We start from the raw sequence: 56,779 nt of genomic DNA, 5'->3' as shown, positions 1-56,779 counted from the left end.
GGCACGGCCCGGCGCAGCGCCACCAGGACCCGGTACCACTCCAGCAGCCGCGCGTGGGCGGGGCGGGTGGGCTCGGCCCAGTCCAGGACGCTCGCCGCGAACGTCGCGGGATCCTGCGGGTCCGGCACCTCGATCTCCCCGCCGTACAGCGCCGCCCAGCCGTGACCGCCGAACTCGCGTGCGCGGCCCTCGCGGACGGCCGCGGCCAGCTCCGGCTCCGGGTGGTCCGTGAAGAACAGCCAGGGGGTGGTGGCGCCCCACTCCTCGCCCATGAACAGCAGCGGCGTGAACGGCGAGAGCAGCACGAGCGCGGCCTGGGCGGCCAGGCCACCGGTGTAGAGGCGGGACGAGGGCCGGTCGCCGAGCGCGCGGTTGCCGACCTGGTCGTGGTTGGCGTCGAAGACCACGAAACGGTGCCCGTCGATGTCGTCCGGCACCGGCGCGCCCCACGGCTCGCCGCGGAACGTCGACACGGAGCCGTCGTGCACGAACACCCGGGTGAGCGCGGTGCGCAGCACCTCGGGCGACCCGAAGTCGACGTAGTAGCCGTGCCGCTCGCCCGTCACGAGCGCGTGGATCGCGTGGTGCACGTCGTCCGCCCACTGGGCCGTCATGCCCCAGCCGCCGTCCTGCGTGGAGCCCAGGGTGACGACGTCGTTGAGGTCGGACTCGGCCACCAGGCCGAGGGGACGTCCCAGCTCCTCGGCGAGCTCGGCGACCTCGTCGGACAGCTGGGCCAGCACGTGCCGCTCCGAGTCGTCGTGCAGCGCGTGGACGGCGTCGAGGCGGAAGGCGTCGACGTGGAAGTCGCGCGCCCACCGCAGCACGGAGTCGCAGATCCAGCGGCGCACGTGCTCCGAGCCGGGGCCGTCGAGGTTGATCGCGGCGCCCCACGGCGTGCTGTGGGCGTCGGTGAAGTACGGCCCGAGCTCGTGCAGGTAGTTGCCGGACGGGCCCAGGTGGTTGTGGACGACGTCGAGGCACACCGCCAGGCCCAGGCCGTGCGCGGCGTCGACGAACGCCTGCAACGCGGCGGGCCCGCCGTACGGCTCGTGCACGGCGTACGGCGCCACGCCGTCGTACCCCCAGCCGTGCCGCCCGTTGAACGCGGCGACCGGCAGCAGCTCGACGACGTCGACGCCCAGCGCCACGAGGTGCTCCAGGCGCTCGACGGCCGAGGTGAGCGTGCCGCCGGGCGTGAACGTGCCGACGTGCAGCTCGTACGTCACCGCACCGCGCACGTCGACGCCGCTCCACCCCTGGTCCGTCCACGCGAAGCGACCGGTGTCGAACACGCGCGCCGGCCCGTGGACGCCCGCGGGCAGCCACGCCGCCCGGGGGTCGGGGCGCGGGGCGCCGCCGTCGAGCGAGAACGCGTAGTCGGTGCCGTGGGGGAGCGTCACGTCCGACGCCCACCACCCGTCGGTCCCCGGCTGCAGCGGCGTGCGGGAGCCTTCGGTCGGCAGCACCAGGTCGACGTCACGGGCGTACGGTGCCCAGAGACGCGGCGCGAGGGTCATCTCATGCTCCTTCCCGGACCAGCAGCGCGAGCGGCAGCCGCTCGAGGACGTCCGCGACGCGCTGGACGCCGCCCGGCACCAACCGGTCCGTCAGGACGTCGTGCCACCTGCCCTCGGGGAGCGCGACCGTGTGGTCCGCCCACCCGCCGAGCCGCTGCACCGCGGCGGCGAGCCGGGTCGCGACCACCGCGACCCGCGGCTGCCCGCCGACGGTGCGCGCGTACGTCAGCGCGTGCCCCGAGGAGTGCGGGAGCGGCAGGAACCCCGCGTCCGGTCCCACGAACGCCTCCGCGACGTCGCGCCGCACCCGCAGGGCGCGCGACGTGACGAGCAGCTTCTCGTCCGCCAGCCCGCGGGGCCCGGCGCCCTCGTCGAGGCGCGCCAGCCGTGCCGCGAGCTCGTCCGCGTCGACGGGCCGGCGGTTGTCCGGGTCGACGAGGGTGGGGTTCGGCACCTCGGTGCCCTGGTACACGTCGGCCACACCCGGCAGCGTCAGCTGCACGAGCTTCTGACCCAGCGTCGCGGCGCGCACCGCCTCGCGTGCGCGCACGTCCCAGTCGCCCAGCAGCCCCTGGACGGCGGGGTCCGTGCGAGCCTGCCGCGCGGTCGACAGGACGGCCTGCTCGTACGCGTCGTCGGGCGCGGTCCAGGAGGTGTGCGACTTCGCCTCCCGCACGGCCTTGAGGAGGTACTCGACGAGCCGGTCCTCCTCGAGCGGGCCGTCGTCGGTCCACGTGCCGACCAGCGTCTGCCACAGCAGGTACTCGGTGCGGCCGTCGAGCAGCGCACCGCGGTACGGCGCCGACGCGCGGCGCAGGTCCTCGACGAGGGCCGACCACTCGTGCGGCAGCTCGGACAGCACGCCGAGACGCGCGCGCGTGTCCTCGCCGCGCTTCGTGTCGTGCGTCGACAGCGTCGTCATGCCCAGCGGGGCCGAGGCCTGCGCCTGCCTGGCCCACGCGGCCAGGTCGGTCGGGGTCGTCGCGAACCGCGCGGGCTCGCCGCCGACCTCGCACAGCGCCACGAGGTGCGTCCAGCGGTAGAACGCCGTGTCCTCGACCCCCTTGGCCATGACGGCGCCACAGGTCTGCTGGAAGCGCACGACGAGCTCGTCGCGCCGGGGGTCGCGGGTCCGGCCGGCGGACCCGGCCTCGCGCCCCAGCAGGAGGTCGACGAGCACGTCCATGGTCTCGTCGCGCTCGGTGCCGAGCCGCCGGCGGGCCCGCTGCGCCGCCGCGGTCATGACGGCGACCGAGGTCGGGGGCGCCGGCTCGCCGGGCACGACGTACGCGCGGTAGCGGTCGAACGCGACGAGCAGCTCGACGAGGCAGTCCTCGAGCGCGCGCCACGTGTGGTCGCGCAGGCGGAGGTCCTCGTGGCAGATCTCCGCCGCGAGGTTCGTCAGCCGGTGCACCTCGGCGTACAGCGGTCCGTCGACCACCTCGCGCTTGGCGTCCTCCTCGACGGCGTCGAACGCGTCGGACACGTCGCCGGTGAGCCGGTGCATGACCGAACCGAGGACGCCCGCGCCGCCGGGGTCGACGAACGTCTGCTGCACGCGCCACAGGGCCTCGTAGCCGGTGGTCCCGGCGGTCGCCCAGTCGTCGGGGAGCTCCTCGGTGCCGGCGAGGATCTTCTCGACGACGACCCACGCCCCCTCCGTCACGTCGCGCAGCCGCGCGAGGTAGCCGGCGGGGTCGGCCAGGCCGTCGGGGTGGTCGATCCGCAGCCCGTCGACCACGCCGTCGCGCAGCAGCCGCAGGACCAGCGCGTGCGTGGCGTCGAACACCTCGGGGTCCTCGACGCGCACGGCCACGAGCGTCCCGACGTCGAAGAACCGGCGGTAGTTCAGCTCCTCGTCGGCGACCTTCCAGTACGCGAGGCGGTAGTGCTGCCGCTCGACGAGCTCCGCGAGGGGCAGGTGCTCGGTGCCGGGCCGCACGGGGAACACGTGGTCGTGGTACCGCAGCACCGTGCGCTCCCCGAGGCCGGGCACGTCGAGCTCCTCGACCCGCAGCTCGTCGCGTGCGAGCACCGCACCGATGCGGTCACCGAGCACCGGCATGAGGAGCGCGCCGTCGCCCGCGGACCAGTCGACGTCGAACCACGCCGCGAACGGCGAGTCCGAGCCGTCCGCGAGCACGGACCACAGCGCGCGGTTGTGCCACACCGGCGTGGGGACCGCCATGTGGTTGGGGACGATGTCGAGCACGAGCCCGAGCCCTGCGTCGTGCGCCACCTCCGCGAGCCGCCGCAGGCCCTCCTCGCCCCCGAGCACGGGGGAGACATGGTCGTGGTCGACCACGTCGTACCCGTGCGTCGAGCCGGGCGCCGCCTCGAGAACCGGCGACAGGTACACGTGGGTGACCCCGAGGCTCGCGTAGTACGGGACGCGCGCGGCGACGTCGTCGAACGTCAGGTCCGCACCGAGCTGCACGCGGTACGTCGACACCGGGACGCGGTGCGGTGCCCGCACCGACCGGCGCCCGGGCACCGAGCGCTCCGGCGTGGCCTCGCTCATGCCCCGCCCTCCCGCGCGGACCGGCTCGCCTGGCGCGAGGCCGTCGCCGCCGAGCCGCTGCCCGACGACGACGGCGACTCGCGCTCTGGCGGACGCGTGAGCAGCACCATCGACCGCGGGGCGAGGGTCACGCGGCCGCGCGAGCGGATCTCGCGACCCGGGCGCACCTGCGCGTCGGTGTCGAGCACCGCGGTCCACACGGCGCCGTACTCGGCACCCGGCAGCTGGAACTGCTTCTTCTCCCAGTGCCCGTTGAACAGCAGCAGGAACGAGTCGTCGACGACGTCCTGCCCGCGCAGGTCCGGCTCGTCGATCGCGTCGCCGTTGAGGAAGACCATGACGGCGAACGCGTGCTCCGAGCTCCAGGCCTCGTCGGACATGTGGCCGCCCGTCGGGCTCATCCAGGCGATGTCCCGCAGGTCGGACTCGCCGCCGTGCTCCGCGGCGCCCGCGAAGAACCGGCGCCGCCGGAAGACGGGGTGGTCCCGCCGGAGGTGGACGACGCGGCGCGTGAACTCGAGCAGCGACTGCCGCTCGTCGTCCAGGTGCCAGTCGACCCACGTGATCTCGTTGTCCTGGCAGTAGCCGTTGTTGTTGCCGCCCTGCGTGCGCCCCAGCTCGTCACCGTGGGCCATCATCGGAACGCCCTGCGACAGCAGCAGCGTGGCGAGGAAGTTGCGCTGCTGGCGCGCGCGCAGGGCCAGGACCTTCGCGTCGTCCGTGGCTCCCTCGACGCCGCAGTTCCAGGACCGGTTGTGGCTCTCGCCGTCCCGGTTGTCCTCGCCGTTCGCCTCGTTGTGCTTGTCGTTGTACGACACCAGGTCGCGCAGCGTGAACCCGTCGTGCGCCGTGACGAAGTTGATGCTGGCGATCGGCCGGCGACCCGTGTGCTCGTACAGGTCGGACGAGCCCGTCAGCCGGCTCGCGAACTCCCCGAGGGTGGACGGCTCGCCGCGCCAGAAGTCGCGCACGGTGTCGCGGTACTTGCCGTTCCACTCGGTCCACAGCGGCGGGAAGCCGCCGACCTGGTAGCCGCCCTCGCCGAGGTCCCAGGGCTCGGCGATCAGCTTGACCTGCGAGATGACCGGGTCCTGGTGCACGAGGTCGAAGAACGCCGACAGGCGGTCCACCTCGTGGAACTGCCGCGCGAGGGTGGCCGCCAGGTCGAAGCGGAACCCGTCGACGTGCATCTCGGTCACCCAGTAGCGCAGCGAGTCCATGATGAGCTGCAGCACCGCGGGTGAGCGCATCAGCAGCGAGTTGCCCGTGCCGGTGGTGTCGAAGTAGTGCGACTGGTCGTCGTCGACCAGGCGGTAGTAGCTCGCGTTGTCGATGCCGCGGAAGCTCAGCGTCGGGCCCATGTGGTTGCCCTCGGCCGTGTGGTTGTACACCACGTCGAGGATGACCTCGATGTTCGCGGCGTGCAGGGCCTTGACCATCGACTTGAACTCCTGGACCTGCTGGCCCCGGCCCGCCGCGGACGCGAAGCCGTTGTGCGGCGCGAAGAAGCCGATCGTGTTGTACCCCCAGTAGTTCGACAGCCCCTTCTCCTGCAGCGAGGAGTCGTTGACGAACTGGTGGACGGGCATGAGCTCGACCGCGGTGATGCCGAGGCCGGACAGGTGCTCGACGACCGCGGGGTGGCCGAGCGCGGCGTAGGTGCCGCGCATCTCCTCCGGCACGGCCGGGTGCAGGCGCGTCAGGCCCTTGACGTGCGCCTCGTAGATCACCGACTCGTGGTACTCGTGCTCCGGCGGGCGGTCGTGCCCCCAGTCGAAGAACGGGTTGACGACGACCGACGTCATCGTGTGGCCCGCGGAGTCCGTCTCGTTACGGGTCCCGGGGTCGCCGAACGTGTAGGAGTACAGCGACGGGTCGCCGTCGATCTGCCCGTCGATCGCCTTGGCGTACGGGTCGAGCAGGAGCTTCGAGGGGTCGCAGCGGTGGCCGGCCGCCGGGTCGTACGGCCCGTGGACGCGGTAGCCGTACCGCTGACCGGGGGCGATCGACGGCAGGTAGCCGTGCCAGACGAAGGCGTCGACCTCGGGCAGGTCGACGCGGGTCTCGGTGCCGTCGTCGGCGATGAGGCACAGCTCGACACGTTCGGCGACGCCGGAGAAGAGCGCGAAGTTGGTCCCCGTGCCGTCGTAGGTGGCGCCGAGGGGGTAGGGGCGTCCGGGCCAGATGTGCATGCGCCCAGCGTGCCAGGGAGGTGTGGAGTCGGCTCTTCGAGCCGGTGTGGTCGGCGTCACGTCCGCTGCGCGCCGCCGGCGAGGGTCAGCCGAGGGACACCAGGTCGCGCACGTCGTCGTCGGGGAGGGTGTCGGCGACGGCGCTCACGACGATCTCCCGGAGCGTCGCGGTCCCGCGGTGCACCGACAGGAAGGCGGTGTCGGACGCGTCGCGACCCGTCGCGATCCGCACGAGGGTCGAGCGCGGCGCGAGCGTCGTCGCGTCGACGACCCGCCAGCGGCCCTCGACGTACGCCTCGGCCACCGCGTGGAAGTCCATGGGGTCCAGCCCGGGTGCGTACACGGCGACGACCCGCGCCGGGACGTCGAGAGCGCGCAGGAGGGCGACGACGAGGTGCGCGAAGTCGCGGCACACGCCCCGGCGGGCGAGCAGCGTGCGCACGGCGCCGTCCGTCGGCAGGCTCGCGCCCGGGACGTACGCGAGGCGGGTCCCGACCCAGGAGCTCACCGCCGCGAGCAGGTCGACACCCGTCAGTCCCCGGAACTCCGAGCGTGCCGTGGGGGCGAGCTCGTCGGACTCGCAGTAGCGGCTCGGGCGCAGGTAGACCAGCTCGTCGGAGGGGCCGCCGAGATCCTGCTCGGCACGGCCGGTGACGCTCGCGCGGTAGTCCACGGTGAGCGGGCCGGGGTCCACGTCGAGGACGTGCAGCCGGGTCCCGTGCGGGTCGACCACCTCGCGCGGCGTGACGGCCCGACCGGCGGACGTGACCGTGAGCTGCTCCGTCGGGTCGTGCAGGAGGGCGACGGCCACCTCGAGGACCAGGCGCGCGGGGGAGGTGACGTCGAGGGTCAGGTGGGCGGTCATGTCGCGCTTCACGTGCGTCATGGTGGCAGAGCGGTCCCGGTCCCGCGCGGGGGCGCGTCACCGGGGCGGGATCGTCCGAAGCGTTTAGGGATCTGCGTCCCCTCGGTCTCGACCGCGCTGTCGGATACCGTGTCAGAACCCGCGCCAGAGTCGGCAGGGTCGGCGGAGAACGAAGCGAGGCCCTCATGACCGCAACGCCCGAGCGGAACGACGCGCGCGTCACCGTCATCGTGCCGACGTTCAACGAGGCGCCCAACGTCGCCGAGCTCGTCCGTCGGGTCGGCGCGGCCACGCGCGGCCTGGGCGTCGAGCTGCTGTTCGTCGACGACTCGTCCGACGACACCGCGGACGTGGTGCGGGCCGTCGCGCCGACGGCCGAGCTCCCGGTGCGGGTGATCCACCGTGACGAGCCGGAAGGCGGCCTCGGTGGTGCCGTGCTCGAGGGCGTGCGTGCGTCGACGACGCCGTACTTCCTCGTCATGGACGGCGACCTGCAGCACCCGCCGGAGCTGATCCCCAGCCTGGTGGCGCGTGTCCAGGACCCGGACGTGGACGTCGTCGTCGCGTCGCGGTACATCGGGGACGGGTCGAGCGCCGGGCTGTCGGGCGTCGTGCGACAGGCGGTGTCTTCCGCGTCGACCGCGGTGACGCGCGCGATGTTCCCCGTGCGGCTGCGGGACTGCTCGGACCCCATGACCGGCTTCTTCGCCGTGCGCAAGGCCGCGGTGGACCTCGAGGCGCTGCGCCCCCGCGGGTTCAAGATCCTCCTCGAGATCCTCGCGCGGCACCCCATGCGGGTCGTCGAGGTGCCGTTCGTGTTCGGGTCGCGGTTCGCGGGGGAGTCCAAGGCGAACCTCGCGCAGGGCGTGCACTTCATGTGGCAGCTCGCGGGTCTGCGCTTCGGCCGCATGTCCCGGTTCGCGATCATCGGCGGGATGGGCGCCGTCGCGAACGTGGCGATCGTGGCGCTGCTCACCAGGCTCGGCGCTCCGTGGCTGCTCGCGGCCCTCGTCGCAGCGGAGCTCACCATCGTCGGCAACTTCCTGCTGCAGGAGCGCTTCGTGTTCCGCGACCTGCGGCACGAGGGCAAGGGCGTGTGGTCACGGTTCGCGCAGTCGTTCACGTTCAACAACGTCGAGACCCTGGTCCGGATGCCGGTCATGGCGCTGCTGGTCGAGACCATGCACGTCGCCGCCGTGCTCGCGACGGCGATCACCATCGCCGTCGCCTTCGTGGTGCGCTTCACGTTCCACTCGCGCGTCGTGTACCGGCCGCGGGAGTCGAGCCGGCGTGAGCAGCTGGTCGAGCGCGAGGCGCAGCAGGCGGGGCCGCCGCCGACCCCGCGCACCGAGAGCGTCTGACCCACCGGTCCCGGCGTGCGCCCGGGCGCGCGGCACCGCAGGATCGGGTGACGTCGACCCGGGAGGACGCGATGACGCAGCACACCGACGAGCCGCTCGACCCGGCGCTCGTCCGGACGTACATCAACGACCACATCACCGGCGCCAGCGCCGTCTCGGCGCGCGTCGAGCGGATGAGCCGTAACCCCGACGCGGGCGACGACGCGCAGGTGCTCGCACGGCTGGCCCGCGAGCTGCGCCAGGAGCGCGACGTGCACGAGGCCACCGCCCGCGACCTCGGGTTCACGCTCTCGCGGTGGAAGCACGCGGGCGCGGCCCTCGCCGAGCACGTCGCGCGGCTCAAGCCGAACGGCCGGGTCCGCAGCCGCTCACCCCTCTCGCTGGTCCTCGAGCTCGAGATCCTGCGCTCGGGGCTCGAGGGCAAGCGTCTGGGGTGGACGACGCTGCGGGAGCACGCCGACGCGCTCGGCCTGGACCCGCAGCGGCTCGACGCGCTCGTGGCCCGCTCGCGCGAGCAGGCCGAGCTCGTCGAGGAGATGTCCGCCCGGCACCGCGCGCACGCCTTCGCCCCGCCCGGTGAGCGGCCGACGGGGGTGCCGGGCGCCTAGGGTCGTCCTCGGAGGTGGCGATGGACGTGCTGGAGGAGTGGACGCGGCTGGTCGCGCCGACGCTCGGGGTGGACCCCGCGCTGGTGGCGGCCACGCAGGACGACGTGCTCGACATGGTGCGCGACGTCGCGCACGGCGTCGTACGGCCGGCTGCACCGCTCACCGCGTACGTCGTGGGGCTCGCGGCCGGACGCGCCGCGGCCCAGGGCGAGGACGTGGCCGCTGCCGTCCGCGACGCGCTGGCCCAGGTGGGCGAGCTGCTCAGCGCGTGGGATCCGGCCCCGGGCTGAGCCCGCGCGCGAGGCGGCGTGCGAGTGCCAGGTCGGCGGCGTCGTCCACGTCGAGCGCCGTGCCGCGAGCCACCGGCAGCAGGACGGTGCGCAGCCCGCGCACCAGGTCGCGCACGGGCCGGCCGTGCACGTCACCCGTGAGGCGTTCCCGCACGGCCGCCAGACGGTAGGCCGCGAGCAACGGCTGGGCGCGCCCGTCAGGCCCGGCCGCGAGCGCGGCGTCGACCTCGTCGTCGCACGCCAGGGCGTCACGCAACGCGTCCACCGCGACGCCGGCGAACGGCTGGTCGCCGGCCAGCAGGACGACGACCTCCGCCGCCGGGTGCGCGACGAGCCCCGCCGTGACGCCGGCGGCCGTCGCCGCGAGGGGGCCGCCGAGCGGTGGGTCCTCCCGCGTCCACACGACGTCACGGCCGACGTCCTGCGCTGGTCCGACGACGACGACGGGCAGCGGACCGACGTCGTCCAGCAGCCGGTGCAGGACGGGGCGCCCGTCGACGTCGAGCGCGGTCTTGTCGACCCCTCCGAGGCGCCGGGCGGTCCCGCCGGTCAGCACGACGACGAACGCCGGTGGAGGTGTCACCTCGGCCACGCTACGACCCCGGCCACGCCGCTGCCGCGACGACGTGCTCGACGTAGGGCGTCGCGGGCGCCGACGCCACGTCCGCGGGTGTGCCGCGCTGGACCTCTCGCCCGTCCTGCAGGACGAGCAGGTGGTCCGCGAGCTCGAGCGCGTCGCGCAGGTCGTGCGTCACGACGAGCGCGGGCAGCCCGGTCGCGACCGCCCGGCGCACCACGGCGCGCACCGGCGCGCGGGTCGCGGCGTCCAGGGCGCCGAACGGTTCGTCGAGCAGCAGTGCCCGTGGACGGGCCGCGACCGCCCGGGCCACCGCCACCCGCTGCGCCTGCCCTCCCGAGAGCCGGTCCGCGCGCGTGCGCGCGAGCCCGGCCAGCCCGACGTCGGCGAGCAGCGCGTCCGCGGCCGCGCGTGCGTCGCCGGCGCGCACGCCCTGTGCACGGGGGCCGAAGGCCACGTTCTCGCGCGCCGTGAGATGACCGAAGAGCAGGCCGTCCTGCAGCGCGACGCCGAGGCGGCGCTCGTGGGGCGGCACGTGCCGTCCGGCCGCGACGTCCGCGAGCACGTCGTCCGCGAGGCGCACGTGCCCGGCGGTCAGCGGGGCCAGGCCCGCGACCGCCTCCAGCAGCGTGGACTTGCCGCTGCCGTTGGGACCCATGACCGCGAGCACGGTGCCCGCCGGCACCCGCACCGCGACGTCCAGGCAGAAGGCGCCCCTGGTCACGCGCACCCGCACGTCGAGCGTCACCGCGGCACCCGCCCGGACCGGACCGCGTGCGCGCCGGGCAGGCCGCCCAGCCACCGACCGCGCAGGGCGACCAGCACGGCCACCGAGAGCAGCAGCAGCAGGACCGACATCGCGACGGCCTGCTCGGGTGCGGAGTCCATCGCCTGGTAGACCGCGAGCGGCATCGTGCGGGTCGTGCCGGGGAAGCTGCCGGCGAACGTCACCGTCGCTCCGAACTCGCCCAGCGCGCGCGTGAAGCACAGCGCGGCGCCCGCGGCGACGCCGGGGGCGACGGTCGGCAGCGTGACGCGTCGCAGCACGTACGCGGGGGAGGCGCCCAGGGTCTGCGCGGCGAGCGCGCGCCGGCGGTCCGCGCCCCGCAGCGCGCCCTCGACGGACAGGACGAGGAACGGCAGCGACACGAAGACCTGGGCGAGGACGACGGCGACCGACGTGAACGGCACGGTGACGCCGAACCACGTGTCGAGCGCACCGCCCAGCAGGCCCCGGCGGCCGAGCAGCAGCAGCAGCGCGACGCCCCCCACCACCGGCGGCAGCACGAGCGGCACCGTCACCAGGGCGCGCAGCAGCCACGCACCGCGCAGGTCGTCGTGGGCGAGGACCCACGCGAGGGGCACCCCGAGCACGAGCGCGACGAGGGTCGCGGAGCCGGCCGTCAGCAACGAGAGTCGCAGCGCCTGCAGCACCGCCGGGTCGGCCATCAGCGTGGGCAGCGCGGACCACGGCGTCGCGACCAGCAGCGCGACGAGCGGCAGGACGAGCACGGCGGTGCCGACGGACGCCAGGGCGGCCAGGAGCACGCCGCCCGGCGAGGTCCGGCGTCGTCGAGCGCTCACGGGAGGTCGAACCCGGCCTCGGCGAGCACCGTGCGGCCGGTGGGTCCGCGCAGCAGCGTCAGGAACGCCGCCGCCGCCTCGGGGTGGGGCGCGTCGGGCAGCACGACGGCGGGGTGGTCGGTCGGTACGTCCACGTCGGTGGGCAGGTCGATGCCCTCGACGTCTCCGGCCGCAGCCGCGACGTCGGTGCGGTAGACGAGCCCCGCGTCCACCTCGTCGAGGCGGAGCCGCGTCAGGACGCCGCGCACGTCCCGCTCGAGGCTGTCGGGCGCGGCGCTGACCCCGGCCCGCGCCAGGACCTGCTCGGCGAGGGCGCCGCACGGGACCTCGGGGGCGCACAGTGCGATCGTCAGGGTCGCGTCGGCGAGGTCGGCCAGCGACGTCACCCCGCCGGGGTTCCCGGCCGGGACCGCGAGCTGCAGCCGGTTGCGCGCCACGACGACCGGCTCGCCGCCGACGGCCTCCGTCGCGAGGGCCATCGTCTCGCGGTTCGCGGTCACCAGGACGTCCGCCGGTGCGCCGGCGACGACCTGGGCGGCGAGGGTCGAGCTCGCACCGAACCCGGTCTCGACGGTCAGCCCGGGGTGCGCGGACTCCAGCCGTGCGGCGAGGTCCGTCACCACGTCGGTGAGGGAGGCTGCCGCCAGCACCACGAGCGTGCCCTCGAGCACGGGTGCGCCACCGGGCGCGGCGGCGGGCGGGGCGCTCGGCGCCGGTGCCGCGCACCCTGCCACGGCGAACCCGAGCGCGAGGGCGAGGGTGGCGGTCCGCGGGCGTCGGCTCATCGGCCCTCGACGTGCTCGACGGCGACGTCGGTCGCCTTCACCGAGGCGACCGCCACGACGCCCGGCTCGAGCCCGAGCTCGTCGGCCGCCTCGCGGCTGATCAGGGAGACGATCCGGTACGGCCCTGCCTGGAGCTCGACCTGGGCCATGACCGTGTCGCGCACGACCCGCGTGACGATGCCGCGCAGGCGGTTGCGGGTGGAGCGTCGGCTGCTGCCGGGCTCGGGTTCCGTGCCGAGCGTCCGCGCGAGCTCGGCGAGCGCGACGCCGTCGATCTCGTGGTGCCCGTGGGGTGCGCGCGTCGACGCGAGCCGACCCGAGTCGATCCAGCGACGCACGGTGTCGTCGCTGACGCCCAGCAGCGTCGCGGCCTCGGTCACGCGGTAGGTCGGCACGTCGCCAGCCTAGGGGCTCGTGCCGCAGGCGCGGCCTGCAGCGCTGGTTCCTGCCGCACCTGCGGCACGATGCTGCGGTCGCGGGACGGCTTCGGGCCCCTAGGCTGACGTCCGTGACCACCCTGCGCGCGCACACCCCCGCCCGCCGCGTCGTGCTGGCGCGGGTCACCTCCGAGCCCGTCGACGTCGACGCCCTGGCCCGCGCGGTCGCCGACGCCGCCGCGGGGGCGGTCGTGACGTTCGCCGGTGTCGTGCGCGACCACGACGACGGACGTGGCGTGACCGGGCTGAAGTACGTCGCGCACCCCGACGCCGACGACGTCGTGCGCCGCGTCGTCGAGCAGGTCGTCGCCCGCAGCGACGTCGACGCCGTCGCGTGCGTGCACCGCGTCGGAGCGCTCGCGGTGGGCCAGTGCGCGCTCGGCGTGGCGGTGTCCGCCGCGCACCGGCAGCAGGCGTTCGCGACCGCCGCCGAGCTCGTCGACGAGATCAAGACCCACCTGCCGGTGTGGAAGCGGCAGGACCTGGCCGCCGGCGGGCACGAGTGGGTCAACAGCGCCTGAGCCGGGAGTCGACGGGCGTCAGCCTCCGGCGAACGGGGGCAGCACGTCGATGCGCACGGGGGAGCCGACCGGCGCGTCGCGGTCGCGGTGCAGCACGCCGTCGACGAGCAGCGCGCACCGCGCGGCCACGTCGCGCAGCGCCGGTCCGTGACGCTCGGCGAGCGCGTCGAGCAGTGCTCCCACGGTCGTGCCGGCGGGCAGCTCGACCTGCTCGACGTCGCACCCCGCGGCTTCGGCAGCGGCCGCGAAGTACCGCACCTCGACGAGGGCGGCGTACGCGGGGGTGGCGGTCGGGTCGCTCGTCCCCGGTCGCGTCGTGGTCACCGCGTCATCCTCCGATCGCGCTCATGGTCCGCGCCGGCTGCAGGAACGTCGGGTCGTCGATGCCGTGGCCCGCCGCCTTGCCGCGCATCGCCCTGCGCCACGCGGCGGCGACCGTCTCGTCGTCCGCGCCCTGCCGCAGCAGCCCCCGCAGGTCGTCCTCGTGCCGCGCGAACAGGCAGCTGCGGACCTGGCCGTCGGCCGTCAGCCGCGTCCGGTCGCAGGCGCCGCAGAAGGGTCGCGTCACCGAGCCGATCACACCGACCGTCGCCCCCGGGTGACCTCGCACGTGCCACGTCTCGGCAGGCGCCCCGCCGCGTGCGCCGTCCGGCTCGGCCTCCAGGTCGAAGGCGGCCGCCAGGGCGTCCAGGATCTCCCGCGCCGTCACCAGGTCCTCGCGCCGCCAGGAGCCGTGCGGACCCAGCGGCATCTGCTCGATGAAGCGCAGGTGGTACCCGTGCTCGAGCGCCCACGTCAGCAGCGGCACGGCCTCGTCGTCGTTGACGCCCCGCACCAGCACGGCGTTCACCTTCACGGGCGACAGACCTGCTGCCGCCGCACCGGCCAGGCCCGCGAGCACGTCGGCGTGCCGGTCCCGCCGGGTGATCGTGGCGAACCGTGCGGGGTCGAGGGAGTCCAGGGAGACGTTGACGCGGTCGAGGCCCGCGGCCGCGAGGGCCCCCGCGCGCTTGTCGAGGCCCAGGCCGTTGGTCGTCAGGGCGGTGCGCACGCGTGCACCGTCGGCCGTGCGCAGCTCACCGGTCGCGGCGACGATGCCCTCCAGCCCGCGGCGCAGGAGCGGCTCGCCGCCCGTGAACCGGACCTCCCGGATGCCGAGGTGCTCGACGCCGATGCGGACCAGCCGCACCACTTCCGCGTCCGTGAGCACGGTGTCGTCCGGCGCCCACGGCAGCCCTTCGGCCGGCATGCAGTACGCGCAGCGCAGGTTGCACCGGTCGGTCAGGGACACCCGCAGGTCGGTCGCGACCCGGCCGTACCGGTCGGCCAGGCCCCCCTCGCGCGGCGCCGCGGCGCCCGCGGCGCTCACCGCTCGCATCCCGTGACTATACGGACGGCGCGAGGCCGGCACACCCGGGATGTCACGGTGCGGGCGGTCCGCCCCCTCGCAGTAGGTTGGGCGCATGGTCGACGCCCCCGCCGGACCGGCGCTGCCGGCGCGCACCGTCCGGTCGCTCGACGAGCACGCCGCCGCCGTCCTGGCTCTCGCGGGCCCCCTCCCGGCGCAGACCGTCGCCGTGGCCGCCGTGCGCGGTCGCGCCCTGGCGAGCGACGTGCGCAGCGCGGTCGACCTGCCGCCGTGGGACAGCTCGGCCATGGACGGGTACGCGGTGCGCGCGGGCGAGCTGCGGCCCGGTGCGGTCCTCGACGTCGTCGACGACGTGCCCGCGGGGGACACGCGCACCGTCCGGCTGCCCCCCGGTGCCGCGGTCCGCATCATGACGGGCGCGCCCGTGCCGGCCGGCGCCGACGCGGTGCTGCCCGTCGAGCTGACCGACGGCGGCACGAGCCGCGTGCGCCTGGACGGCGTCGTCACGGCCGGCGCGCACGTGCGGCGTCGCGGCGAGGACGTGCGTGCCGGGGACGTCGTGCTGCGTGCCGGCGACCTGCTCGGGGCCGGGGCGGTGGGCCTCCTGGCCGCCACCGGGCACGCGTCCGTCGAGGTGCACGCCCGTCCGCGCGTCGCCGTGCTGTCCACGGGCACCGAGCTGGTCGCCCCGGGAGACCCGCTGCGCCACGGGCAGATCCACGAGTCCAACGGGCCGCAGCTGGCGGCCGCCGCGGCCGCCGCCGGTGCCGACGTGGTGGCGGTCGTCGCGGTGGGCGACGACGTCGACGCCGTGCGGGCCGCGCTCGCCGACCTCGCCGCGCGGGCCGACGTCGTCGTGACCACCGGAGGCGTGTCGGTCGGTGCGTACGACGTCGTGCGCGACGCGCTGCTCGCCGACGGCACCACGCAGCTCGTGCACGTGCGCATGCAACCGGGCAAGCCGCAGGCCGTCGGGGTGCTCGCGGACGGCACCCCCGTCCTCGCGCTGCCGGGCAACCCGGTGAGCTCGTTCGTGTCGTTCGAGGTGTTCGTCCGCCCGCTGCTGCGCCGCATGCTCGGCGCGCGCGACGTGCACCGGCGCCGGCTCACGGCGGTCCTCACCACCGACGTCCGGTCGCCCGCCGGACGACGCCAGCTGCTGCGCGCCCGCCTCGACTGGTCGACCGGCACACCCGTCGCCGAGCTCGTCGGCGGTCCCGGCTCGCACCTGCTCGGTGCGCTCGCCCGGGCGGACGCGCTCGTCGACGTGGCCGAGGACGTCACGCAGCTGGCCGCGGGATCACCCGTGACCGCCATCGACCTGAGGGAGCACGACGCGTGACCGAGAACGACGGACCGACCGACCACCAGCGACCGACCGGGCGCGACCGGCTGACGCACGTCGACGCCCGCGGCACCGCCCGCATGGTCGACGTCGCCGACAAGGACGTCACCGTGCGCAGCGCGCGCGCCACGGGCCGGCTCGTCACGACCCCCCAGGTCGTCGCGCTGCTGCGCGGCGAGGGCGTGCCGAAGGGCGACGCGCTCGCGGTCGCGCGCATCGCGGGCATCCAGGCGGCCAAGCGCACGCCGGACCTGGTGCCGCTGTGCCACCCGATCGCGATCCACGGCGTGAGCGTGGAGCTCGAGGTCGTCGACGACGGCGTGACCATCGACGCGCGCGTGCGCACCGCCGACCGCACGGGCGTCGAGATGGAAGCGCTGACCTGCGTCGCCGCGGCCGGGCTGACGCTCGTCGACATGGTCAAGGCCGTCGACCGCGGTGCGTACCTGACCGACCTGCGGGTCGAGGAGAAGTCCGGTGGGCGCAGCGGGACGTGGACGCGTGAGTGACGTGGCCGACGCGCCGCTCGCGGTCGTCGTGACGGCGTCCGACCGAGCCGCCGCGGGGCGGTACGCCGACGTGTCGGGCGCGCTGCTGGTCGACGGGCTGCGGGCGCTGGGGCTGCGCGTCGACGACGCGGTCGTCGTACCCGACGGGATGCCGGTGGAGCGTGCGCTGCGCCGTGCCGTCGCCGACGGGGCCGCGCTCGTGCTCACGACCGGGGGCACCGGTCTGGGGCCGCGCGACCGGACGCCCGAGGCGACGCTCGCGGTGGTCGACCGCGTCGTGCCCGGCATCGCGGAGGCGCTGCGGGCCGACGCGGTCCGCCGCGGCGTGCCCGCCGGCGTCCTGTCGCGCGGGGTCGCGGGCGTGGCGGGGCGCACGCTCGTCGTCAACGTCGCGGGCTCGGCGGGGGCCGCGCGGGACGCGCTCGAGGTGCTGGGCAGCGTCCTGCCGCACGCGTTGTCGCAGCTGGCGGGCGGCGGCGACCACCCCGCCTGAGCGCGTCGGAGCATCCGCTGCGTCGAGCTGCTCACCCGTGCGGTCGGGTCTCGACCCCCGTCACGGTCGTGAGCAGGAGCACGCTGTCCTCGAGGGCGACCACCGAGTGGCGCTCGTGCGTGAGCTCCCACAGCTCCCCGGCGGTGACCTCCTGCTGCAGGGCGTCGCCGACCTCGACGCGCACGTGCCCGCACAGCGCCTGCAGGCTCGCCGCCGGCGGTGAGGAGTGCTCGCCGAGGCGGGCCCCGGCGACCAGCGCGAGCACGGTCTGGCGCAGCTCGCCGTCGTGCACGACGAGCTGTGCGGCACGACCGTGCGGGTCGGCGGCGGCCGCGGCGAGGAGGTCGGTGGCCAGGGCGTCGAGGTCGGGCATGGCTCGATCCAACCAGGGCGACCGGTCGGCGGTCCACGGTCCGGACCGGGCGAGCCGGCGCCTTCCTGTCAGGACCGCTCGCCCGCGGGGCGGCTCTTACGCGTTCGTCACGCACGTCATGAAGACGCGGGGCGCGTCGCGTCGGGCCGGTTCGTCGTCTCGCGCTGAGCGGCCGCCCGCGCGTGCCGCGCCCCCGGACGTCCGCAACCTGCCGTCCTCACACGACCCGACGCAGGGCTGTGCGGGGAACGTTCGCGGAGGGTTACGCGGACGCGCGAACGGGTGAAACACGGCGTCCCTAGCGTCGGACGCGACGGGCGGCACCTCGCGGCGACGCCCCGCCGGGCCGCGGCCCGGCACCGACGCCCGAACCCGCGTGCCCCTCCCGCACGCGGCCCGACGCCCGGAGGCTCCCGTGACCCAGACCCCGACGACGCCCGCACCCGAGGAGGCGTCCGCCCCGCCGCCGACCTCCGTCGCCCACGGATCCGGTGCCGTGGTCCTCACCCCGCCCGGGACCGCACCCGAGCTCGTCCGCCACCGCGGCCGCTGGCTGCACGGCTGGGACCCCGAGAACACCGACCAGTGGCAGGCCGTCGGACGCGCGGTCGCGCGCCGCAACCTCGTCCTGTCGATCTTCGCCGAGTTCCTCGGCTTCGCCGTGTGGGCGCTGTGGAGCATCGTCGTGCCGCAGCTCCCGGAGGCGGGCTTCGCGCTGACGTCCGACCAGATGTTCTGGCTGATCGCCGTGCCCTCGCTCGTCGGGGCGACGCTGCGCATCCCGTACACGTTCGCGGTGCCGGTGTTCGGCGGCCGCAACTGGACGATCGTGTCGGCCCTGCTGCTGCTCGCGCCGGCCGGGGCGCTCGCCTGGGCCGTCCAGCGGCCGGACCTGTCCTTCACCGTCCTGCTGGTCGTCGCCGCGCTCGCCGGCGTCGGCGGCGGCAACTTCGCCTCCTCGATGGCGAACATCTCGTTCTTCTACCCCGAGCGGGAGAAGGGCCGTGCGCTGGGCCTGAACGCCGCCGGCGGCAACATCGGCACGGCGGCGGTGCAGCTCGCGGTGCCGCTGGTGATCGTCATCGGCGCGGGGGTCCACCTCGAGCGTGCCGGTCTGATGTTCGTGCCCCTCGCCGTCGTCGCCGCGGTGCTCGCGTGGCGGTACATGGACAACGTCAAGGACGCCGCGACCGACCCGCGGGCCTACGGCTCGGCGGCCCGCCAGAGGCACACCTGGATCATCTCGTTCATCTACATCGGCACGTTCGGCTCGTTCATCGGGTTCTCGGGCGCGTTCCCGACGCTGCTGAAGAACGAGTTCCCGGCCATGACCCTGTCGATCGCGTTCCTCGGCGCACTGGTGGGGTCCGTCGCCCGGCCCGCGGGCGGCATCCTCGCCGACCGGCTGGGCGGGGCCCTCGTGACGGTCGTGGCGTTCGGCGTCATGGCGGCGGGCACGGTGTCCGCGATCTTCGCCCTGCGCTCGGGGTCGTTCGGCCTGTTCTTCGGTTCGTTCCTTCTGCTGTTCCTCGCCACCGGCGCCGGCAACGGCTCGGTGTACCGCATGATCCCCGCGGTGTTCCGGCACGGCGCGGGCGACGACGTCGACCGGGCGCGGCGCGCCAAGGTCGCCGCCGGGTGCATCGGGATCGCCGGGGCCGTCGGCGCCGTCGGCGGCTTCCTCATCCCGCGCGGCTTCGCGGTCTCCACCACGCAGACCGGCGGCATCGAGGCCGCGCTGTGGGTGATCGTCGCGATGTACGCCGTCATGGCGGCCACGACGTGGGTCGTGTACGGCCGCCGCGGCTCGGCGTTCGGCGACGCGCTCATCTGATGACGCTCACGACGACGGCGCAGGACGAGCGCACGGCCGCGACCCAGGTCGCGACCGTGTGCTCGTACTGCGGAGTGGGCTGCGGCATCGTGCTCGACGTCGGCGACGACGGCACGGTGCGTCGCGCGAGCGGCGACCGGTCGCACCCCGCGAACGCCGGGCGGCTGTGCACCAAGGGCGCGACGAGCGCCACGATGCTCGCCGCGGGCGGGCGGCTGACGACCGCGCTCGTGCGCACCGAGCGCGGCACCGAGCCCGTGCCGGTCGACGTCGACGCGGCGATCGCGACGGTCGCGCACCGGCTGCGCGAGATCCTCGACCGCGACGGGCCCGACGCGATCGCGCTGTACGTGTCCGGGCAGATGAGCATCGAGGCCCAGTACCTCGCCAACAAGCTGGCGAAGGGCTTCTGGCGCACCAACCAGATCGAGTCGAACTCGCGGCTCTGCATGGCCAGCGCAGGCACGGGCTACAAGCTGTCGCTGGGCTCCGACGGCCCGCCCGGCTCCTACGAGGACCTCGACCACGCCGACGTGTTCCTGCTCGTCGGTGCGAACATGGCCGACTGCCACCCCGTGCTGTTCCTGCGCCTGCTCGACCGGGTGAAGGCCGGGGCGAAGCTGATCGTCGTCGACCCGCGCCGGACCGCGACCGCCGACAAGGCCGACCTGTTCCTGCAGGTGCGCCCGGGGTCGGACCTCGCGCTGCTCAACGGGCTGCTCCACCTGCTCGTCGAGGCGGGTGCGGTCGACGAGGAGTTCGTCGCCGAGCACACCCAGGGCTGGGAGCAGATGCCGGCGTTCGTCGCCGACTACCCGCCGGACGTCGTCGAGCGGCTCACGGGCGTGCCCGCGGCGGACCTGCGCGCCGCGGCCGACCTCATCGCCGGGGCGCGGGACTGGGTGTCCTGCTGGACGATGGGCCTGAACCAGTCGACGCACGGGACGTGGAGCACGAACGCGCTGGTCAACCTCCACCTCGCGACCGGCGCGATCGGGCGGCGGGGGAGTGGGCCGTTCTCCCTGACGGGGCAGCCCAACGCCATGGGCGGGCGTGAGATGGGGTACATGGGCCCCGGTCTTCCCGGGCAGCGCACCGTGCTGGACCCCGAGGACCGCGCCTTCTGCGAGGACCTGTGGGGCGTGCCCCGCGGCACGATCCGGGCGGACGGCGTGGGCACCGGCACCGTCGACATGTTCCGGCGCATGGCCGACGGCGAGATCCGCGCGTGCTGGGTGATCTGCACCAACCCGGTGGCCTCGGTCGGCAACCGCCGCACCGTCATCGAGGGGCTGGAGCGCGCCCAGCTCGTCATCACGCAGGACGTGTTCGCGGACACCGAGACCAACGCCTACGCGGACGTCGTGCTGCCCGCCGCCATGTGGTCGGAGGCCGACGGCGTCATGGTGAACTCCGAGCGCACCATGACCCTCGCGCGCCGTGCGCTGGCCGCACCCGGTCAGGCGCTGCCCGACTGGCAGCTCGTCGCCCGGGTGGCGACCGCCATGGGCTACGAGGGGTTCGCGTACGGCTCGCCGCAGGAGGTCTTCGAGGAGCTGCGGCAGGCGTCCAACCCGCGCACCGGATACGACCTGCGCGGCGTCACGTACGACCGGCTGCGCCGCGAGCCCGTGCAGTGGCCCTGCTCGTCACCCGACGCGCCCGCGCGCAACCCTGTGCGCTACCTCAACGACGGCGAGCACCAGCCCCTGCTCACCCACGCCGACGGCACGCGCCCGCGCCTGGCCTTCGCGACACCCACGGGGCGCGCGGTCTTCCACGCCCGCCCGCACGCCGACCCGGCCGAGACGCCCGACGACGACCACCCCTTCTGGTTCACGACCGGTCGCGTGCAGCACCAGTGGCACACGATGACGAAGACGGGCAAGGTGCCGGCGCTCAACAGGCTCGAGCCCGGGCCGTTCGTCGAGGTCAACCCGCAGGACGCGGCACACCTGGGGATCGTGGACCGCGCGCCCGTCGAGGTCGCGTCGCGCCGGGGGCGCGCCGTGCTGCCCGTCGTCGTCACCGACCGCGTGCCGCCCGGCACGTGCTTCGCGCCCTTCCACTGGAACGACGTCTTCGGGGAGTACCTGGCTGTCAACGCCGTCACCAACGACGCCGTCGACCCGCTGTCGTTCCAGCCCGAGCTCAAGGCGTGCGCGGTCGCGCTGACGCCGGTCGTGGTCGTGACGCCCGACGAGGCACCGGCCCGCGAGGTCGTGGGCGGGCCGAGGACCGGCGGGGTGCCGGGCGAGGGCGCCGTGCCGGGCGAGGTGGCCGCGTCTGTCAAGGACGCCGCGACGTTCGACGGCCCGGCGACGATGCGCGCGCTCGCGGCCGCGCTCGGCGTCGACGAGGTCGCCCCGCCCGTGCTCGGGGACGACGAGCGCCGCTACCTCGCGGGCTTCCTCGCCGGGCTCGGTGGCGGACCTCCCGGCACGCCTGTGCTGCCGCCGACCGCACCGCTGCGGGGGGACCACGCGCTGTGGGTCGACGGCGTGCTGGCGGGCATGTTCTCGCGGGCGCCGCGGGAGCCCGCGCCGGAGACGGCGACCCGCACCGTGACGGTCCTGTGGGCCTCGCAGACGGGGACGGCGGAGGACGTCGCGCGCACCGTCGCGCACCGCCTCACCGACGCCGGGTGCTCACCGCGCATCGTCGCGATGGACGACGCTCTCGACGACCTGCCGCGGCACGCCGACGTCGTCCTGGTGACCAGCACGTTCGGCGACGGCGACGCCCCCGACAACGGCACGGCGATGTGGGAGCTGCTCGCCGACCCGCAGGCGCCGTCGTTCGCCGGCGCGCGCTTCGCGGTGCTCGCGCTCGGCGACCCGGCGTACGACCGGTTCTGCGGGCACGGGCGCCGTCTCGACCACCGGCTCGCCGAGCTGGGCGGACAGCGCCTGGTCGAGCGGCTGGACCGCGAGCCCGGTGACGACGACGCCGTCGAGCGGTGGGTCACGACCCTCGTCGCGGCGCTCGCAGGCGGGCCGGGGGCCGAGGCCGCGGACGGCACCGCACGCCGCGGTGCGGTGACGAGCGCGCCTCTCGTGTCTCCGCAGGAGGCCGGCGCGACGCGTGCCACACGCGCGGCACCGGGCACCGCGCGCCTCGTCGGGCGTCGTCGTCTGGGCGAACCCGGGTCGGCCAAGGAGGTGCGTGAGGTCCTGCTCGACACGTCGTCCAGCCCCCTGCCCGTGACCTACCGCGCGGGTGACGCGCTGGCTGTCCGGCCCGTGACACCGCTCGCACTCGTCGACGAGTGGCTCGACGTGACCCGCCTGGACGCCGACAGCCCCGTCGTGCTCGACGGCGTCACCCGCCCGCTGCACGACGCCTTGCGCACCGCTCTGGACCTGGGCCGCCCGACCGCGGCCCTGCTGCGCTTCGTCGCGGAGCGCGCCGCGGGCACCACCGGTGCCGACCTTCGACGGCTGCTGCGCAGCGAGAACCGGCACGACCTCGCGGCGTGGACGTGGGACCGCGGTGTCGTGGACGTCGTGGCGGAGCACCGCGTGGAGGCCACGGCCCAGGAGTGGGTCGACGCGCTGCGCACCCTGCAGCCCCGCGCGTACTCGATCTCCTCGACCCCGCTGGTCGACCCGGAGCGGGTGCGTCTGACGGTGTCGGTCGTGCGGTACGCGAGCCCTGGCGGGCGGCCCCGTGGCGGCACGTGCTCGACGTTCCTGGCCGACACGTCCCCGGACGCGGAGGTGAGCGTCCACGTGCAGCCGAGCGCCCACTTCCACCCACCGTCCGACCCGACGGCGCCGGCGGTCATGATCGGACCGGGGACCGGCGTCGCGCCGTTCGTCGGGTTCCTCGCCGAGCGCGAGGCGCGCGGGCACGCCGGGGACAACTGGCTGCTCTTCGGCGAGCAGCACGCGGCCACCGACTTCTGGTACCGCGAGGAGCTCGACGCGTGGCGCGGCTCCGGCGTCCTGACGCGCCTGGACACCGCGTTCTCGCGCGACCAGCGGCAGAAGGTCTACGTCCAGGACCGGCTGCGCGAGCACGGCCCCGCGCTGTGGGACTGGCTCGAACGCGGCGCGCACGTGTACGTCTGCGGCGACGCGGCCCGCATGGCGCCGGACGTCGACGCGGCCCTACGCGATGTCATCCAGCGCCACGGTGGCCTCGACGCGTCGGCCGCTGCCGCGTACGTCAAGCGCCTCACCGCGACCCGCCGCTACGCCCGCGACGTCTACTGACCCCACCCACCCCCCACCCCCACAACCCAGGCTCGTGAGACTGCGGTCGGTGGGGTCTGGTGGCCCGGATTCCTCGGTGTCGCGAGACTGGCGCTTGGGGAGGCCGGGGGGCGTCAGGCGATCGTGACGACGAGCGTGTCGTAGCCGCTGGCGCCGTCGGGCACCGCGCCTGCGGGGACGCCGGTCTGCGGGCCCTCGGGGTCCCACGCGCGGACCGCCAGGAGGTGCTCACCCGTCGGGGCGTCGCGCCAGGCCCAGCGCCACTGCCGCCACGTGTCGACGCCCCCGTCGGCGGCCAGGTCGCAGTCCTGCCACGGCCCGTCGTCGACGCGCACCTGCACGCGTTCGACCCCCCGGTGCTGCGCCCACGCGGTGCCGGCGACCACGACGTCGCCCGCCGGCACGTCGGCGCCCGGGCGTGGGACCTCGATGCGCGACTGCGTCTTGACGGGCCCGCGCGGCGACCAGCCGCGCGTCGTCCAGTACGACTCCGCGCGGTCGAAGCGCGTGACCTCGAGCTCGGTGACCCACTTGGTCGCCGACACGTAGCCGTACAGCCCGGGCACGACGAGCCGGACGGGGAACCCGTGCTCCGGCGGCAGCGGCGCCCCGTCCATCGCGATCGCCAGGAGCGCGTCGCGCTCGTCGGTGAGGGCCTCGATCGGCGTCGACGCCGTGAACCCGTCGACGCTGCGCGACAGGACCATGTCGGCGTCGGGTGTTGGCACGGCCCGGGCCAGCACGTCCCGCACGGGCAGGCCGAGCCACCGTTGGTTGCCGACGAGGCCCCCACCGACGGGGTTCGACACGCACGCGAGCGTCACCCAGGCCTCGACCAGGTCGCTCGCGAGCAGCTCGTCCCAGCCGATCTCGACCTCCTGCTCGACCATGCCGTGCACGCGCAGCCGCCAGCGCGCGGGGTCGACCTGTGGCACGACGATCGCGGTGTCGATGCGGTAGAACTCCTCGACCGGTGTCGCCCACGGCTCGACGCCGGCGACCCCCACGTCGACTGCGGCGGGGGGCGCGGGTGCCGGGCGCGCGGGTGCGGGGAGCTTCAGCGCCGCACGGATCGCCTGCGCGCTGCGGGCCCCGCCGGCGGCGACCCGGCCCACGACGGTGCCGATGACGCCCGCGGCCGTGACGAGCGCCGCGGCCTGCAGGAACACCCGCCTCCCGGGCTCCCGCGCACCCAGCTCCGGCGCGCTCGACCCGGCGGGGCTCGCGGGCAGGGGCAGGCGTGCGAGCAACCAGCTCAGCACCCACAGCCCGGCCGCGGCGCCCGCCAGCGCGGGCGCCGCCGCGAGGGGCCCCGCATCGGCTCGGGTGGTCGCCGCCAGCGCGGCGAGCCCGCCCAGGGCCACGACGACGACCGCACCCGCGGTCCAGTGCCGCCGCGCGAGGACGCCGGCCGCGGCGGCGAGCACGGCGAGGACCAGTGCCTCGCCGACGGCGAGGGCCGCCTTGTCGGCGGTCCCGAAGAGGGCGACGGCCCAGTCCTTCAGCCACCCGGGCGTCGCGTCGACGAACGCCGCACCGACCGCGACCAGAGGGTCGCTGGACGGGCCCGCCAGCACGGCGAGCAGCGCACCGACGCCGACGGTCACCGCCCCGGCGGCGAGACCGGCGACGGCTGCACGCAGGTCGTCGCGACCGGCCGGACGCCCGGGGCGTGCGTCCACGCGCGGCTGCGTCATGGCGCCACGCTAGGTCGTGCGGCGGTGCCCTGCCAGGCCGGCCCTCACATGGGGTCCGCGACCCGTGAGAGGGAAAAGTTCCGGGGCCGAAACGGGTCCGGGTGCCTGCCCGAAACGGCCGGTTCGTAGCGTCGTCGACACGTCCCACCCCGCGCTCGCCCGCAGGGCCCGCGCCGGATCGCACCAGGAGGCCCCATGGACCCCCGTCACCTCGTCGTCGTCGGCGGCGGCATGGTGGCGCAACGCCTCGTCGAGGCGCTGCGCGACCGCGACACCACCGGGGCCTGGCGGGTCACGGTCCTGGCCGAGGAGCCCCGACGCCCGTACGACCGCGTCGCCCTGACCAGCTACTTCTCCGGGCGTACACCCGAGGACCTCGCGCTCGGGGACCCGGCGCTGTGGGACGACCCGCTCGTGACGCTCGTGCGGGGGGACAAGGCGGTCGCGGTCGACCGGGCAGCGCGCGTGGTCACGGCGCAGTCCGGCCGGACGTTCGGCTACGACCACCTCGTCCTGGCGACCGGCTCGTTCGCGTGGGTGCCGCCGATGGAGGGTGCGGACCTCGACGGCGTGTTCGTGTACCGCACGCTCGACGACGTCGCCTCGCTGCGGGGCTACGTCACCCAGCTCGCGCAGGAGCGGTCCGTCCGCGGCGTCGTGCTCGGCGGTGGGCTGCTCGGTCTGGAGGCGGCGGGCGCGCTCGACGCCCTCGGCGCGCGGCCCACGGTGCTGCAGGTCGACACGCACCTGATGTCCGCCCAGGTCGACCTCGGCGGCGGTGAGGCGTTGCGCCGCCTGGTCAACCGCCTCGGCATCGGCGTGCGGACCCAGTCGAGGACGACGCGGGTGGTGCCGCACCGTCGCGGCGGCGTCGGCCGGGTCGAGCTGGCCGACGGCACGCGCCTCGACGCGGACGTCGTCGTGGTGGCGGCCGGCGTGCGGCCGCGCGACGAGCTGGGCCGCGACTGCGGGCTGCCGATCGGCCCGCGCGGCGGTGTGGTCGTCGATGACACCTGCCTGACGGACGACCCGCACGTGTCCGCGGTCGGGGAGGTCGCCTGCATCCAGGGTGCCTGCATCGGGCTGGTCGCGCCCGGCTACACGATGGCGGAGGTGACGGTCGACCGGCTGCTCGGCGGTGGAGCGGTCTACCCGGGCGCAGACACGGCCACCAAGCTCAAGCTCGCCGGGGTGGACGTCGCCAGCTTCGGTGACGCGTTCGCGCGCACCCCCGGCGCGCTCGAGGTCGTGTGGGCCGACCCGGTGGGCGGGGTGTACAAGAAGCTGGTCATGTCCGACGACGCCCGGACCCTGCTGGGTGGGGTGCTCGTCGGTGACGCCTCGGCGTACGCGAGCCTGCGCCCCATGGTCGGCCGCGAGCTGCCCGGCGACCCCGCCGCGTTCCTGCTGCCGGAGGGGGGCGCGGGTGCACCGGACCTCGAGCTGCCCGACGACGCGAGCGTCTGCTCGTGCAACAACGTCTCCGCCGGTGCGATCCGGCACGCGGTCGCCGAGGACGGCTGCCACGACCTCGGCGCCGTCAAGGCGTGCACCCGTGCCGGCACCAGCTGCGGGTCGTGCCTGCCGCTGGTGAAGAAGCTCATGGCCACCGAGCTCGGCAAGCTCGGCGTCACCGTCAGCAGCGCGCTGTGCGAGCACTTCACCCTGTCGCGCGCGCAGCTGTACGACGCCGTCCGGGTCGCGGGCCTGCGCACGTTCACCGAGGTCGTCGAGCGGTTCGGCACGCACGGGCGCGGGTGCGACATCTGCCGCCCCGTCGTCGCGTCCGTCCTCGCGACGACCGCCCCGGCGCACGTCCTCGACGGTGAGCGGGCGACGCTCCAGGACACCAACGACCACGTGATGGCGAACCTGCAGAAGGACGGCTCGTACTCGGTCGTGCCGCGCATGGCGGGCGGCGAGGTGACCCCCGAGGGGCTCATCGCGGTCGGCGAGGTCGCGCGCGACTTCGGTCTGTACACCAAGATCACCGGCGGTCAGCGCGTCGACATGTTCGGGGCGCGCATCGACCAGCTCCCGCTGATCTGGCGCCGGCTCGTCGACGCCGGCTTCGAGTCCGGGCACGCGTACGGCAAGTCGCTGCGGACCGTGAAGTCGTGCGTCGGGTCGACGTGGTGCCGGTTCGGGGTGCAGGACTCCGTCGCGCTGGCCGTGATGCTCGAGCTGCGCTACCGGGGCCTGCGCTCGCCGCACAAGATCAAGCTGGGCGTCTCGGGGTGCGCACGGGAGTGTGCCGAGGCCCGCGGCAAGGACGTCGGGGTCATCGCCACCGACAAGGGCTGGAACGTGTACGTCGGGGGGAACGGCGGGTTCACGCCGCGGCACGCCCGGCTGCTCGCGGAGGACCTGGACACCGAGACGCTCGTGCGGACGATCGACCGCTTCCTGCTGTACTACGTGCGCACCGCCGACCGGCTGCAGCGCACCGCCCCCTGGATCGAGGAGGTCGAGGGCGGCCTGGACGGCGTGCGGGCGGTAGTCCTGGACGACTCCCTGGGCATCTGCGCCGACCTCGACGAGCAGATGGCGCGGCACGTCGAGGACTACGAGGACGAGTGGCGCGCGACGCTCGACGACCCGGAGAAGCTCAAGCGGTTCGCCTCGTTCGTCAACGCGCCCGACGTCCCCGACCCGTCCCTGGCGTACGTGCCCGAGCGCGGCCAGGTGCGTCCCGCCTCCGCCGACGAGCGCGCCGTGCTCGTCGCCGGCACCACCCTGGAGGTCCGGTCATGACGACGCTCGACGAACGTGCCACGACGTGGCTCACCGTGTGCCGGTTGGACGACCTCGCGCGCGAGCGCGGTGCCGCCGCCCTCGTGCCCGACGAGGTCGCCGGCGCACCCGTGCTCACGCAGGTCGCCCTGTTCCGGCTGCTCGACGACACCGTGCTCGCCGTGCAGCACCACGACCCGTTCAGCGACGCGCACGTCCTGGCGCGCGGCATCGTCGGCACGCGGCGGGTCGACGGGCAGGACGTGCCCACGGTCGCCTCGCCCATGCACAAGCAGGTGTTCGACCTGCGGACCGGCGCGTGCCTCGACGCCGCCGGCAAGCAGCCGGTCGCGGGCCACGCGGCGGACCTGCGCACCTGGACGGTGCAGGTGGCCGACGGGGACGTGCGGGTCGCCGTCGGCGGGGGCGCCGCGTGACCGCGCTGCTGGGTGTCGAGCTCACCGACCGGCCCGTGCTCGTGGTCGGTGGGGGACCGGTCGCGGCCCGGCGTGCCGAGGCGCTCGCGGACGAGGGCGCCCGCGTCCACGTCGTCGCGCCGCACGTGTGCGAGCCGCTGGCGGACCTGGTGGTCGCCGGCCGTGCCCGCTGGTCGGATCGCGAGGTGGTCGAGGCCGACCTCGACGACGTGTGGTTGGTCCACACGGCGACGGGCGAGCGCGCCACCGACGCCGCGGTCGTCGCGTGGGCGACCGCGCGGCGGGTCTTCTGCGTGGACGCGGGCGGGCCGCGCCGGCCCGCGGCCGGGACCGCGCGCACGCCAGCGACGACGCGCGCCGGCGACGTCCTGGTGGGCGTCGTGTCGACGACGGGCGCCGACCCCCGTCGCACCGTGCAGGTGCGCGACCGGCTGGCGGCGCACCTGCGGGCCGGTGACGTCGACCTGCGGCGCCGGCGTGCGGCGGCGGACCGCGGCCGCGTCGTCCTGGTCGGCGGCGGGCCCGGGGACGTCGGGCTGCTGACGGTCGCGGGGCGGCGCGCGCTCGCCGAGGCCGACGTCGTCGTCGCCGACCGGCTGGGCCCCACCGACGTGCTCGCCGAGCTGCCCGCCGACGTCGAGGTCGTCGACGTCGGCAAGTCGCCCGGTCACCACCCGGTGCCGCAGGACGAGATCAACCGCATCCTGGTCGAGCACGCGCAGCGCGGGCGTCTGGTCGTGCGGCTCAAGGGCGGGGACCCGTTCGTGTACGGCCGTGGCGGGGAGGAGGTCGCCGCGTGCCGTGCGGCGGGTGTCCCCGTCACGGTCGTCCCCGGCGTCAGCAGCGCGTTCGCGGCGGCCGCGGCCGCCGGGATCCCCCTGACCCACCGGGGCGTCGTCGGCGCCGTGCACGTCATGAACGGGACCGACGGGTGGTCCGCCGTCGCGCTGACCGGCCTGCGCGACCGCTCGTGCACCGTCGTCGTGCTGATGGGGGTCGCGGCGCTGCCCGGGCTCGTCCGTGACGCCTTGACCGGCGGTGTCGACCCCGACGTCCCCGTGGCCGTCGTCGAGCAGGCGACCCTGCCCGACCAGCGCGTGACGCGGGGCCCGCTCCACGAGGTCGCGGCGCTGTGCGGCGCGCGCGGGGTGCGCTCGCCGGCCGTCGTCGTGATCGGCGAGGTCGCCCGTCCGGGCCTCCTCGACGTCCCGCAGGGCGAGCCCGTGGACGACCTGGCCCCGGACCCGGCGACAATGGGCGCGTGACGGGGCAGATGATCGACCAGACGCTGGCCGGCTGCGTCGTGCTCGTCACCGCCGACCGCCGGGCCTCCGAGCTGAGCGCCGCCCTCGAGCGCCGCGGTGCGACCGTGCGGCACGCGCCCGCGCTCGGCATGGTGCCGCACACCGACGACGCGCTGCTCCTCGAGCGCACGCGCGACCTGCTGGCCGACCCGCCGGACACGGTCGTCGTGACCACGGGCATCGGGTTCCGTGGCTGGATCGAGGCCGCCGACGCCGCGGGCGTCGCCGACCGCCTGCTCGCGGTCCTCGGCGCCACCCGCATCGTCGCGCGCGGGCCCAAGGCGCGCGGCGCGATCCAGGCCGCCGGGCTGAGCGCCGACTGGGTCGCGGAGTCGGAGACGAGCGCCGAGATCGGCGAGACGCTCCTGGACGAGGGCGTCGCCGGCCGCGACATCGTCATCCAGCACCACGGCGCCGGCGGGGACGGGCTCGACGAGGCGTTCGCGCTCGCCGGTGCCCGGGTGCGCAGCGTCGTCGTGTACCGCTGGGGCCCGCCGCCGGACCCCGCGCTGGTCCGGGAGTCGGCGCGTGCGGTCGCGGACGGCGAGATCGACACCGTCGTGTTCACGTCCGCGCCGGGCGCCGCCGCGTGGGTGGCGGCGGCGCAGGAGGCGGGCGTGCTCGACGGCGTCGTGCGCCGGCACGCGTCGGGGGGTGTCGTGTTCGCGGCCGTGGGACCGGTGACGGCCAGGCCGCTGGTCGAGGCGGGGATCGACCCGCTCGTGCCGGACCGGGGGCGGCTCGGGTCGCTCGTGCGGGCCGTCGTGACGCACTACGGGGGCATCGAGGCGCTCGACACGGTGGCGGGCCCGCTGCGGGTCCGCCGCGGCGCGGCGGTGCTCGACGGCCGGGTCCTGCCGCTATCCCGCACGGGCCTGGAGGTGCTGCGGCTGCTCGCGCACGCGCGCGGCTCGGTGGTGCCGCGCGACCGTGTGCTCGCGGCGCTGCCGGGGGTATCGTCCGACCCGCACGCGGCCGAGGTCGCGATCGCCCGGCTGCGGGACGCCACCGGAAGCCGCGCGCTCATCCGCACGGTGGTCAAGCGCGGCTACCGGATCGAGCTCCAGGAGCAGTCATGACGTCCACCCCGGCGCCCGTCCTGGTGGGCTGCTCGCACGGCACCGACAGCGTCCCGGGACGCGCGGCGATCGCGTCGATCCTCGCGGACGTCGCGCTGGCGCGTCCCGACCTGGACGTGCGCGAGGCGTTCGTCGACGTGCAGCAGCCCGAGGTCGACGCCGTCGTGGCGGGAGCCGTCGGGTCCGCACCCGCCGTCGTGGTGCCGCTGCTGCTGTCGGTGGGGTTCCACGTCAAGGTCGACATCCACGGGGCGGTCGACCGGCCGGGCGCGGCTGCGGCGCGCCCGCTGGGTCCCGACCCGCTGCTCGTCGAGATCCTCGCGGACCGGCTGGCCGCGGTCGGGCTGGCGCCGGACGACGCCGTCGTGCTGGCCGCGGCCGGCTCGACCGACCCGGAGGCGGCCGACGCGGTCCGGCTCGTGGTCGCCGCGCTCGCGGCGCACCTGGCGCGGCCGGTCACCGTCGGCTACGGCGCGGGCGCGCACCCGCGCGTCGCGGAGGCCGTCGCCGCGGCACGTACCGACCTGGCCCCGGGCGGGCGTGTCGTGGTCGCGTCGTACCTGCTCGCGCCCGGGTTCTTCCTCGACCGGGTGCTGGAGGCGGGTGCCGACGTCGTGACGGACGCGCTGGCCCCTGATCCGCGACTCGCGACGATCGTGCTGGACCGGTACGACGCGGTCACCGCGCAGGCGTCGGCGACGTGGTCGCCCGTGGTGTCCGCGGAAGCGTGAGCAGCGCGGAGGCCACGCGTCCTGCGCCTCCTCGTCGCTGACGCCGCCGCGCGTGCGACCGTTCCGGGGTCGTCGTGCGGTGGTGGGGTCCGGCCCCTCGTGGGATCGTCGTCTCCCACCACGCACCTGCGGGCCTGGACCGTGCCGGCGCGCGTGGACCACGTCGGAGGTGCGCATGCCCGGCAGCCAGGTCACTGCGGGTCGAGTCGTCGTCACCGGAGGAGCCGGGTTCCTCGGCAGCCACCTGTGCACCGAGCTCGTCGGACGCGGCGCGCACGTGGTCGCGCTCGACAACTTCCTGACGGGCACGCCCGCCAACGTCGCGCACCTCACGGAGTCGCCGCGCTTCCGGCTCCAGCGGTGCGACGTCACGGACTTCGTGCACGTGCCCGGCGAGGTGGACCTCGTCCTGCACTTCGCGTCGCCCGCGTCCCCGCTGGACTACCTCCAGCTGCCCATCCACACGCTGAAGGTCGGCGCCATCGGCACCGGCCACGCGCTGGGGCTGGCCATGGAGAAGGGCGCGCGGTTCGTCCTGGCCTCGACCTCCGAGGTCTACGGGGACCCGCTCGTCCACCCGCAGCCCGAGACGTACTGGGGCAACGTCAACCCGGTCGGACCCCGCGGGGTCTACGACGAGGCCAAGCGCTACGCCGAGGCCATCACCACCGCCTACCGCGCGACGCACGGCGTCGACACGGCGATCGTGCGCATCTTCAACACCTACGGCCCCCGGATGCGCCCCTTCGACGGCCGCGCGATCCCCACGTTCATCCGCCAGGCGCTTGCCGGCGAGCCCCTGACCGTCGCGGGTGACGGCTCCCAGACGCGGTCCGTGTGCTACGTCGACGACCTCGTGCGCGGCATCCTCGCGCTCGCGGACAGCCACCACCCCGGGCCCGTCAACATCGGCAACCCGACGGAGCTGAGCGTGCGGCGCATCGCCGAGGACGTCGTGGCCGCCACGGGGTCCGGGTCGGCCATCACCTTCGTCGACCGTCCTGTCGACGACCCCGAGGTCCGCCGGCCGGACACGGCGCTGGCCCGCGAGGCCCTCGGCTGGGCTCCCGAGGTCCCCTGGGAGGACGGCCTGGGACGCACGGTCGCGTGGTTCGCCGACGCGCTCGAGCGCACCGCCTGACGCGCGTCAGCCGGGGTCCGGCGCCGCCAGGACCGCGGCGACGGCGTCGAGCACCTCGTCGACCGTGATCGCGGCGAGCGCCGGGTCGACGTCGGACCCGTGCGGGTCGCCCGGCCGGTGGGGGTGGCCGTGCCACAGCACCGCGTGCCGGTCGGCGTCGATCGCGGGGCCCCACCACCGTGGCGGGGTGGGGCCGAACAGCAGGACCGAGGGCGTCCCGACGGCCGTGCCGAGGTGCGCGACCCCCGTGTCGCCGCACACCAGGAGCCGTGCGCCGGCGACGACGCCCGCGAGCCCCGGCAGGTCGAGCGTCCCGGCGAGCACGCGCACGTCGCGCCCCGACCACTCGGCGACGGCCGCGCACAGGTCCGCCTCCGTCGTCGCACCCGTCAGCGTGACGTCCCGGCCCGCGTCGACGAGCGCCCGGGCCACGTCCCCCCAGCGCTCGACCGGCCAGCGCCGGGACCCCGACGCGGCGCCGGGGTGCAGCAGGACCGTGCCCGGCGCGGTGGACGTGTCCGGCGGCACGGCCAGGCGCAGGTCCGACGCGTCGCACGGCCCTCCGACGGACGTCACCAGCCGGCACCAGCGGGTGACCTCGTGCTCGTCGGTCTGCCACGTCGGCCCGTCGGGGTGCTCGGTGGTCGCGTACCCCACGAGCCGCGCCGGGCGCGTCGCCGCCAGCGCGCGGTGGCTCTGCGGACCGCGGCCGTGCAGGTTGACGGCGAGGTGACCGGTCCCGTCCCAGGCGAGCGGTGCGAGCCCGTCGGTGACCAGCACGTCGTCGACGACGCCGAGGTCGCGCAGCCAGGTGCCGGTGGCGGCGGGCCCGGCGAGCACGACCCGTCGGTCGGTCCACGCGCGCCGCACGCCCCGCAGGGCCGCGACGCCGGTCAGCGCGTCACCCAGCCCGAGGGCCCGCAGGACGAGGACGTCGCCCTCGTGGTCGTCGCTCACGGCCAGGAGCTCTCCCCGGAGGCCATGACGAGCAGCTCCCGGATCTCCGAGCCGACGGGCTGGCGCAGGGCGGTGAGCACCGCGCCGGCCGTGGCGCGCGGGTCGTTCAGGTCGGCGTCCGGGCCGGGTCGGTACTGCTCGGTGCGGCCGTCGAAGAACGCGGTCCGCATGCCGCCGGGGATGAGGCACGTGACGCCGACGCTGCCGGCCAGCTCGGCGGCCAGCGCGTGCGAGAACCCGCGGACCGCGAACTTCGACGCGCTGTACGCCGTCGCGTCGCTCATGCCGCGCAGCGCGAGCGTCGAGGCGACGGTCACCACGGTGCCGCGCACCTTCTCCAGGTACGGGACGGCCGCGCGCACGACGGCCACCGTGCCGAACAGGTTGACGGCGACGACCTTCTCCCAGGTCGCCGGGTCGATGTCGACGAGCCGCCCGCACGCGTCGGTGCCCGCGGCGGTCACGACGCCCGTCGGCTCCCCGACCTGCCGCACGAGCTCCTCGACGGCTGCTGCGGCGGCCGTCGAGTCGGACAGGTCCACCTCGACGTGCGGCACGTCCGCCGCCGGCGCGACGCGGTCGAGCACGCCGACCGTCCCGCCCGACGCGAGCACGGCGTCCACGACCGCGGCCCCGAGGCCGGAGGCGCCCCCGGTGACGAACACGGTCCCCAGCTCGCGCGGGGCCAGCAGCGCGGGGGAGTCGGCGGGGTCGAGGACGGTGCTCACACGGTCTCCTTGGGGGTGGTGGCGCGGGCGACGCCCGAGCGCTCGATGATCGACGTCGTCGAACGGCCGTCGAGGTAGGGCAGCAGCACGACCCGGCCGCCGTGGGCGCGCACGGTCGCGGCCTCGGGCAGCGGGGCGCCGCCGTAGTCGCCGCCCTTGGCCCACACGTCGGGGCGCAGGCGGTCGAGGGCGGCCCGCGGGTCGTCCTCGTCGAAGACGACGACGGCGTCCACGCAGTCGAGGGCCTCGAGGACGCGGGCGCGGTCCGCGGCGGTGACGACGGGGCGACCGGCGCCCTTGAGGCGGCGCACGGAGGCGTCGGAGTTCATCAGGACGACGAGCGCGTCGCCCAGCCGGCGGGCGGCCTGCAGCGTCGCGACGTGGCCGGCGTGGACGATGTCGAAGCAGCCGCCCGTGGCGACGAGCGAGCGTCCGTCGCGGCGCAGGCGCGCGGCCAGCGCCGGCAGCGCGTCGGCCTGCGCGTTTTCGCACGTCACCCCGGTGGCGGGCCCGTCGCCCCGTGCCTGCGGGCGTCGGACGTCGGTCGCGGCGCGTGGGGCGGTCCGTGCGGCGGGGCGTCCGTCGTGCCGGCGGTACGCCTCGGCGCCGCCGGCCGCGACCCAGTCGCTCGCGTCGGCGACACCGCGGGCGACCGCCTCGACGGGAAGCGCGCCGGCCGCCAGCGCGAGCGCCGCGGACCCCGCGAACCGGTCGCCGGCACCGCACGGGTCGCCGCCGGTGACGGCCGGGGCGGGGACGTACTGCGCATCGCCGCCGGCCGCCACGAACGCGCCGTCGGCGCTCACGGTGACGGCCACCGCGCGCGCCTGCCAGACCTCACGCAGGCGACGTGCCAGGTCGTCGGGCGGACCGTCGGCCCCTGTCGGGTCGTCGCGCAGGGAGCCGCGCGCCTCGCCGACGTTGGGCGTCACGAGCGTGACGCCGGGTACGGGCGGACCGCCGCGCGGGTGCGGGTCCCACACGACGGGTCCGGCAGCGGCCGCGTCGGCGAGCAGCGCACGCAGGTCGTCGTCGCGTGTGACGCCGGCGCCGTAGTCGGACACGAGCACGACGTCGGCGTCGGCGAGCACGCGACGCACCGCGTCGACCGGCACGGCGCCGGGCGTGCCGGGTCCGCCGTCGTCGATCCGGACCAGGGAGTGGGCGGCGCTGCGGACCCTGACCTTGCGGCGCGTCGCGCCGGCGTGCGGCAGCGCGAGCACGTCGACGTCGTGCGCCAGCCGCTCGCGCAGCGCACGGCCGGCGGCGTCGTCGGCGAGCGGCGCGACGAGGGTCACCCGCGCGTCCTGCGCCACCAGCAGCGCCGTGAGCCCTGCGCCGCCCGGGCTCTCGCGGACGTGCGTGACGTCGAGCACGGGCGCGGGCGCGTCGGGGCACAGCCGGTCGACCCGCCCCTCGACGTCGCGGTCGAGCACCACGTCGCCGACCACGACGACGTGCGGGCGCGCGCGCACGTCGCCGCTCACGCCGGTACCTCCACGGCTGCGGCCGTCCCCGGAAGGGCGGTCGCGGCCGCCGTGTCGCGCATGGCGGCCGTGCGCACGGCGAGGTGCTCGTCGAGCACCGCGCACACGGCGTGCACCGCGACCAGGTGGACGGCCTGCACGGCGGCGGTCGTCGGTGCATCGACGGCCAGGACCTCGTCCGAGAGCGCGGCGAGCGGGTTCGGCCGCGGGCCGGTCATCGACCACACCTCCACGCCGACCTCGCGCGCCCGCTCGGCGGCGCGCAGCACGTTGGCGCTGCGCCCGGAGGTCGACAGCAGCACCAGGACGTCGCCGGCCCGGCCGTGCGCCTCGACCTGCCGGGCGAACATCTCCTCGATGCCGTAGTCGTTCACGAGCGCCGTGACGCTCGAGCTCTCCGAGCACAGGCACAGCGCCGACAGGGGACGCCGCTCGTGGAGGAACCGCCCGACCAGCTCGGACGTGAGGTGCTGCGCCTCCGCGGCGCTCCCGCCGTTGCCGGCCGCGAGCAGCCGGGCCCCGTCGGGCAGGCGGTGCGCGAGCGTCGCGCCCCACCGCTCGACCGTGCCCGCCTGGCCGCGCAGGCTGCGCAGGCCCGCGCCCAGCTCGGCGTCGTGCGTCTCGATCCACGCGCGGGCGCTCACACCGCCACCTCCTCGACCCGCGCGACGGCGCCGACGCCGTGCGTGAGGGACTGGTAGACGAGCTGGGTCTGCGCCGCGACGCCCTGCCACGAGTAGCGCGCGAGGGCCCGTCGACGAGCCGCCGCACCGCACGCCCGGCGGCGTGCCGGGTCGGCGAGCAGGTCGCGCACGGCACGCGCGAGTGCTCCGGCGTCGCGCGGCGGCACCAGCACACCCGTGACCCCGTCGACGACGGAGTCGAGCAGCCCGCCCACCGCGCTGCCGACGACCGGCACACCGCACGCCGCGGCCTCCAGCGGCACGATGCCGAACGGCTCGTACCAGGGCGTCGCGACCACGAGGTCCGCCGACGAGACGAGCGCCGGGACGTCGTCGTGCCCGACGCACCCCAGCAGGTGGACGCGGTCCGCCACGCCGAGCCGCGCAGCGTGCGCCGTCAGTCGGCTCGCCTCCGGGTCGTCACCCAGCGCGCCCGCGTCAGGCCCGCCGGCGACCAGCAGCTCCGTGCCGGGCAGGTCGACGAGCGCGGTGACGACGGTGTCGAGGCCCTTGCGCTCGACGAGCCGGCCCAGGCACAGCAGGCGGTGCCGCTGGCGGCGCGGGAACGGACCCGCGGCGCGGCGCATCGGGCGGAAGTGGTCCACGTCGACGCCGCACGGCACGACGTGGACACGCGACGCCGGAACGCCCAGGCGGGCGAGCTCGCGGACCTCGTCCGTGCAGGTCGCGACCACCGCGTCGACGTGCCGCCCGATCGCCGCCTCGGCGGTGATCCGGCCCGCCGGGCTCGTGTCCTTGGCACCCTGGTGGCGTCGCTTCACGGAGCCGAGTGCGTGGTAGGTCTGCACCGTCGGCACGCCGTGCGCCGCGGCGGCCTGCAGCGTGGCCAGGCCGGACATCCAGAAGTGCGCGTGCACGACGTCCGGCGCACCGTGCGTCGCCCAGTCGTCCGCGACCCAGGACCCGAGGTCCCGCATCCACGGCAGCAGCTCGTCCTTCGGCACGGCCGTGGGCGGCCCGGCGGGCACGTGCACGACCTCGAGGCCCGGGGTCATCGGCACCCGCTCCGGCAGGTCCGGGTCGTCGCGCCGCGTGTAGACCGTCACCTCGTGCCCCTGGTCCGCCAGCGCGCTCCCGAGCGCCGCGACGTGGACGTTCTGGCCGCCCGCGTCGACGCCGCCCAGCACCGCCAGCGGGCTCGCGTGCTCCGACACCATCGCGATCCTCATCGCGTCACCCCTTCGATCACCTCGTGCCACTCGGACAGGAACCGCTCCAGGCCGAACCGCCGTAGGGCGTGCTCGCGCGCGGCGAGCCCGCGCTCCTTCGCCTCGGCCGGGTCGGCGAGCCAGCGGCGTGCGGCGGCGACGAGGTCCGCCGGGTCGCTGCTGACGACGCCCGCGTCGGCCGGCACCGCCTCGGGCGCGGCCGTCGTGGCGAGCGCCAGGACGGGCATCCCGAGCGTCATCGCCTCCACGAGCGAGAGCCCCAGGCTGGTCCAGCGGTACGGGTGCAGGTAGGCGCGGGCACCGGCGAGCTGCCGGTGCATGCGGGCCTGCGGCACGTCGTCGTGCAGGTGCGCCGCGTGCGCCGGCAGGTGCTGCGCGAGCGCCGTCATGCCCATGCCGTACACCTCGACGGGCACGGTGTCGGCGACGCGCAGCAGGACGTCCGTGCCCGCGACGCGCCAGCGCCGCACCGGCTCGTTGACGACCGCGGCGACACGCGCGCGCTCGCCGGTCCACAGGTGCCCGGGGTCGGGCACGCCGTGCTCGACGACCGTGACGGGAGCACGGCCGTTGTCCCACACCAGCGCGTTGAACGGCGTCACGTGCACCAGCAGGACGTCGTCGCGGTCGGCCAGCAGGTGACGCGTCGCGACCGGGTGCTCCACCGGGGTGTTGTGCTCGACGTAGACCGCCGGCACGTCGACACCCGCGCGCAGGCCGGCCCACCGTTCGAGCAGCTCGAGGTCGCGGGGGCGCTGCAGCAGGACGACGTCGAACCGCTCGCCTCGCAGGCCCTCGAGCGGCACCTCCCGGACGGACGGGGGCCAGTCCCACGTGCGGGCGCGTCCCAGGCCGTCGGGGGAGCGGGCGGCGTCCACGGGGACGAGGTACTCGTGCGCGCCCTGGACGAACGACGTCATCCACGAGCCGTGCACGTGCCAGGCGAGGATCCTCATGCGGTCACCTCCTGCGGTGCGGCGGGCGCGTCCGTGGATGCGCTCGTGGGGGTGCCCGCGACAGGTGCGACGGCCGGCGCCGCCGCGACGGCCAGCGCCTCGACCGCGGCCACGACGCGGCTCGGTGCGACGGACGACAGGCACGGGTGCCCGGCCACGGGGCACTCGCGCGCCCGCGTCCCGGCGCACGGCGCCTCCTGGTCCCCGAGCAGGACGCTCGGCACGCCCCACGGTGACCACCGCTCCGCGGGGACGACCGGCGCGAAGAGCGACACCACGGGTGTGCCGACGGCGGCGGCCAGGTGCGCGGGGCCGGTGTTGCCGACGACGACGACGTCGGCGCCCGCGAGCACCGCCGCCAGCCCTGCCAACGACGTCCGGCCCGCGACGTCCACAGCACCGGCGACGCCGGCGGTGACGCGCGCCGCGAGGTCGCGCTCGCGGGGTCCGCCCGTGACCAGCACGGTGCGGCCCGCCTCGGCCAGGGCGGCGACGATCGCGCGTGCGTGGTCGGGAGCCGGGGCGCGGGCGGGGACCGACGCGCCGGGGTGGACCACGACGTACGAGCCGCGCGCGCCGCCCGTCGCGCGCGCCAGCGCGTCGGCGGGCAGGGCCTCCGCGAGCGTCGGCAGGGGGGTCCGCAGGGCGAGGCGCCCGTCGTCCCCGTCGAGCAGCCGCCCGCCCGCGGCCGTGGCCAGGTCGAGCGCGGCCTGCACCTCGTGCAGCCCGTCGGGGCGACGGTGGCGCAGGTCCAGCAGCGAGCCGGGGTAGTCCTCGCTCGTGCCGGCCACGAACGGCACACCGGCGAGCCGCAGGACGAGTGCGACGGGCAGCGGGCTCTGGTGGAAGGACGTGAGGACCACGGCGCGGTCGTACCGGCGTGCGGCGAGATCGGCGACGAGCTCGTGCACCGCCGCCGGGTCGACCGGGGGCGGTGCGTACCCGCTCCACGGCGGGTCGAACACGAGCACGTCGTCCACGCCCGGCAGGAGCCGGGCGGCGTGCGCCCCGGCGGGGGAGGCGAGCAGGTCGAGCCGCTCGGCCGTCGCGGCGAGCGCGCGCAGCGCCGGGCCGCTGAGCAGGACGTCCCCGTCGCTGTCCAGCCGGACCGCCAGGACACGCGTCATGCGGCGACCTCCGCCTCGGTGCCGACCTCGGGCTCGTGCGGCGGGGCGTCCGCCGGCTGCGAGCTGAGCCGGTCCGCGGGCGTCCCGACGACGTCGGGCAGGACGGCCACCAGGGCCGCGCGCAGGTCGGGCGCCACCTCGGGGGCGGCCTCGACCTCGGCGGGCAGGGTGGCGGGCGTCGGGACGAGCACCGGGCGCGCACCGGCGGCCAGCGCCGCGTCCACGTCGGCGCCGATGTCGCCCACCACGGCGCACTCCCACGACGCGACGCCCAGGTCACGGGCCGCGGCGAGCACCATGCCCGGCGCCGGCTTGCGGCACGTGCACCCGTCGTCGTCGGTGTGGGGGCAGACCTGCACGGTGCCGAACGGGCCGAGGAGCTCAGCGACGCGCGCGTTCACGGCGTCCACCTGCGTGCGCGTGAGCAGCCCCCGACCGATGCCCGACTGGTTGCTCACGAGGCCGACGGGCACCCCCGCCGCGCGCAGCGTGTCGAGCAGCTCACGCGCGCCGGCCACGGGGCGCACCTGCGACGGGTCGCCGTTGTACGGCACGTCGTGGACGAGCGTGCCGTCGCGGTCGAACAGGACGGCACGCACGGCCGGGCGCCACGCGGGCGCACCGCCGCGACGGGCCAGCGTGCCCGCGACGCGGTGACGCACCGCGGCGAACGGCAGCACCACCGACGTCCACGCCATCCGCAGCCACTCGTCGCGCCAGCCGTCGTCACCGAGCTGGGGGCCGGGGGCGACGCGGATCCGCACGAGGTCCGCCGTCAGAGCTGCCCAGGCGGCGCCCGCCCCGGCCGCTGCGCGTGGCCGTCCGGCGAGCAGCGCGGCCGCACCGGCCGTCGCGGCCGCCACCGTGGCGACGTGCCAGGGGAACCGCCCGCGCCCGGTCTCGGCCAGGTCGCGCCAGCGTGGACCGTGCACGGCACGCAGCAGCGCGTCGTCGCGTGCCCCGGCCTGCACGCGCACGCTCACGCGGTCGTCCGCCGGGCGTACCGGGTGCGTCGTCACGCGGTCGCCCACGCGCAGGCGCCACCCGGCCTGCCGCACACGCAGCGCCAGGTCGGCGTCCTCGCGGTAGGCGCGCGGGAAGCGCTCGTCGAACCCGTCGACCCTCGCCAGCGCGGCCCGCCGGTACGCCATGTCGGCGGTCGCCCACCGGGCGTCCTGGAGCCCCGCGGTGCTGCGCTCCCAGTCCGTCGGGCGGCGGTGCGTCGGCAGCGGCACGCGCAGCCGGCCCTGCGTGGCGGCCACGTCGGGCTCGGCGTCGGCCCCGGTCAGGTCGGCAGCGAACGCGTCGGCCCACCCGCCGGGCAGCAGGACGTCGTCGTCGAGGAACAGCACCCACGGCGTGCCGACCCGTCGCCACCCCGCGTTGCGCGCGGCGGCCGGCCCGCGCCCCCCGACCCGGACGACGCGCACCGGCAACGGGACGTCATTCACGTCGAGCGGCTCGGTGGCGCTCAGCGGGCGGTCGTCGCACACCACCACCTCCTGCGGCGCGGGCAGTGCCGCACCGAAGGGCTGGACCGCGAGCGTGTCGAGCAGCGCGCGCAGCGACGGCCGGCCGATCGTCGGCACGACGACCGACCACGCGGGCACCGACGCGAGCCCCGACGGCGTCACGCCGTCGCTCCCTCGCCGTCTCGACCCCCGTCGCCCGGCCGGTCGTCGGCCGCGCGCGTCGTCCCGGCGGGCGCGAAGACGTCGGCGCGGCGCACCAGGTGAGGTCCCAGGACCAGCAGGTCGACCGGTGCCGACCCGAACAGCTCCAGGGCGTCACGGGGGTCGTCGACCATCGGCCGTCCCGCGGTGTTGAGGCTCGTGTTGATGACCACGGGCAGCCCCGTGCGCTCCGCGAACGCCGCGATCGTCGCACCGAGGCGCGGCTGCCTCGCCGGGTCGACGGTCTGGATGCGCGCGGTGCCGTCGACGTGCACGGCCGCAGGGATCCGGTCGCGCCACCCCTCGGCGACGCGGTGCACGAAGAGCATGTACGGGCTCGGGATCGGGCCGTCGGAGAAGATCTCCGCCGCGCGGTCCAGCAGGACCATCGGCGCCACGGGCCGGAACTGCTCGCGCCCCTTGACGTCGTTCATGCGCTCGAGGTTCTCGGCGTGCCCCGGGTGCGCCAGCAGCGAGCGGTGCCCGAGCGCCCGCGGGCCGAACTCGCTGCGGCCGTCGAACCACGCGACGACGCCGTCCGCCGCCAGCACGTCGGCGACCTGCTCGGCGAACAGCTCCGGAGCCGGCGTCGTGAACGGCACGCGGGCCGTCCGCAGCCACTGGGCGAGCTGGTCGTCGTCCCACTCGCGGCCCAGGTCCGCGCCCGGCATCGGCCGCACCGGCTCGCCGAGCTCCGCGGCAGCCTGCAGGGCGGCGCCGAGCGACGTGCCCGCGTCGCCGGCGGCGGGCTGGACCCACACCTCCTCGAAGCCGCTCTCACGCCAGATGCGCGAGTTCGCGACGCAGTTCAGCGCGATGCCGCCGGCCATCGTCAGGACGCGGTCACCGGTGCGGGCGTGCAGCCACCGGGCGAGGTCGACGAGCACCTCCTCCAGGCGCACCTGCACCGACGCGGCGAGGTCGGCGTGCTCACCGCCCCACGTGCCGTCGTCGACGCGCTTGCTCGCGAGCTGCGACCAGTCCGGGATCTCGGCGACGAACCCGCCGTCCCCGGTCGCGTACACGTGCTCGCGCAGCTGGTCGAGGAAGCGCGGCTGCCCGTAGGAGGCGAGCGCCATGACCTTGTACTCGTCGGACGAGCGCAGGAAGCCCAGGTGCTCCGTCAACGACTCGTAGAGCAGCCCGAGCGAGTGCGGCAGCTCCTGGGTGGTGAACACCTCGATGCGCCCGGCCTCGTAGCGACCTGCCAGGTGCGACGCGCGCTCGCCGCGACCGTCCAGCACCAGGACGCTGCTCGTCGGGAACGGCGAGGCGAGCGCGGCCGACGCCGCGTGCGCGACGTGGTGGGGCACGTGGTGCAGGCGTGCCGCCTCGATGCCCGGCAGGGCGCTGCGCAGGAACCCGCCGACGGTCTGCGCGTAGGTGGTGCGCAGGTGGTCCCACGGGTCGTGCAGCCCGAGGTCCTCCGCCGACTTCGACAGCTCCGGGTCGAACGAGTACGCGACCACGTCCACGTCACGCGGGGTCAGCCCGGCACGCTCGAGGCACCACCGCATCGCCAGCTCCGGCAGCTCCCACGCCGAGAAGGGCACGGGACGCTTGCCGTGCTTGCGGCGGCTGAAGCGCTCCTCCTCGGCGGCGGCGACGACCTCGCCGTCGACGACGAGAGCGGCGGACGGGTCGTGGTAGATGGCATTCACGCCGAGCACACGCATGAGTGGCCGACCTTCCGAGCATGGTCCACAGTCGTGCGTGGACGCTGCGCTGCGGCCAGCTCCTTCCGAACCGATCCGCGCCGGTGATCCCGGCCCAGCGTGAAGCACTTCACCCGCTCCTGCACGTCGAGACGATTCGCCGGTCTCGTCCGGACTCGTCCCGCGCCACGTCCGTCCGTCGCCCGACCTGTCGATCGGAGAGCCCATGACCAGCACGTCCGTGCCCGCCGCTGCCTCGCGCACCGACGCCCCGACGTCCGTCGAGCGGCTCGGGTCGCACCGCATCGGTGGCCGCGAGGTCGCGGCCCGGGGCGTCCGGGAGATCGAGCGCGTGTCGCCCGTCGACGGTCGGCCGCTCGTGGTGCTGGTGCCCGCCGACGGGCAGGAGGTCGAGGCCGCCGTGGCCGGCGCGTACGGCGCCCGACGCGGCTGGCGGCGGACCGCGCCGGGGGAGCGGGCGGCCGCGTTGCGCACCGCCGCCGCCGGCGTCCGGGAGCGGGCCGAGGAGCTCGGGCACCTGCTCACGCAGGACACGGGACGGCTCCTGACGCAGTCCGTCGCCTCGGCGCAGGTCGCGGCGGACATCCTCGAGGAGGCGGCCACCACGGGCCTGGGGGCCGCGGGCCGGGCGCTCGCGGGCGACCCGCTCGCGCTCGACGTCGTGCGCCGCGAGCCGCACGGCGTCGTCGCGGTGATCACGCCGTGGAACGACCCGTACCCGGCGGCCGCCGGGCTGCTGGCTGCCGCGCTGGTGACGGGCAACACCGTCGTGCACAAGCCGTCCGAACGCAGCCCGCGTGCGGGCTGGGAGCTCGCACGGACGATCGCCGCCGCGTTTCCCCCAGGCGTCCTGGAGGTGCTCAACGGTGACGGCGAGACGGGCGCCGCCCTGGTCGCCGACGCCCGCGTGGCGCTCGTCGCGCAGGTCGGCAGCAGCGCGACCGGTCGCGCCGTCGCGCGTGCGGCGGGGGAGCGCGGGGCGCGCGTGCTGCGGGAGAACGGCGGCAAGGACGCGCTGATCGTCGACTCGGGCGTCGACCCGACGTGGGCGGCGCAGCAGATCGCCACGGGTGCGTTCACCAACACGGGGCAGCTGTGCACGTCGGTCGAGCGCGTGTACCTGCACCAGGACGTCGCCGACGCGGTCCTCGACGCGCTCGTCGAGATCGCGTGGGGTCTGCGGGTCGGTGCGCCCGACGACCCCGGGACCGACCTGGGCCCGCTGGTCGACGTGGTGCAGCGCGACGTCGTCGCCCGGCACGTCGACGAGGCCGTGGCGGCGGGCGCGCGCGTGCTCGCCGGGGGCCGCGCGCTCGACGGGCCGGGCGCGTTCTACGCGCCGACGGTCCTCGACGGCTGCACCGCCGACATGGCGGTCATGCGGGACGAGACCTTCGGTCCGGTGGCGGCCGTCACGCGGGTGCCCGACTTCGCCACCGCGCTGGACCTGGCCGATGCGGGCGCCTACGGGCTCGCGGCGACCGTGCTGACGCCGCGGCTGGACCACGCGCTGCTCGCGGGCGAGCAGCTCGACGTCGGGACCGTCAAGGTGAACGCGGTCTTCGGCGGTGCACCCGGCGGCTCGGCCGACCCGCGGCGTGAGTCTGGCGCGGGCGCCGGCTACGGCCCTGACCTGCTGGCGGCGATGACACAGCTCAAGGCCGTGCACGTCGAACCCGCCGTCACCGGCTGACGCCACCCGACGACGTCACCGGGTCCCGCGGCGGCCACGTGAGGAGTGCCGGCACCGGAGGACCGGCGAGCTCCGAGCCGGCACCGGTGGCGGGCTCCCGACGCAGGGGTCACGATCGTGCGGACGAGCCCCGACGTCGTCGGGGCCAGGCAGGAGGACCGTGACCCCGGACGCCACCGCTGCGCCGGAGACTCGTGGCGCGGGACGTGACGTCGTCGTCTCGGTCGTCGTCCCGGCCCGGGACGACGCCGCGCACCTCGCCGTGTGCCTCGCGCTCCTCGCGCGCCAGACCCGCGTCCCGGACGAGGTCGTGGTCGTCGACAACGCGTCGCAGGACGAGACCGCGGACGTCGCCCTTCGGCACGGCGCCCGGGTGGTCCACGAGCCCCGCGTGGGCATCCCGGCGGCGGTCGCGACCGGCTACGACGCCGCCCGCGGCGACGTCATCCTGCGGCTGGACGCCGACTCCCGCCCGGGCCCGGACTGGGTCGCCCACGCGCTGGACGTGCTGCGCGACCCGGATGTCGAGGCGGTCAGCGGCTGGGGTCGGTTCGACCTGCCGGTGCCGTGGGGCGCTCTGCTCGCCGCGACCTACCTCGGGTCGTACTACGCCCTCGGCGCGCTCGCCGCGGGGCACCCGGTGCTCTGGGGGTCGTCGGCAGCGTTCCGTACCGGGGCCTGGCAGCGCGTCCGCGGCGACGTGACCCGCACCGACGACGTGCACGACGACCTGGACCTCGCGATGGCGCTCGGCCCCGCGGCCCGGGTCGTGGTGGACCGGACATGGCGTGTCGGGGTCTCGGCGCGGTCGGTGCGTCCGGGTCGGCAGTGGGTCCGGCGCTTCAGGCGTGCGTTCCGGACCCTGCGGCGGCAGTGGCAGGTGATGCCCCCGTGGCAGCGGTGGCGGGTGCGGCTGCGCCCTGACGGGGTGCGCGTGCCGGGGCACCCTCACACCGGCGCCTCCGGGTAGGGCGCGGGCGGCTCGGGGTCGAGCGCGTCCTGGCCCACGGTCGTCCACCGGACCAGCAGCAGCGTCGCGTCGTCCTGGAGGACGCCGTCCTGGTGCTCCAGGATCGCCTTGACGACCCGACGCACGACCTCCGGCAGTGGGAGACGCTCGGCGGCACCGCGCTGCAGCGTGTCGGTGAGCCGTGCGAGGCCGAACTCCTCGCGCTGCCGGTCGCGGGCCTCGGTGATCCCGTCGGTGTACAGCACCACCGTGTCGCCGGGCTGCAGGTGCTCCTCGCCGACCGTCACGCCGCGCAGGTCGAGACCGAGCACCGGACGTCGACCCCCGTCGAGCCTCTTGACGACCTTGCCGTCGCGGAACAGCAGGGGCACGGGGTGCCCGGCGACGAGGTACCGCAGCCGCCCCGTCGTGAGGTCGAGGTCGGCGACGACGCCGGTCGCCAGCACGTCGCCCTCGAACTGCTCGGTGACCGCGTCGTGGACCGCCTCGGCCTGCTCGAAGAGCCCGGCACCCGAGCGTCGCGCGCTGCGGTACGCCGACACCGCGGTCGCGGCCGCGAGGCCGGCGCGCAGGTCGTGCCCCATGGCGTCGATCACGGCGAACTGCGCGCGGTCGCGCGACAGGGCGTAGTCGAACAGGTCGCCCCCGACGTCGTGCGAAGGCTCGACGCGACCGGAGACGAGTACGCGGTCGGTCCCGGCCGTCAACGGCGGCAGCAGGCGCCACACGAGCTCGGCCTGCGTGGTGCGGGGGCGGGTCACGCGCAGCGTCTCGAAGAAGTCGCCGTAGGCGGTCATCGAGGACAGGAGGTGGCCGAGGTAGTGCGCCCACCACCAGCACTGGCGGTGCAGGTGCGGGTCCGTGAGCTCCGCCGGCGCACGCGTCATGACGTCGAGCACCCCGATCCGCTCGACGCCGTCGATCACGGGCACCCACAGGCGCGCCTGGCCGTCGTCCGACACGGTCGTCTCGATCTGGAGCAGGCGGAAGGCCCGGCCCGGGAGGGTGCCGTCGATGCGCAGCGGGGCGCGCTCCGGCCCAGGGCCGCCGGGCACCGGGACGAGGACCTCCTTGGCGTCGTCGGCGAGGTACGCCACGGCGCTCACGCCCAGGTGACGGCCCGCGGCGGACAGGACGGCGGACAGCGCCTCGGGCGGGGCCAGGTGGGTACCCCGGAGCATCGCGACCAGTGCGGCCGGCAGGCCGGTCGACGGCTCGGGCGGGCGCAGGTTGTGGGAGTACGGGGCGCGCGTGGCACCGGCGAGCGTGTTGAGGTGGTCGTTGACGGCGAGCGCGACGCGGTCGCGCTCGACCTCGGGCAGGTCGGCGGTGCCGGAGAGGAAGGCCTCGAGGTCCGCGGTCCCGGCGTTGCCGCCGAGGGCGGCGTACCGCAACCACAGGTCGTCGACCGTCTGGCGGGTGCGCAGGTGCGCGATGCGGATGAGGCGCTGCTGCTGCTCCTGCGTCGTCACTGCCGCACGCCCACCCGGCGGGCGTGCTCGGTCAGCGTGCGTGAGGCGATGTCGTGGACGCTGACGCGCTCGCGCTCGGCGATGGACGCGAGGTGGCCGAGGGCGGCCTGCTCCGTGAGGCGGTCCCGCCCCATGACGATCCCGATGGCCTGCTGCAGCGCATCGCGCCGCGCGAGCAGCGCCTGCACGTCGGCGCCGAGCCGTGCTGCCTGGCGGGACGAGCGCGCACCCGCGACCAGCAGCGCGGTCTGCGCGGCGAACAGCCCCAGCGTCGTCTCGTCGTGGTCCGTGAACGCCCCGGCGTCCGGCGAGTACAGCTTGATCGCGCCGAGCGCGGCATCTCCTGCGACGACGGGCGCGCTGAGGACGGCGTGCAGGCCCAGCTCGACGAGGGCGGCGGCCCACCGGGGCCAACGCCGCTCAGCAGCGGCGTCGTCGACGCGCACGACGCGCCGCGTCAGCCAGGCGGTCAGGCAGGGACCCTCCGCCAGGTCGTACTGCAGGGCGTCGGCTCCCTCGACGAGCCGGTCGGTCCCGGCGGCGGTGGTCGAGACTCCGTCGTCCCCCACCAGCGTGATCCCGGCCCCGTAGGCCGACGGCACGGCCTGCACCGCGGTCGACGTCAGCAGCCGCAGCACCCCGTCGACGGTCCGGTCCGCCAGCATCAGCCCGGACGCCCGGGCCACGACCTGCTCCAACGAGGATCCGGTCGCCATGACGTCGCCTCCTTGCGCGCTCAACCGCTCGCGGTGATCTCTCGACTCTACGACCGGGGCCGACGCCGCGCCGCCCCGACGCCGCGCCGCCCGGCGCCGGGGCGGCGAGCGTCCCGGCGGGTCGACCGGTCGCGACGTCGCTAGGCTGCTCCCTGTCGCCGATGCGGGACGACGTGCGCGGGGACGCGGGGGACGAGGTGGGCATGCGCGAACGGTCGGCGCTCCTCGCGCACCTCATGGGCCTGACGGCCGCGCTCCCCGCGTCGGAGCCGCTCGCGTGGCGGCTCTGCCAGGCGACCTGCCGCCTCGTGCAGGCGGACGGCGGCTCGATCGCCGTCGTCGCGACCACGGGCGAGCGCACGGTCGTCGCGTCCACGAACACCACGGCGACGGACCTCGAACACATCCACGACGACCTCGGTGACGGCCCGGCCGTCGTGGCGATCGACGTGGACGACGTCGTCACGGCCGAGCTCGCGCGTGCCGACCCGCGCTGGCCGCAGTTCAGCGAGGTCGCGGCGCGACGCACGCGGGCCGTCACGGCGACCGCCGTCCCGATGCACTCCGGGTCGGCCGTGCTGGGGACGATGCTGCTGCACCGCACGGCGCGCGGTCCGCTGAGGGCCGCCACGCAGGAGCTGATGCACCTCGCCGACGTGGTCGCCGTCGCCGTGGTGCACGAGGCGCGCGAGGCGGCGGGCGCGACGCCGGCGTCGTGGGACGGCCGCCGGGAGATCAACCAGGCGGTCGGGATGGTGATGGCGCAGCTCGCGGTGCCGGCGCCGGACGCGCTCGCAGTGCTGCGGGCGCACGCGTTCGCCCTCGACGAGGGGCTGGCGGACGTGGCGGCGGCGGTCCTGGCGAGGCGCCTCGACTTCGTCCCGGACGTCCCGCCATGACGCGACCGGACCCCGCATCCGCCCTGCTCGTCCCTGATCGGAGACGGTGATGACCTCCCTGAGCCCGCTGTCGGCGCTGGCCCGCGCCGGCGCAGCCCTCGCCGACGGCAGCGACGCGGCCAGCGCCCTGGCGGTGCTCGTTCGCGCGTGCGCACAGGCGCTGGACGCGCAGGCGGTCGGTGTCGTGGTCGCGGTCGACCTCGAGCGGCCCGATCCCGCGTCGCTCGAGCTGCTCGCGGCGTCGTCGCACACGGCCGCCGTGCTCGAGCTCTACCAGGTGCAGGTGGGCGAGGGGCCGTGCGTGGACGCCGTCACCCACGGCGCGGAGGTCGCCGTCGAGGGTGACGCGCTGCAGGAGCGGTGGCCGCTGCTCGGTCCGCTCACGGCGGCCGCCGGCCTGCACGCCGTCCACGCCGTCCCGCTGCGCTGGGAGGGCGTGGTCTTCGGGGCGCTGAACCTGTTCGTCCGGGACCAGGACGCGCTGGCGCACCGGCGCACCGAGATCCGGGTGTTCGCCGACCTCGCGACGGTCGCGGTCGTGCACGCGCAGAGCCGTCCGGACCGCGGTGGCCTGGCCCGGGCCGTGGTCGCCACCTTGGAGCGCAGCGCCGTCATCGAGCAGGCCAAGGGCGTCGTGATGCAGGTGCGTGACGCCGACGCCGGTGCGGCGTTCGACGTGCTGGCGGGTGAGGCGGCCAGGCGCGACGTCCCGGTGACCGTGCTGGCCGACGAGCTGCTCGCCGAGGTGGCCCGGGGCGCCCACGTCGCGTGGCTCGCCGCCCCCGCCCGGGAGGCCTGACCGGATCCCGGCACCCCGCGGCCGCTCCGCCCTGCTCCGGCCGTGAGAGGCTGGGTGATCGGCGCACGCCGAGTCACCTGTGTGAGGCGGAAGCCATGACCACCTATCTGGACGACCATGCGCGCGCGGCGTCCGACGAGATGGGTGAGGGTTACGAGGCCAGCATCACGGTCCGTCACCACGGCGCCGTGCTGCGCGCCGCGAGCAGCAGCCCCGGCGCGGCCCGGTGCGACCTCGTCGAGGCGCGGATGGACGAGGGCCCCTGCCTCGAGGCCATGGACGGGCTGGGTCGCGTCGCGGTGCGGGTCGTCGGCGAGGAACGCCGGTGGCCGCACTGGTCGGCACGCACGCTCGACGAGGGGTTCGTCGCCTGCGTCGCCCTGCCCGTGCGGGTCGCGCAGGAGACGGTTCTCGCGATCAACTACTACGTCGCGCCGGTCGCCGCGGGCGATCCGCCGTGGGACGTGGCGGAGCGCCGCGTGCAGACGGTCGCCGGCCAGATGCGCGCGCGGCTGGACGTCGCGAGCACGGGGCTCCTCGCGCTCCAGGCGCCGGACACCCTCGAGGGCGACCAGGCCGTCGTGGACCGGGCCGTCGGCGCGGCGATGCAGTGCAACCAGGTCGACGCTGCCGACGCGTACCAGGTGCTCGCACGGGCGGCGTCCGAGCGCGGCGTGACGCTCGTGCAGATGTCGCACGACCTGCTGGCCGTCCTCGCGGAGCCGTCCCCCGCGGACGCGTGAGCGCGCGTGCGGCCTAGCGTGCCGCCACGCCGCGCGACACCGGGCCTGATGCGCGGGCGCTACCGGCGGCACCGGGTGGCGTGCCGGTCCGCGGCTGGAACGGCGACACGCGAGGCGGACGTCCCGAGACGCCCGTGACGATGTCCCTCGCCACGACCCGGAGCTTGGCGTTGCGGTGCATCGAGGCGGCTCGCAGGATGTCGAACGCGGTGTCCGCGTCGCAACGGTTCTGCGCCATGATCACGCCGAGGGCCTGGTCGATCACCGCGCGCGTGCTCAGCGCGGCCAGCGAGTCCTCGGTGACGCGCGCGACGGACTCCACCTCGATGGTCGTGAGCCCCAGCAGGGCGATCGCGTCGGCGAACGCGGACAGCCGTCGCAGCACGTCGGGGGACCAGGTGCCGGGCGTCTCGCGGTGGACGGTGAGCGCCACCCTGGCGTGCTCCTGCCGGCCCAGCACGACGGCGACCGACCGGGTACCGGCGCTCTCGCACGCACGCACCCATCCGGCCCACCGTCCGCAGGCCGCCACGTCGTCGACCAGGACGTCACGGTCCTCGTCCAGCGCAATCGTGCGGGGCCCGTCACCTGACGCGTCCTGCGCGGCGTCGCACCGCCCGGCTTCCACCGACGTCGCCGTCACCCACCGTTCGTCGTCGCCCAGCCGGACCACGACGCTCGTGTGACCGCCGGCCACGTGACGCGCCTGTTCCGCGAGCGTCTGCACGAGCGTCGCCAACCACGCCGACGCGTGGTGCCTGACCTGTCCGTCGATGATCTCCATGCGTTGGTCTCCGCTGCCGCTCGCCGCCCGTCCACGAGGGTCCTGCACCGACGTCGGCCACTGCGGACCCACCTGCCCGAGCGCAGCCCTCAGGCGCGTCGTCGGGGTCACGGGCCGACGCGGCCAGGCTAGGGCTCCGGAGTGCCGACGGCATCCGGAGCGCCCGACGCTCGCGGCCGGGCATCCGGCCGCTTCCGGTCGAGAAGTGCCCGCACCGGTGCCATGCTGACGCGCACGGGTGCTCACGGGGGAGCGCCCTCGTGGAGCCCGGAGGGTGGACCATGCGCGGCCGAGGACGAGTGAGCGTACCGACAGCCATGCTCAGCCTGATGGTGCTCGCCGCGTGCGCCCGCGGCACGGGCGAGGGCGAGGCACAGTTCGACGGCGAGCCGAGCGGGGACCTGACGGTCATGGGCTTCGGCCTCGGCGACGAGATCGCCGAGGTCCGGCACGAGCGTGCCGTCGACGAGCTGGGTGACGTCGACGTCCAGCTGGTGGAGGGCGAGCTCGACATCCAGGCGTTCCTGTCCGCCGTCGCGTCGGGCGAGCCGCCCGACCTCGTGTACGCGAACCGGGACCAGATCGGCACGTTCGCGTCCCGCGGCGCGATCGTCCCACTGGACGAGTGCATCGAGGAGGCGGACGTCGACGTCGACGCCTTCGTCGACACCGCACTGGACCAGGTGACGTTCGCGGACCAGGTGTACGGCATCCCGGAGTTCAACCAGGTGCAGGTCGTCATGGCCAACGCCGACCTCCTGCAGGCGGCGGGCCTGGGCGTCGAGGACGTCGACGGCTCCGACTGGGAGGCGGTCCAGGCGGCCACGGCGGCCATGGCACGGTCGGACGGCGGCCGGCTGGCGGTCATCGGCTTCGACTCCAAGCTGCCGGAGTTCCTGCCCCTGTGGGCCCGCGGCAACGGGGCCGACCTGCTGTCCGACGACGGCCGCACCGCGCAGCTCGACGACCCGCGCGTGCTCGAGGCCCTCGAGCAGGCGGTCGCGGTGTACGACGCCCAGGGCGGGTTCCCGGCGGTCAAGACGTTCCGCGACGGGGCCGACTTCTTCGGCGCGGGCAACCAGTTCGCGACCGCCGCGCTCGGCGCGATGCCCATGGAGCAGTGGTACGTCAACGTCCTCAACGAGGCGTCCCCCGACGCGCCGCTGGCGTTCGGCACCGTGCGCGACCGCCAGGGTGAGCCGATCGCCTTCGCCACCGGGTCGGCGTGGGCCGTGCCCGCCGGCAGCGCGGCACCCGTGGAGGCATGCGCGTACGCGCGGGCCATGACCGAGACCGACGCCTGGGTGGCGGCCGCGACGGCACGCGCCGACGCCCGCGCCGCGGACGGGCTCGTCTTCACCGGCGTGCTGACCGGCAACGAGGAGGCCGACGAGCGCATCCGCGACGAGCTCGTCCCGACCGACGCCCCGGAGCCCTGGTCCGACGCGATCGACGCCGTGTACGCCGCGAACGACGCGACGTTCACGATGGCGGCGAACCCCGCGGACAACGAGTTCGAGAGCGCCTGGCAGGAGGCCGTCAACCGGGTGCTCAACGGCCAGCAGTCACCTGCCGACGCGCTGGCGCAGGCGCAGACGGAGGCGCAGGACGCGCTCGACGACGCCTGGCAGCGCTGGGACGCGGACCAGTGACATGGCCGCCACCGTCGCGCCCACCCGTACCGACGCCGCCCCGCGCCGCGGCCTGAGCGCGTCGGCCCGCCACGAGCGGCGCGCGGGCCTGGCCTTCATCAGCCCCTGGATCATCGGGTTCGTGGTCTTCACCGCGTGGCCGATCCTCTACAGCGCCTACCTGTCGCTGACGGACTACGACGTGGTGCACGACCCGGCGTTCGTCGGCCTGGACAACTACCGTGAGCTGGCGGCGGACCCGCGCGCCCGGCTCGCGCTGTGGAACACGCTGGTCTACACGGTCCTGCAGGTGCCCGCGTACGTCCTGACCGCCCTGGTGCTGGCGCTCCTGCTCGAGCGGGCCGGACGCGCCGGCGGTTTCTTCCGCACCGCGTTCTTCGTCCCCAAGATGACGCCGCCCGTGGCCGTCGGGGTGCTCCTGCTGCTGCTGTTCAACGGCAGCTACGGCGTCGTCAACCAGGTCCTCGGCTGGTTCGGGATCCAGGGACCGTCCTGGACGACCGACCCCGCGTGGATCAAGCCCGGGCTGGTCCTCGTGAGCCTGTGGAGCGTGGGCGCGGCCGTGGTCATCCTGCTCGCCGCGCTGCAGGAGGTCCCCACCGAGCTGCACGACGCCGCGCGCGTCGACGGCGCCGGCTACTGGCGGCGCACCCGCACGGTGACGGTCCCGATGATCTCCGGCGCGCTGTTCTTCGTCGTCGTCGTCAACACCATCGCGGCCTTCCAGATGTTCACCGAGGCGTACACCGCGTTCTTCGGCGCGGGGAACTCCACGTACGCGAACGACGGCGCCTTGTTCTACGTCATCTACCTGTTCCAGGAGGGATTCGAGGAGCTGCACATGGGATATGCCTCCGCGCTCGCGTGGTTGCTGTTCGTGGTGATCATGGCGGTGACGCTCGTGCAGCTCGTCGTCTCGCGGCGCCTGGTCTACTACGAGGCGGAGCAGCGGTGAGCGCGCCCGCGACGTCCGGTGCGCCTCCGGCGGAGCGCCCCGACGTCGTCACCGCGTCGTCGGAGCGTCGCGCACGCCGACCCGCCCGGCTGGCACCGCGCACGAGACGACGGGCGGTGCGTGCGGCGGCGACGGTCGCGCTCGTCGCGGCGACGGTCCTGTTCGTCTACCCGCTGGTGTGGCTGCTGTCGGCCTCGCTCAAGCCCCGCGGTGACGTCTTCGACAACCGGCTCCTGCCGCGCGAGCTCACGTTCGAGAACTACCTGACGGTCTGGCAGGAGGCGCCGCTCGCGCTGTGGCTGCTCAACACCCTGGTGGTCACGGCCCTGGCCGCCGTCACCGTGACGTTCTCGAGCGCGATGGTGGCGTGGGGGTTCGCGCGCTACCGGTTCCGCGGCCGGGGTGCGCTGTTCACGCTCGTGCTGGCGACGATGATGCTCCCGGGTGCGGTGACCATGATCCCGACGTACCTCATCTGGAACGCCCTGGGGCTCGTCGGCACCAACGTGCCGCTGTGGGCGGGCAACCTGTTCGCGAGCGCGTTCTACGTCTTCCTGCTGCGGCAGTTCTTCCTGGGGCTGCCGCGCGAGCCGTTCGAGGCCGCGCGGATCGACGGGGCGGGGGACTGGCAGCAGTTCTGGCGGATCGGCCTGCCGCTGTGCCGGCCCGCCGTGGTGCTGGTGCTGCTGCTGGAGACGCAGGCGGCGTGGACCGACCTCATGCGACCGCTCATCTACCTGCAGGACACCGCGACGTTCACGGTGCCGCGCGGGCTCAAGGCGCTCGTCGACCGCTTCGGGCCCGGTGGGGAGTCGCAGTGGGAGATCGTCGTGACGGCGTCGGTCATCACGACCCTCCCGATGATCCTGCTGTTCTTCCTGGGGCAGCGGTACTTCGTCCAGGGCATCTCGACCACGGGCAGCAAGGGCTGACGCGCCGCCTCACGACCCGCGTCGGACCGCCTGCGTACGCGTGCGCCCGTGCCGGCGTGCGGCGGCGTACGCCGGCAGCCGCAGCGCCGCCGCCCAGCCGTACGTGCCGTACGGCGCGTGCAGGACGGGGTCGAAGCGGGGGTCGGCGGCGTCGTCGCGCTCGGTGGCGACGAGCCGGCCGCACCGTCGCCACGGACCGCGCGGTGCTGCGGCGAGCAGCACGAGGTCGACCTCCAGGTCGCCGCTGCGCGTGTCGCCGGCCGCGCGCGGGCCCGGTACCGCCGCGAGCAGAACCGGGCCGCGCGTCGTGCGGAACGGCATGAGCGTGCTGAAGGCGCCGCCCCACGGGGAGCGCCGGGGGCTCAGGACGAAGCGGGCGACGCGGCCGGTCCCCGCTCCCGACAGGAGCAGGTCGCGGGTGGCGCCGACGACGTGCCAGCGGACGGCGACGCCCTGGACGTCGGGGAGCCCGGGTGGCAGGCCGGCCGACCGTGAGACGCGGACGAGCGCGGGGCCGTCGTAGCCGTCGGCCGGCGCGAGGCCGCCCAGGTCCTCGTCCAGGTGCAGCGTGCCACGCAGCGTCGCGCCCTCGGGGTGCAGCGGACGTCCGCGGCGTACCGCGGCCACCGGGGCGAGTGCCAGCGCCAGCAGGACGCCCGCGACGCGCGCGGCCGGACGTGCCACCGGTGCGGGCATGCGGCGCGTGCGCTCAGCGACCGAGCCGTGCGCGCAGGTGCGCCTTGCCCTGCTCGGCGCCCTTGCGGCTCTCGGCCTGCGCGCGGCGGAAGAAGTCGGCGAGCTCGGTGTCGCCGTCCCGCTCGGCGTCCGCGACGTAGGTCTCCAGCCGCAGCGCGTTGCTCAGGCACGCCTCGACGAACCAGATGATGTTGTAGTCCTTGTCCTTGGTGCCGGTCACGGCACCCGCCTCGGTCTCGGACATCCTCGTCCCCTCTCTCGATGCGTGAGACCCGTCCTCGGGTCACTCCGACGCTACGACGAGGCCCGGGCACGCGCAGCGCGAGCCGGTCAGGTGCGGGTGAGGTCGAGCAGCTCGAGGTCCGCCAGCACGTGCGGCGCGACCACGCGACGCTCCCGCAGCGCCGCCGGCATGTCACGCGCCGCGTCCAGGACGCCTCGGCGCGCCGGTGTGCCGGCACGGAGCGCCGCGACGGTCCGCGCCAGCGCGTGCCGCCACGGCAGTCGCATGACACCCGTGAGGACGCGCGAGCGCGTCACGGCGCGGTGCCGCGCGGCCGGCCCGTGGCGGCGCGGCGAGGGGTGGTGGTGCACCGCGGGCCCGGGGACGTAGAGCAGCGGCGAGCCCTGCGCCGTGAGGTCCCACGCGAGGCGCTCCTCCTCACCGGGGAAGCGGACGACGTCGTCGAACCCGCCCGCGCGGAGGAACGCGTCGCGCCGCACCATGGCGGCGCACGCCATGAAGCCGAGCACGCGCGTGCCCGGCGGCGCGGTGCTGTCGCGGGGCAGCGGCGACCGGGCGAGCTCCTCGCAGAACGGGTCGAGTCGCTGCGCAGGACCGACGAGGACGTCGACCGCGACGAGACCCACCTCCGGGGCCGCCGCCAACGCGTCGGCCGCGGCGTGCAGCGAGCCCGGTGCCCACCACGAGTCGTCGTCCGCGAACGCCACGTACGGCGTCGTCGCGCGCCGCACGCCGAGGGTGCGGGCGGCGGCGCCCAGGTTCCGTCCGAGCTCGACCACCTCGACGTGCGGGTGGGTGCGGCGTACGGCGTCGACGGTGCCGTCGGTCGAGCCGTTGTCGACCAGGATCACGCGCGCGCGGTGACGCCCCAGCGTCTGCAGCAGCTCGTCACGACGGTTCCGGCTGGCCACCACGACCGTGACGCGTGCGTCCTCGACCTGCTCCGGCGCCATGCTCAGGCGCCGTCCGCGTGCGGGTCCTGCACTGCGCGACGGGCACGAGCGATGGTCATGCGGTCCCTCCCGGCCGGGCGGTGCTGCCCACGGTCGTCCGTGGGACCTCCACGGTACGAAGCGGGTCGCCGCGGCGCGCGGTGAGCAGTGGTGCCGCGGGCGCACGGCCCCCAGGCACGGCAAAGGCCCCGGGCACGGCAAAGGCCCCAGGTCAGATGACCTGGGGCCTTGCTGGTGGGCGATACTGGGATCGAACCAGTGACCTCTTCCG

At 75.6% G+C, this 56,779-nt stretch carries 51 protein-coding genes (1 of these 51 cut by a window edge); 23 read left to right on the top strand and 28 right to left on the bottom strand.

Going from position 1 to position 56,779, the window contains the following annotated elements:
* The 4 genes from treZ to IR158_RS18810 all read right to left on the bottom strand — a co-directional run.
* A protein-coding gene (gene treZ, locus IR158_RS18825) for a malto-oligosyltrehalose trehalohydrolase (RefSeq protein ID WP_291815892.1) crosses the window boundary here: on the bottom strand, positions 1-1,520 show its 5' portion. The gene continues 277 nt to the left of window position 1, outside the view; 1,520 of the gene's 1,797 nt are visible here — the first part of the coding sequence; it begins with the start codon at positions 1,518-1,520; its stop codon lies beyond the left edge, outside the window.
* A gap of 1 nt (position 1,521) precedes the next feature.
* Positions 1,522-4,041, bottom strand: a complete 2,520-nt coding sequence (gene treY / locus IR158_RS18820) for a malto-oligosyltrehalose synthase (protein ID WP_291815890.1) — start codon at positions 4,039-4,041, stop codon at positions 1,522-1,524.
* Positions 4,038-6,233, bottom strand: coding sequence for a glycogen debranching protein GlgX (gene glgX / locus IR158_RS18815; RefSeq protein ID WP_291815887.1), 2,196 nt, complete (start codon positions 6,231-6,233; stop codon positions 4,038-4,040). The genes treY and glgX overlap by 4 nt, the downstream gene beginning before the upstream one ends.
* Before the next feature lie 85 nt (positions 6,234-6,318).
* Positions 6,319-7,110: a transglutaminase family protein gene (locus IR158_RS18810; RefSeq protein ID WP_291815885.1), complete on the bottom strand. Its 792-nt coding sequence runs from the start codon at positions 7,108-7,110 to the stop codon at positions 6,319-6,321.
* Positions 7,111-7,283: 173 nt separating this feature from the next.
* Between IR158_RS18810 and IR158_RS18805 the strand changes: the two genes are divergently transcribed.
* The 3 genes from IR158_RS18805 to IR158_RS18795 all read left to right on the top strand — a co-directional run bounded on the left by IR158_RS18805 (position 7,284) and on the right by IR158_RS18795 (position 9,357).
* Positions 7,284-8,459 (top strand): glycosyltransferase, encoded by a 1,176-nt coding sequence (locus tag IR158_RS18805; protein ID WP_291815883.1) that lies wholly within the window; start codon positions 7,284-7,286, stop codon positions 8,457-8,459.
* 71 nt (positions 8,460-8,530) lie between these two features.
* On the top strand, positions 8,531-9,067 hold the full coding sequence (locus IR158_RS18800) for a hypothetical protein (protein WP_291815880.1): 537 nt from the start codon (positions 8,531-8,533) through the stop codon (positions 9,065-9,067).
* Positions 9,068-9,087: 20 nt separating this feature from the next.
* Complete coding sequence (locus IR158_RS18795) at positions 9,088-9,357, top strand: DUF6457 domain-containing protein (protein ID WP_291815878.1); 270 nt, start codon at positions 9,088-9,090, stop codon at positions 9,355-9,357.
* Here IR158_RS18795 and IR158_RS18790 read toward each other — a convergent pair.
* The 5 genes from IR158_RS18790 to IR158_RS18770 are packed head-to-tail and all read right to left on the bottom strand — an operon-like array spanning position 9,329 to position 12,698.
* Entirely contained in the window at positions 9,329-9,940 is a 612-nt protein-coding gene (locus tag IR158_RS18790) for a molybdenum cofactor guanylyltransferase (protein ID WP_291815875.1), read from the bottom strand. The two genes, IR158_RS18795 and IR158_RS18790, sit on opposite strands and share 29 nt — an antisense overlap.
* Before the next feature lie 10 nt (positions 9,941-9,950).
* Positions 9,951-10,682 carry an ATP-binding cassette domain-containing protein gene (locus tag IR158_RS18785; RefSeq protein ID WP_291815872.1) on the bottom strand — a complete coding sequence of 244 codons (732 nt, stop codon included), beginning with the start codon at positions 10,680-10,682 and terminating at the stop codon, positions 9,951-9,953.
* The gene (modB, locus tag IR158_RS18780) at positions 10,679-11,518 is read right to left on the bottom strand and encodes a molybdate ABC transporter permease subunit (protein WP_291815870.1); all 840 of its coding nucleotides are present in this window, start codon (positions 11,516-11,518) and stop codon (positions 10,679-10,681) included. Before modB ends, IR158_RS18785 begins: the two co-directional genes overlap by 4 nt.
* On the bottom strand, positions 11,515-12,303 hold the full coding sequence (gene modA, locus IR158_RS18775; RefSeq protein ID WP_291815868.1) for a molybdate ABC transporter substrate-binding protein: 789 nt from the start codon (positions 12,301-12,303) through the stop codon (positions 11,515-11,517). Before modA ends, modB begins: the two co-directional genes overlap by 4 nt.
* On the bottom strand, positions 12,300-12,698 hold the full coding sequence (locus tag IR158_RS18770; RefSeq protein ID WP_291815866.1) for a TOBE domain-containing protein: 399 nt from the start codon (positions 12,696-12,698) through the stop codon (positions 12,300-12,302). Before IR158_RS18770 ends, modA begins: the two co-directional genes overlap by 4 nt.
* A 113-nt stretch (positions 12,699-12,811) precedes the next feature.
* Here IR158_RS18770 and IR158_RS18765 point away from each other — a divergent pair, with 113 nt between their 5' ends.
* The gene (locus IR158_RS18765; protein WP_291815863.1) at positions 12,812-13,261 is read left to right on the top strand and encodes a molybdenum cofactor biosynthesis protein MoaE; all 450 of its coding nucleotides are present in this window, start codon (positions 12,812-12,814) and stop codon (positions 13,259-13,261) included.
* Positions 13,262-13,279: 18 nt separating this feature from the next.
* Here the strand turns inward: IR158_RS18765 and IR158_RS18760 are convergent, their stop codons facing one another.
* Positions 13,280-13,585 (bottom strand): MoaD/ThiS family protein, encoded by a 306-nt coding sequence (locus IR158_RS18760; protein ID WP_291815861.1) that lies wholly within the window; start codon positions 13,583-13,585, stop codon positions 13,280-13,282.
* A gap of 4 nt (positions 13,586-13,589) precedes the next feature.
* Positions 13,590-14,639, bottom strand: coding sequence for a GTP 3',8-cyclase MoaA (moaA, locus tag IR158_RS18755; protein WP_291815859.1), 1,050 nt, complete (start codon positions 14,637-14,639; stop codon positions 13,590-13,592).
* An 85-nt stretch (positions 14,640-14,724) separates the two neighbouring features.
* Between moaA and glp the strand changes: the two genes are divergently transcribed.
* The 3 genes from glp to IR158_RS18740 are packed head-to-tail and all read left to right on the top strand — an operon-like array spanning position 14,725 to position 16,977.
* Entirely contained in the window at positions 14,725-15,972 is a 1,248-nt protein-coding gene (glp, locus tag IR158_RS18750) for a gephyrin-like molybdotransferase Glp (RefSeq protein ID WP_291815857.1), read from the top strand.
* Positions 15,969-16,484, top strand: a complete 516-nt coding sequence (moaC, locus tag IR158_RS18745) for a cyclic pyranopterin monophosphate synthase MoaC (RefSeq protein ID WP_291815854.1) — start codon at positions 15,969-15,971, stop codon at positions 16,482-16,484. The genes glp and moaC overlap by 4 nt, the downstream gene beginning before the upstream one ends.
* Complete coding sequence (locus IR158_RS18740) at positions 16,477-16,977, top strand: MogA/MoaB family molybdenum cofactor biosynthesis protein (protein WP_291815849.1); 501 nt, start codon at positions 16,477-16,479, stop codon at positions 16,975-16,977. The genes moaC and IR158_RS18740 overlap by 8 nt, the downstream gene beginning before the upstream one ends.
* Before the next feature lie 31 nt (positions 16,978-17,008).
* Here the strand turns inward: IR158_RS18740 and IR158_RS18735 are convergent, their stop codons facing one another.
* Positions 17,009-17,350 carry a cupin gene (locus IR158_RS18735; RefSeq protein ID WP_291815847.1) on the bottom strand — a complete coding sequence of 114 codons (342 nt, stop codon included), beginning with the start codon at positions 17,348-17,350 and terminating at the stop codon, positions 17,009-17,011.
* A 496-nt stretch (positions 17,351-17,846) separates the two neighbouring features.
* On the opposite strand from IR158_RS18735, the gene IR158_RS18730 reads away from it, so the two are divergent.
* Together IR158_RS18730 and IR158_RS18725 are read left to right on the top strand one after the other, a co-directional pair.
* Positions 17,847-19,184, top strand: coding sequence for a nitrate/nitrite transporter (locus IR158_RS18730; protein WP_291815964.1), 1,338 nt, complete (start codon positions 17,847-17,849; stop codon positions 19,182-19,184).
* Positions 19,184-23,401 (top strand): bifunctional nitrate reductase/sulfite reductase flavoprotein subunit alpha, encoded by a 4,218-nt coding sequence (locus tag IR158_RS18725; protein ID WP_291815845.1) that lies wholly within the window; start codon positions 19,184-19,186, stop codon positions 23,399-23,401. The genes IR158_RS18730 and IR158_RS18725 overlap by 1 nt, the downstream gene beginning before the upstream one ends.
* 113 nt (positions 23,402-23,514) lie before the next feature.
* Here IR158_RS18725 and IR158_RS18720 read toward each other — a convergent pair whose 3' ends face one another.
* On the bottom strand, positions 23,515-25,098 hold the full coding sequence (locus IR158_RS18720; protein ID WP_291815841.1) for a molybdopterin-dependent oxidoreductase: 1,584 nt from the start codon (positions 25,096-25,098) through the stop codon (positions 23,515-23,517).
* Positions 25,099-25,293: 195 nt separating this feature from the next.
* Between IR158_RS18720 and nirB the strand changes: the two genes are divergently transcribed.
* The 6 genes from nirB (at position 25,294) to IR158_RS18690 (ending at position 32,523) form a co-directional block, all read left to right on the top strand.
* Complete coding sequence (gene nirB, locus IR158_RS18715; RefSeq protein WP_291815839.1) at positions 25,294-27,852, top strand: nitrite reductase large subunit NirB; 2,559 nt, start codon at positions 25,294-25,296, stop codon at positions 27,850-27,852.
* Complete coding sequence (gene nirD / locus IR158_RS18710; protein WP_291815837.1) at positions 27,849-28,268, top strand: nitrite reductase small subunit NirD; 420 nt, start codon at positions 27,849-27,851, stop codon at positions 28,266-28,268. The genes nirB and nirD overlap by 4 nt, the downstream gene beginning before the upstream one ends.
* Positions 28,265-29,533 carry a uroporphyrinogen-III C-methyltransferase gene (cobA, locus tag IR158_RS18705; protein WP_291815835.1) on the top strand — a complete coding sequence of 423 codons (1,269 nt, stop codon included), beginning with the start codon at positions 28,265-28,267 and terminating at the stop codon, positions 29,531-29,533. Before nirD ends, cobA begins: the two co-directional genes overlap by 4 nt.
* 8 nt (positions 29,534-29,541) lie before the next feature.
* A complete protein-coding gene (locus tag IR158_RS18700; protein WP_291815961.1) occupies positions 29,542-30,651 on the top strand; it encodes a uroporphyrinogen-III synthase in 1,110 nt (369 codons plus the stop codon).
* Complete coding sequence (locus IR158_RS18695) at positions 30,648-31,382, top strand: sirohydrochlorin chelatase (RefSeq protein WP_291815833.1); 735 nt, start codon at positions 30,648-30,650, stop codon at positions 31,380-31,382. Before IR158_RS18700 ends, IR158_RS18695 begins: the two co-directional genes overlap by 4 nt.
* A 175-nt stretch (positions 31,383-31,557) precedes the next feature.
* Positions 31,558-32,523, top strand: coding sequence for a UDP-glucuronic acid decarboxylase family protein (locus IR158_RS18690; RefSeq protein ID WP_291815831.1), 966 nt, complete (start codon positions 31,558-31,560; stop codon positions 32,521-32,523).
* 6 nt (positions 32,524-32,529) lie between these two features.
* On the opposite strand, the gene IR158_RS18685 is transcribed toward IR158_RS18690, so the two are convergent.
* Genes IR158_RS18685 through IR158_RS18640 form a run of 9 tightly spaced genes read right to left on the bottom strand, consistent with a single transcriptional unit; the run spans position 32,530 to position 43,000 of the window.
* Positions 32,530-33,480 (bottom strand): glycosyltransferase family 9 protein, encoded by a 951-nt coding sequence (locus IR158_RS18685; RefSeq protein ID WP_291815828.1) that lies wholly within the window; start codon positions 33,478-33,480, stop codon positions 32,530-32,532.
* Positions 33,477-34,208 carry an SDR family oxidoreductase gene (locus IR158_RS18680; RefSeq protein ID WP_291815826.1) on the bottom strand — a complete coding sequence of 244 codons (732 nt, stop codon included), beginning with the start codon at positions 34,206-34,208 and terminating at the stop codon, positions 33,477-33,479. The genes IR158_RS18685 and IR158_RS18680 overlap by 4 nt, the downstream gene beginning before the upstream one ends.
* On the bottom strand, positions 34,205-35,695 hold the full coding sequence (locus IR158_RS18675; protein WP_291815824.1) for a PfkB family carbohydrate kinase: 1,491 nt from the start codon (positions 35,693-35,695) through the stop codon (positions 34,205-34,207). Before IR158_RS18675 ends, IR158_RS18680 begins: the two co-directional genes overlap by 4 nt.
* Positions 35,692-36,339 (bottom strand): SIS domain-containing protein, encoded by a 648-nt coding sequence (locus IR158_RS18670; protein ID WP_291815822.1) that lies wholly within the window; start codon positions 36,337-36,339, stop codon positions 35,692-35,694. The genes IR158_RS18675 and IR158_RS18670 overlap by 4 nt, the downstream gene beginning before the upstream one ends.
* Entirely contained in the window at positions 36,336-37,568 is a 1,233-nt protein-coding gene (locus IR158_RS18665) for a glycosyltransferase (RefSeq protein ID WP_291815820.1), read from the bottom strand. The genes IR158_RS18670 and IR158_RS18665 overlap by 4 nt, the downstream gene beginning before the upstream one ends.
* A complete protein-coding gene (locus tag IR158_RS18660; RefSeq protein ID WP_291815819.1) occupies positions 37,565-38,524 on the bottom strand; it encodes a glycosyltransferase family 4 protein in 960 nt (319 codons plus the stop codon). Before IR158_RS18660 ends, IR158_RS18665 begins: the two co-directional genes overlap by 4 nt.
* Positions 38,521-39,651, bottom strand: coding sequence for a glycosyltransferase family 9 protein (locus IR158_RS18655; RefSeq protein WP_291815818.1), 1,131 nt, complete (start codon positions 39,649-39,651; stop codon positions 38,521-38,523). The genes IR158_RS18660 and IR158_RS18655 overlap by 4 nt, the downstream gene beginning before the upstream one ends.
* A complete protein-coding gene (locus IR158_RS19390) occupies positions 39,648-41,285 on the bottom strand; it encodes an HAD-IIIA family hydrolase (RefSeq protein ID WP_366928476.1) in 1,638 nt (545 codons plus the stop codon). The genes IR158_RS18655 and IR158_RS19390 overlap by 4 nt, the downstream gene beginning before the upstream one ends.
* Positions 41,282-43,000, bottom strand: a complete 1,719-nt coding sequence (locus IR158_RS18640; RefSeq protein ID WP_291815816.1) for a carbamoyltransferase C-terminal domain-containing protein — start codon at positions 42,998-43,000, stop codon at positions 41,282-41,284. The genes IR158_RS19390 and IR158_RS18640 overlap by 4 nt, the downstream gene beginning before the upstream one ends.
* Positions 43,001-43,205: 205 nt before the next feature.
* Between IR158_RS18640 and IR158_RS18635 the strand changes: the two genes are divergently transcribed.
* Together IR158_RS18635 and IR158_RS18630 are read left to right on the top strand one after the other, a co-directional pair.
* Complete coding sequence (locus IR158_RS18635) at positions 43,206-44,693, top strand: aldehyde dehydrogenase family protein (protein WP_291815814.1); 1,488 nt, start codon at positions 43,206-43,208, stop codon at positions 44,691-44,693.
* 160 nt (positions 44,694-44,853) lie between these two features.
* Positions 44,854-45,663 carry a glycosyltransferase gene (locus IR158_RS18630; protein WP_291815812.1) on the top strand — a complete coding sequence of 270 codons (810 nt, stop codon included), beginning with the start codon at positions 44,854-44,856 and terminating at the stop codon, positions 45,661-45,663.
* Here IR158_RS18630 and IR158_RS18625 read toward each other — a convergent pair.
* Both IR158_RS18625 and IR158_RS18620 read right to left on the bottom strand, forming a co-directional pair.
* Entirely contained in the window at positions 45,642-47,135 is a 1,494-nt protein-coding gene (locus IR158_RS18625; protein ID WP_291815810.1) for a PP2C family protein-serine/threonine phosphatase, read from the bottom strand. The two genes, IR158_RS18630 and IR158_RS18625, sit on opposite strands and share 22 nt — an antisense overlap.
* A complete protein-coding gene (locus IR158_RS18620) occupies positions 47,132-47,851 on the bottom strand; it encodes a GAF and ANTAR domain-containing protein (protein ID WP_291815808.1) in 720 nt (239 codons plus the stop codon). Before IR158_RS18620 ends, IR158_RS18625 begins: the two co-directional genes overlap by 4 nt.
* A 203-nt stretch (positions 47,852-48,054) precedes the next feature.
* Between IR158_RS18620 and IR158_RS18615 the strand changes: the two genes are divergently transcribed.
* The 3 genes from IR158_RS18615 to IR158_RS18605 all read left to right on the top strand — a co-directional run bounded on the left by IR158_RS18615 (position 48,055) and on the right by IR158_RS18605 (position 50,292).
* On the top strand, positions 48,055-48,750 hold the full coding sequence (locus IR158_RS18615; protein ID WP_291815806.1) for an ANTAR domain-containing protein: 696 nt from the start codon (positions 48,055-48,057) through the stop codon (positions 48,748-48,750).
* A gap of 49 nt (positions 48,751-48,799) precedes the next feature.
* Positions 48,800-49,549: a GAF and ANTAR domain-containing protein gene (locus IR158_RS18610; RefSeq protein ID WP_291815803.1), complete on the top strand. Its 750-nt coding sequence runs from the start codon at positions 48,800-48,802 to the stop codon at positions 49,547-49,549.
* A gap of 95 nt (positions 49,550-49,644) precedes the next feature.
* Complete coding sequence (locus IR158_RS18605; protein WP_291815800.1) at positions 49,645-50,292, top strand: ANTAR domain-containing protein; 648 nt, start codon at positions 49,645-49,647, stop codon at positions 50,290-50,292.
* Positions 50,293-50,305: 13 nt separating this feature from the next.
* On the opposite strand, the gene IR158_RS18600 is transcribed toward IR158_RS18605, so the two are convergent.
* Positions 50,306-51,076: a GAF and ANTAR domain-containing protein gene (locus IR158_RS18600; RefSeq protein ID WP_291815797.1), complete on the bottom strand. Its 771-nt coding sequence runs from the start codon at positions 51,074-51,076 to the stop codon at positions 50,306-50,308.
* Between the two features lie 317 nt (positions 51,077-51,393).
* Between IR158_RS18600 and IR158_RS18595 the strand changes: the two genes are divergently transcribed.
* Genes IR158_RS18595 through IR158_RS18585 form a run of 3 tightly spaced genes read left to right on the top strand, consistent with a single transcriptional unit; the run spans position 51,394 to position 54,615 of the window.
* Complete coding sequence (locus IR158_RS18595) at positions 51,394-52,728, top strand: extracellular solute-binding protein (RefSeq protein WP_291815795.1); 1,335 nt, start codon at positions 51,394-51,396, stop codon at positions 52,726-52,728.
* 1 nt (position 52,729) lies between these two features.
* Complete coding sequence (locus tag IR158_RS18590) at positions 52,730-53,683, top strand: carbohydrate ABC transporter permease (RefSeq protein ID WP_291815792.1); 954 nt, start codon at positions 52,730-52,732, stop codon at positions 53,681-53,683.
* Positions 53,680-54,615: a carbohydrate ABC transporter permease gene (locus tag IR158_RS18585; RefSeq protein WP_291815790.1), complete on the top strand. Its 936-nt coding sequence runs from the start codon at positions 53,680-53,682 to the stop codon at positions 54,613-54,615. Before IR158_RS18590 ends, IR158_RS18585 begins: the two co-directional genes overlap by 4 nt.
* A 9-nt stretch (positions 54,616-54,624) precedes the next feature.
* On the opposite strand, the gene IR158_RS18580 is transcribed toward IR158_RS18585, so the two are convergent.
* The 3 genes from IR158_RS18580 to IR158_RS18570 all read right to left on the bottom strand — a co-directional run bounded on the left by IR158_RS18580 (position 54,625) and on the right by IR158_RS18570 (position 56,508).
* Entirely contained in the window at positions 54,625-55,311 is a 687-nt protein-coding gene (locus IR158_RS18580) for a hypothetical protein (RefSeq protein ID WP_291815788.1), read from the bottom strand.
* Between the two features lie 13 nt (positions 55,312-55,324).
* On the bottom strand, positions 55,325-55,555 hold the full coding sequence (locus IR158_RS18575) for a hypothetical protein (RefSeq protein WP_291815785.1): 231 nt from the start codon (positions 55,553-55,555) through the stop codon (positions 55,325-55,327).
* An 86-nt stretch (positions 55,556-55,641) separates the two neighbouring features.
* Complete coding sequence (locus IR158_RS18570; RefSeq protein ID WP_291815783.1) at positions 55,642-56,508, bottom strand: glycosyltransferase; 867 nt, start codon at positions 56,506-56,508, stop codon at positions 55,642-55,644.
* Positions 56,509-56,779 lie beyond the last annotated feature (271 nt).

This window comes from Cellulomonas sp., assembly GCF_015234515.1.
Classification (GTDB): Bacteria; Actinomycetota; Actinomycetes; order Actinomycetales; family Cellulomonadaceae; genus Cellulomonas.
Note: the sequence above shows the minus strand (reverse complement) of the source record. Positions and strands in the feature narration are given on the sequence as shown.

Excerpts from the sequence above, each read along its gene's own strand:
- treY (WP_291815890.1), bottom strand. The coding sequence starts at position 4,041 with ATGAGCGAGGCCACGCCGGAGCGCTCGGTGCCCGGGCGCCGGTCGGTG.
- glgX (WP_291815887.1), bottom strand. The coding sequence starts at position 6,233 with ATGCACATCTGGCCCGGACGCCCCTACCCCCTCGGCGCCACCTACGAC.
- IR158_RS18805 (WP_291815883.1), top strand. The coding sequence starts at position 7,284 with ATGACCGCAACGCCCGAGCGGAACGACGCGCGCGTCACCGTCATCGTG.
- IR158_RS18800 (WP_291815880.1), top strand. The coding sequence starts at position 8,531 with ATGACGCAGCACACCGACGAGCCGCTCGACCCGGCGCTCGTCCGGACG.
- IR158_RS18795 (WP_291815878.1), top strand. The coding sequence starts at position 9,088 with ATGGACGTGCTGGAGGAGTGGACGCGGCTGGTCGCGCCGACGCTCGGG.
- modA (WP_291815868.1), bottom strand. The coding sequence starts at position 12,303 with ATGAGCCGACGCCCGCGGACCGCCACCCTCGCCCTCGCGCTCGGGTTC.
- moaA (WP_291815859.1), bottom strand. The coding sequence starts at position 14,639 with ATGCGAGCGGTGAGCGCCGCGGGCGCCGCGGCGCCGCGCGAGGGGGGC.
- glp (WP_291815857.1), top strand. The coding sequence starts at position 14,725 with ATGGTCGACGCCCCCGCCGGACCGGCGCTGCCGGCGCGCACCGTCCGG.
- IR158_RS18735 (WP_291815847.1), bottom strand. The coding sequence starts at position 17,350 with ATGCCCGACCTCGACGCCCTGGCCACCGACCTCCTCGCCGCGGCCGCC.
- IR158_RS18725 (WP_291815845.1), top strand. The coding sequence starts at position 19,184 with ATGACGCTCACGACGACGGCGCAGGACGAGCGCACGGCCGCGACCCAG.
- IR158_RS18720 (WP_291815841.1), bottom strand. The coding sequence starts at position 25,098 with ATGACGCAGCCGCGCGTGGACGCACGCCCCGGGCGTCCGGCCGGTCGC.
- nirB (WP_291815839.1), top strand. The coding sequence starts at position 25,294 with ATGGACCCCCGTCACCTCGTCGTCGTCGGCGGCGGCATGGTGGCGCAA.
- nirD (WP_291815837.1), top strand. The coding sequence starts at position 27,849 with ATGACGACGCTCGACGAACGTGCCACGACGTGGCTCACCGTGTGCCGG.
- IR158_RS18700 (WP_291815961.1), top strand. The coding sequence starts at position 29,542 with ATGATCGACCAGACGCTGGCCGGCTGCGTCGTGCTCGTCACCGCCGAC.
- IR158_RS18695 (WP_291815833.1), top strand. The coding sequence starts at position 30,648 with ATGACGTCCACCCCGGCGCCCGTCCTGGTGGGCTGCTCGCACGGCACC.
- IR158_RS18690 (WP_291815831.1), top strand. The coding sequence starts at position 31,558 with ATGCCCGGCAGCCAGGTCACTGCGGGTCGAGTCGTCGTCACCGGAGGA.
- IR158_RS18665 (WP_291815820.1), bottom strand. The coding sequence starts at position 37,568 with ATGAGGATCGCGATGGTGTCGGAGCACGCGAGCCCGCTGGCGGTGCTG.
- IR158_RS18660 (WP_291815819.1), bottom strand. The coding sequence starts at position 38,524 with ATGAGGATCCTCGCCTGGCACGTGCACGGCTCGTGGATGACGTCGTTC.
- IR158_RS18655 (WP_291815818.1), bottom strand. The coding sequence starts at position 39,651 with ATGACGCGTGTCCTGGCGGTCCGGCTGGACAGCGACGGGGACGTCCTG.
- IR158_RS18640 (WP_291815816.1), bottom strand. The coding sequence starts at position 43,000 with ATGCGTGTGCTCGGCGTGAATGCCATCTACCACGACCCGTCCGCCGCT.
- IR158_RS18635 (WP_291815814.1), top strand. The coding sequence starts at position 43,206 with ATGACCAGCACGTCCGTGCCCGCCGCTGCCTCGCGCACCGACGCCCCG.
- IR158_RS18620 (WP_291815808.1), bottom strand. The coding sequence starts at position 47,851 with ATGGCGACCGGATCCTCGTTGGAGCAGGTCGTGGCCCGGGCGTCCGGG.
- IR158_RS18615 (WP_291815806.1), top strand. The coding sequence starts at position 48,055 with ATGCGCGAACGGTCGGCGCTCCTCGCGCACCTCATGGGCCTGACGGCC.
- IR158_RS18610 (WP_291815803.1), top strand. The coding sequence starts at position 48,800 with ATGACCTCCCTGAGCCCGCTGTCGGCGCTGGCCCGCGCCGGCGCAGCC.
- IR158_RS18605 (WP_291815800.1), top strand. The coding sequence starts at position 49,645 with ATGACCACCTATCTGGACGACCATGCGCGCGCGGCGTCCGACGAGATG.
- IR158_RS18600 (WP_291815797.1), bottom strand. The coding sequence starts at position 51,076 with ATGGAGATCATCGACGGACAGGTCAGGCACCACGCGTCGGCGTGGTTG.
- IR158_RS18595 (WP_291815795.1), top strand. The coding sequence starts at position 51,394 with ATGCTCAGCCTGATGGTGCTCGCCGCGTGCGCCCGCGGCACGGGCGAG.
- IR158_RS18590 (WP_291815792.1), top strand. The coding sequence starts at position 52,730 with ATGGCCGCCACCGTCGCGCCCACCCGTACCGACGCCGCCCCGCGCCGC.
- IR158_RS18580 (WP_291815788.1), bottom strand. The coding sequence starts at position 55,311 with ATGCCCGCACCGGTGGCACGTCCGGCCGCGCGCGTCGCGGGCGTCCTG.
- IR158_RS18575 (WP_291815785.1), bottom strand. The coding sequence starts at position 55,555 with ATGTCCGAGACCGAGGCGGGTGCCGTGACCGGCACCAAGGACAAGGAC.
- IR158_RS18570 (WP_291815783.1), bottom strand. The coding sequence starts at position 56,508 with ATGGCGCCGGAGCAGGTCGAGGACGCACGCGTCACGGTCGTGGTGGCC.